This window comes from Methanosarcina sp. Kolksee, assembly GCF_000969945.1.
GTDB lineage: Archaea > Halobacteriota > Methanosarcinia > Methanosarcinales > Methanosarcinaceae > Methanosarcina > Methanosarcina vacuolata.
Map to the genome: position 1 here is coordinate 1,038,086 of NZ_CP009524.1, position 57,671 is coordinate 1,095,756.

Consider the following 57,671-nt stretch of genomic DNA (forward strand, 5'->3'; position numbering starts at 1 on the left):
AGATTAAGAAACACATAAAACTGACACGCATTGAGAGGGACATAATCCTGTATCATATGGGGCTGTTTTCATGCTATGAATATGGTATGGAATATACCCCAGAGGATTTGATGAGAGCTATAAAAAGACACCCTCTTATACAGATTTTTGCGGCCATTGATATGGAAGAAACCCATTGGCAAAGATAAAAATCAAGCTTTTTAAGACAAAAAACCAAGCTTTTTAAGACAAAAAATCAAGCTTTTTAAGACAAAAAATCAAGCTTTTTAAAACTAGCTTTTGAACTTTTTAATACAAGTCATATTTTAAGTTCAAAGCTCCTTTTCATAATAGAAAGGACGTACATTTAAATTCCTATCCGGCTCTTTTACGCTTTAACTCTCTTTTATACCGCATCAAGATCTACAGCCCTGATTTCAGGAAAACTTTCTACAAGCATCTGTACGGTTTCAGGATGGCAAGTGAAATAAAAAATCTGATTGTCTGATGCAAGGTCCTTTATGGCTTCACATGTGCTTTTGCAGCGTTCAGGGTCAAAATTCACCAGCACGTCGTCAAAAACAATCGGGAGAGATTCCGAATGCCTGCCGAATTCCCTGATGAAACCAAAGCGCAGGGAGAGATAAAGCTGTTCAGCCGTTCCCCTACTGAGTTCCTGAATGCTCTTCTGGCGTCCGTTCCGGTCTTCAACATAGATTTCGGTAGAGTTGAGTGGGGAATAAATCCTCGTGTACCTGCCTCTGGTAATCTTTGAGAAAAAAGCCTGGGCTTCCACGATAACTGCAGGCTGCCTTTCCTTTTCATAGACTTTGACTGCTTTAGCAAGGATCTCACGGGCTAAGACCAGAGAAGCCCATTCCCTTGACTTTTCGTGAAGTTCTTCCAGCAGGCTTTCCTGCATTACTCTTGCCAGGGAACCTTCACTTCCTTGTTCGAGCTGTTCAATCTGATTTCGTATCGCTCCACGCCTGTCTATAGTATCCGAGGTCTCCTGTTCCAGTGCTTTCAGGCATTCTTCCAGACTGTGGTTTTCTTCTTTCAGGCCTGAAAGATCAGAAGCTTGCAGTTCTTCTACGAAGACCCCGTAATCCTTTTCACCTACGGAAACCCTCTGGATCTGCTGTTCAGCTTCTCTTTTTCTGTTTTCCAGCTCGGTCCGCTGAGCCCAGAGCCGGGCGTTTTCATAGAATTCTTCTTCGGTCTCTGCAGAACCGGAGTCCAGAAGAACTGCAAGCTCTTCAGTAGCTTCTTTATATTTATCCAGGGCTGCCTCAAGTTCAATTTTAAGTTCTTCAGATCTGGTTTTCAGTTGCTGCAGGTTTCTTGTCTCATCGGATGCCTTTTCAAGGTCTGAACGAAGTTTTTCAACCTGGGAGTCAAAAGAGAGTCCGGAAAGTGAACGTCCACATACCTGCAGTACTCCGGCTACCTTTGCTTCATAGGCTTCTATCGATGTTCTGCTGGAAACTATCTGTTCTTCAAGTTTCCGGATTGCCCGCTGCCTGTCAAAGCACGTCCGGATTACCGAAAAGATTTCAAGTACACTTTCTACTGAAAGTGAAGGGTCAAGCCCGTAAGTCCCAAGCCATCCAGTCCACTTTTCTGCCAGTGCATCACGTGCCTTTGTCTCCTCAAGGAACCGGGTTTCCAGCTCTTCTTTTTTACGGTTAAGACCTTCGGACTCAGCCTCAAGTTTTCTCACTCTTTCGGCCTGGTTAAATGCGAAACTCACGTCCTCCCTGAGCTTTGCGATTTCACTTTCAAGTGCAATTCCTGAAATAGGCTTTCTGCAAGCCTCCAGAATACTACAGGCTTTTTCTTCGTACTTTTTAACAGTGGCTTCTTTGAGCGTTACCTGCTTTTCCAGTTCGTTTATATTCTTTTGTTTTTCCAGGCAAGCCCTGATTGCAGAAAGGATCTCAATCACATGCTCAGGAGAGAACTCCGGGCTGAGCCCTGAAGAAATAAGCCACCCTTTCCATTCCTGGAGAACTTCTTCCTGCTTTGCCTCTTGTGCCCGGATAGTATCTTTAAGTTCTATATAACTTGCATTTAACTTATCCAGCTTCTTCTGGAGCTTTTCCTCCCTCTGGCGCAGCTCCCAGGTAGTCTTCAACTCAACCATGACCCTCTGCAGCTCATCAGCTTTCTGTTCCCGTACTGAGGGGTCAGGAATGTCTTCAAAGCCACACTTTTTTGCACGGGTTTTCATGGATGCTTTCAGTGAATTAATCTCTCTGAACAGCTTTTCCTTTGAGTCCTTTACGTTCTGTTTTCGGGACTCAGCGTCTTCCAGATGCTCTTCCCCTGCAAGGTGGACTGAGGACTTATTAGTAGCTTTTAAGAAGTATACCGCAGAAGTCGCGAAAAGGAGTAAAAATATGACAAGCCCGGAAAACAGGGTGCCACTAATGCTTTCGTATACCAGGCCAATGCAGCCTGCAAGCAGAACCATTCCTGCAGGCCAGAGGGGTAGACCATCCTTATCTTCGGTTTTCTGAGGTCTTAAAGCTGCAAAAAGCATCTCTTCTTTTTCCAGGCTTTTGAGTTCGCCTTCTTTTTCCCTCAGGAGAGGGTGGGCCACCCTGAGATAACTTACAGCTTCAAGCTCCTGCTTCACCTCTTCAGGCCTGGGAAGAGTCGAGTATACCTCAAGTTTCTCTTTTAGGGCTTCGATTTCCTCACAGACGTCTTTAATTTCCCCAAGGGCAAGTTTGAGCCTGTCGCGGTATCTCTCAATTGTTTTTTCTGCTTCGTCCATTTCCCTTCGTTTTCTGAATACAGTTTCTTTTGAAGGGATTGAGTGCTCAAAAAGATCAAGGGCGGCTTCGTCCCATTCTTCCCCAAGCCCTGACAGAGTTTCCCTGAGTTCTGCCTTTCTATCCTGAAGTTCCTGAGTTCCGGAAAGGAGAAAGTCCTTATCAGACTGGTATTTTTCAATTCCGTTTCCAAGTTCGATAATCTGGTCTCTATGTACAAGGAGGATTTCTTCAAAAAGGTCATTTTCTTGAAGGACTCTTTCAATACTGTTAAGGATCTGCTGGAGTTCGTTTCTGGTCTCTTTTATTTTATCCTCAATTTCGTCTACTGACCTTCGCATCTGGATAACGGCTTCCTTTGCAGGAATTGAACGGTCAAAACGCTCCAGAGCTTTCTCATCCCAGGCCGGGCCAAGTTCCAGAAGAAGCTCAGAAAATCCGGCTTTTTCCTGCCTGAGGTTCATTTCCAGAGAAGGTAGAAGTTTTTCTTCAGACCTGTACTTCTCAATTCCGCTTCCCAGTTCCAGCACCGCATCTTTTTGCTTCAGAAGGCTTTCGTCCGGGGAAAGGCTTCGTTCTTTAACGGCATTTTTATCCAGGTCCTGCTGCAGCCTTGAAATGGTCTCCCTTATTTCTTCAATTCTTTCCTGGAGCCTCGTAAGCTTCTCTTCCCCTTTTTCGGGGAAACTCTCAAGCCCAGGTAAGCTTTCAAGTGCAGTTTTTGACTCACAGAGGATCTTCCAGTCTTCCCAGACGGAAAGCAGGTTTTGAATGTCGTTTAATTTTTTCCTTATATTCTGAGACTTTTCTTTTAGTTGGTCAATCTCCAGGGTTTTCTGTTCCAGTTCAAAATGAAGCGAATCGTATTTCTTCTGGGCTCCTTCAAGTTCGGTAATTTTTACTTCAGTTTTCCCTATTTCCCTGAACAGCTCATTTATAAGAGGTTTACTACCTCTAGGCCTATACAGGTTGGTTTCAATGCTGCTGATTGAGTTCATCAATCCTGAAATCGAAACTCCAACTCCAGTGCCTGCACTGTAGAGTTTACTGTTGATGCTCTGGTCGTTCAGAGTCTCAAAACTCTGCAGTTCTTCAAGGCCAAAAGCATAGATATTTTCAAAGACATTTCTGTCTGCGTGGCCCAGCAGTTTAATAAGTTCAACTTTACCCCCTGTATTTCCATCTGGAAGCACAACCTTTACATCTTCTTTTCTGCCCGGATTTCTTTCTATGACCCATCGGTCTCCAGTAGAATCGATGACTGCAAGCCTTCCCCCATGCTTTCCCCCTCCAAGTGGAGGATAGAGGTTGCAGAGCCTTGTGTTAGGGATACCGAAAAACATCCTCCGGATAAAAGTAAATAATGTCGATTTTCCTGCTTCGTTTGCTCCCGTAAAAATGACCAGGCCGGAGGGCAGGTCTTCCATCGACAAGCTGGAAAACTTGCCGAAACCATCAATATGGATGGCATTAATTTTCATTATCTTCCTCCGTGAGTAAAGCATTAAGCAGGATATTTTCAGCGCGCTGAAGCAGGTAGTTCATTTCTTCATCATCAATTCTGGCAATGTGTTTTCTCCCGTTTCTGGAATCAAAAAGAGGGGATAGGACTTCACGAAACTCATCCAGGGCTTTTTCATCGGTCTTCAAGCCCTCTACGATTTTTACCAGATCTCCCACAAAATCTTCCCTTTTCAGAAGAAGCTCTCTTTCTACGGGAAAGAGTGTATCATCCTCTATTCGGTCTACCCAGATGAACTGCCGGCCCCAGGTTTCGCCTTCCCTGAGCAAACGCAGGAGGTCTTCAAGAAATCCCTCCTGCCTGAGAATGTGATGCAGCGGCCCCCTCCCTTTAAGGGCAAAACTGCAAATCACAGACCTTCCTCCGGAATTTTCCCTTATGGCATCAAGCTGGCTTTGAAGGCTTTCTATTAGCTCCCCTTCTGTTTCCAGGCCCTCTATGGAAATTTCCCTGATATGCCAGCGGACAGAGTCGGTCTCTATGAACCTTGTAGAAATGTCTCCTCCTGATGAAACATCCACAACAAAGCACCCCCTGGCACCGTTTTCTCCGGGATGCCTGCCCTGCGGGTTTCCAGGATATATCACAACCGGATCCTCTTTACAAACTATAGAAGGAGTATGGATATGGCCAAGCGCCCAGTAGTCATAATTGAGCTCCCTGAGGTCCTGCAGAGTACAGGGTGCATAAGGTGCGTGCTCCGGGTTGCTTCCCACGCTGCAATGCAGCAACCCTATAGTAAACGGCCAGTTACATTCTTTTTTTGGAAAGTTTTTCACAAGATTTTTCACTATGTGCCGTGCTGGATAACTCATCCCCACTATAAAAGCGGCAGTTTCTCCTTCCTTTTTGAATTTCACAACTTCGGCCCTGTCCCCTCTCATGATATGTACATTTTCGGGCCATGTAAGGCTTGCAGACCAGCCGTCAAGAGGATCGTGGTTCCCGTGGCATATAAAAACCTGAATTCCGGCGGTTTCGAGCTTCCTGAGCCCCTCTATAAACCTGACCTGAGCATAAAGACTCTTGTCGGCACTGTTATACACATCCCCCGCAATAAGCAAAAAGTCGACTTCTTCTTCCATACAGAGCTCTATAATTGCCTCATAAGCCTGAAAGGTAGCTTTCGCAAGCCTTTCCCCAAGTTCAGGATCAATTCCTGAAATTCCTGTAAATGGACTGTCAAGGTGTAAATCCGCAGCATGGACAAAACTCAAAGTCCCGGCCCTGCCAGAATTTGCCGACATTTTTGTTTTTTTCATTGGAGATACCACTAACATATTTATAATATTTATACCTCCAACTGTATATAAACCCAATTAAATATTCTGGTTTGAGGAGTTCTGGTTTGAGGGCTTTAGAAACGAATTTTAAAAATTAGTAGTAATTTTATAAGTGTTTCTTAAAAGTTAAAATCTTCAACTAAGGAGCTTACTGGAACTTCAGATTTGTACAGGTACGGTAAGACTTTAAAAACTATTCAAATTAAGAGTACGGCTTGTTTTACAGTGATGGACTTTACGTTTATTTTTTGTATGTTTTATATATAGAGATGCCTTTTATTACCTGAATTACAATCTACCTCTATGTCCAAACAGATTATGGATGCAATATCTCGGATTCTCGATACCTCTTTAATGCAAATTAATACTGGAAAATCTAAAAAAGCGCTTGAAAACCTTGCAAAAGCCGAAAAACTTTCTGAAAAGACAAAGCGACCTGACTACATATGTTCGATCCTTATGTTAAAAGGGAGAGCTTTGCTTGCCGAGAAAAGGAAGGAGGAGGCCCTGGAAGAGTTCCAGAAACTAATAGAATTTATTGTGCCCCTCTTTCAGGCTGACCCCGGAGAACCTGTGCATCAGTACTATACCTACAATTCATTTGGTTTTACTATAAAGGCACTCTCTGAGTTTGACAGTGTTTCAAAAATGGAGGAGTATTTATACAGAAATAAAAAAGATATAAATCAAATTCTTGACACTTATGATAAGCTTATTGCCAGAGTTCCGGATAACCCGGAGTACATACATAATTACTTGAAATTTTTGGAAAATATCAGTACCTTTCACCTGAGGGCCCAGAAGACTGAAGCTGAGCCAGACCTGGTCGAAAGAATCGTGCAAAATTATGGGAAATTATTTGAACTGATATCTGGAAAACAAGAATTATTTGATAACCTGAAGATGATAACCGAACAGTTTAGAGATTATTGTCTTGTATTTGAGAACTTTGAGGAAGCAAACCGGGTCTTTGGGCAGATCGAAGAAATCTATAAAAAAATCCTCATAAAAGAACCCGGCAACAAAGTTGTTTCTTCTCAGCTTTTATCCTTATACGAAGTTTCCGGGGACCTGTACACAAAACTTGGAAATATAGAGAAAACTGAAGAAACATACCTCCGGGCCATCGACTTCCTGAACGAAAAACTCCAGAAACATCCTGGGAATAGTTCTTACATCAAGAAACAGCGCGAAATATACCTGACTCTCAGTAGGGCCTTTTATGAAGAAAATAAATATGAAAAAGCGACTCAATATGCTGAAAAATCCCTTGAAATACTCAAGGAATTAGCCGGGAAAAAACCGGAGAACCTGCGATATCAATACAAGATTTCCGACTATTTTACCGAACTTGGGGAGCTGTTTGGAGATATCGGGAACATAGAGCGTGCAAAAGAATGCCGCATGCAGGAAATCGAAATATACAGGAATATTCATGAAAGAGACCCTGAAGACGAAATAAGTGTAGCAAATATAGCCGCCACCATCGACCAGATCGGCCACCTCTACGCAGGAAAGGGAGATACGGAAAATGCAAAACAATACTATGAACAGGGCCTTGAAGCCTTTGAAAAACTGTTTGAATCCTATCCCGAAAATACTGACCACAAAGTAAGTATCTCAAATACCCTGGATTACATCGGGAGAATGTATGATGCGGATCTTGATCTCGAAAATGCTCTAAAATACTATGAAAAATCCCTCGGAATAATCGAAAACCTGGTGCAAATGTACCCGGAAAATTACATTTACAGGGAAAATCTCATCTGTACACTGAAGGACGTTGAAGCCTTTGCTGTCAGGCAAAAACAATATGAAAGTGCAATCAAGCACCGTGAGCGCATCACAGAACTGAGCTTCCAGATTGCCAGCGAGAATCCCAAAGACCGGGACTACAAAAAAGAACTGGCTCTTTCCCACGAAGAACTTGGGATGCTTTTTGAAAATGTAGGAAAACCGGAACTTGCAAAACAGCAGTACTCAAAATCAGCCAATGTTTACAGGAATATCCTGCAAGATAAAAACGAAGAAGATATCGTGAAAGACCTGCTGGCTATGGGATTCCAGAGGCAGGCAACTGTGTTCATGCATGACAAAAAGTATGGTCTCGCGAAAGAATACCTGGCACTTGTCCGCGATTACTATGAGGACTTATACGAAAAAGCTCCTGAAAAACCGGAAAACTGGAAAAGAGTCTGTGAAATTCGGATCCTTAACGGGATTTTACATGAAAACCTTGGGAATTACGATGTAGCTATCCCAATTTATGAATCGGTCTTCCCGATTCTGAATAAACATCTTGAGTCGGACCCCGATAACCTTGAATACCAGTCAATAATGAGTGTTTTAGAGACCCAGTTAGGCATTACATTTCATTCAACCGGCGAGTATGAGAAATCAAAAGAGGCCTTTGAAAAAAGTATTCTCCTAAACACACAAATACTTGAGGAAGACCCTGAAAATTTCTTAAATCTTGGTGCGGCAGCAATAACATTTACAGAATATTCAAAGTTACTCACAGATATGGGCAAAGAAGAAGCAGAAGAATACGCTGCAAAAGCTAACAAAATAAAGGAGAAACTTGATAAAATGTGCGGGTCTGATGGAGTTATGACGGAAGATCAGGAGCCTGGAAAAGAAGTTTGAAATCCAAAAGAACAGATTTTCATAAAAACAAATTGCATGACAGGGTGTGTAATAACACCCTTATGTTTTTCCTGGCAGCCCGTCAGTAATAAATTAATGTTTATTCAGGTTCTTCGTGTTTTTGTGTGGGTATCCCATAATATTCTCATAAAAACCAATGCGGTCTTGAATTGAAGATCATCTTATCACAGGGAATGACGAAGAGCCAAATTAAATAGAACATGAAATTTTGTTCCCTTTATGTTCTCATTGCCCTTTTTGGATTGATTTCTCCTTTTTACAAATGATTAATCAAATTAGATTAATAATCCCAAAGACATTTCTTCTTTGGCAAATGCTCAACTCGAAAAAATCAGGGAATAAGCTCTTCCAGTTCCCATACAAGGAATCCATCATCTTTCAGGTGTTTTCTGCCTTTGACTTTTCTGGCCACTATCCCTACTTTCAATTCCTGACCAGATATTCTTCTTACTAATTTTGCTTTATCGAGTGTTAACTCCAGGATCTCTCTGGCCTCGCTTTCACCCAGTTCTTTATTCTTTACTTCAATTGCCAGGACTTTTCCTCCCTGGCGATTTACTCCAAAAATATCAATCTCATCCCCCTTCCTGTTCCACCAGCTCCCTATATCCGGATAATCGCTGATCGTCTTTTCAACCAGCAGTTCACGGACAATATCCTCGAATATCTTGCCTGTGTAACTCTGCCATTCTTTCCGAACCTTTTCCAGCATGGGAGAATAATTGCCTGCCACATACTGGCTGTACATAGGATATACGAAGCGGCCATAGAACCTGAAGAAATTATCTTTTAGAAAATAACGTCCTCTTTTGCTTTTTTCAGGACTGTCCGTGACAGGTATCCGGTGTTCCACTACTCCCAGCAGGTCTATGAGGTCATAAAAATATGGTGACAATGAGTTGGAAGAGACATGCGTCAGATCCGAGATCTCGCTCATCGAGCATCTTCCCTGCGATATTGCTGAGATTATCTCATAATATGTGGAGTGCTCCTTCCCAAATTCTTCAATTAGAATGTCCCTCACTTCATTTTTAAGCGGTGCAAACTCGCTGAATATTAGCTTTTCAAGGGCATCGTCAAATCCTGTGCACTGATACTTTTCAAACAGGCGATAGTAATAGACAGTCCCTCCGAAAAGGAAGTACAGATTCAGTTTTTCTTCCGGATCTTTTATACCCATGTCACCGAGCATCTCAAATGTCTCAAGGACCGTAAAGGGTTTTATAGTCAGAATATTGTCAGCACGTTTGAAGAGTGGAGCCTGTTCTTCAATGAATATTTTTCTTATCATGCCAATAGAAGACCCGGAAACGATAAGAAAGACCTTGCAATTGTCTGGCTTCATGTCCCAGTACCGCTGAAGCTGAGTAATGAAGGACGGGTATACTTTCTGGAACCTCTGGAATTCATCAATCGCTATTATCAGGTCCCTGTCATAAGAGGTGATAAACTTGAGGAAATTCTCCGTTTCATCGACTTTTATGTAATCCGGCAGGTCCAGTTTCTCCTTTAAAAGCTGGTCGAATTCGTCCATCAGAATGTCGATGCTCTTGTTGCTGTCAACGAAAAGATAAAGTGCTTTCCTGTTCCCTGTGAACTGCTTGATCAACTCGGTTTTTCCTGCTCTTCTCTTCCCTGTTATGACGAGAAAAGATGGTTTCCCCTGATCGAGCAGTTCCATAAGTTTAAGTTCTTTCTGCCGGTTGTAGAATTGCATAATGATTATTTTTGTAATCATTATATTTAAAATCATTCTTGAGGGGATTTCGGATTCATTTTAAAGCACAAAGAATGTTATGCCTGCTGTATCCTTCTCGTTTATAAGCCATTAATTCAGTTTTTACAGGCATATGAAAGGACTGTCAACTATGCCTGAATAATAACTCCATTCAAAGCTTCCTCTGAAAGGTTCTATATGCCTAAACTACAAACCCTGAATATGGATAAAAAAATGTTTGTTGGTGTAGACGGTTGCAGAGCAGGTTGGTTTGCAGTTGCACTAACAGAAACTGATAGCTTTGGTGTGTTTCAGTTTTCTAAAATCCCGGATCTCTATAGCTATTTTTGTGATGGCAATACTCATGTGCGTATACTTGTGGACATCCCTATTGGTTTAGTAGATAGCAAATCTAATTTCAAGAGAAGGTTCTGTGATGTAGAAGCTAGAAGCTTATTAAGACCCTACAGGCAATCCAGCGTTTTTCCAACTCCCTGTAGAGAAGCCATCTATGCAAAAAGCTACGAAAGCGCTTGTGACATCAATGAAGAAGTTACAGGCAAACGACTTACAAAACAAACATGGGGAATCGTTCCAAAAATCAGAGAAATGAATGATTTTCTTATAGCCACAGATTCTGCTAAGGAAAAAATAATAGAAATCCATCCTGAGATTTGTTTCTGGGCTCTTGCCGGAAAGCCGATGGAGCATTCTAAAAAAGAAAATGAAGGCTTTAACGAAAGAAAAAAGCTGCTGCAAGAAATTTGCACTTTTACAGATGAAATTGTGCAGAATGCACTTTCCAAATATAGACGTAAAGACGTAGCAAGAGATGATATCCTTGATGCTCTGGTCGCCTCTGTAACAGCAAAATTATCTTTTCAGAGGGGACTAAAATCTATTCCCGAAATTCCTGAAAAAGATTCTCAAGGTCTTCCTATGCAGATAGTTTATACAACGGTTTGCTAATAGGATTCACAGCAGGTCGTGTCCACGATTTATTGACAAATCTGAAAAACCGGGTATATGCTCAGGGATTAACAAAGATGCAGAGAGATCCTCATGCTTATGGTTTTCAATAATCTACACCCACGACCTCACAGCATTGGGAATAGAAACTACAAAGATCAAGCACAGAGATTGCAAGATCAAAACGGAACTTCAAATCAGAGTAAAGAAGATAAAAAGTTTAGTGAAGGGATATAGGTAACTCGAATTTTTAGTAAGCTAGTGCAAAGTCTATGCAAAATTTGTAAATAATTGAGTACAAAAAATTTAAGTGTTTTATATTTCTTCTACTTAGTGTGATGTTCAGACAAGGATTATAACTAACAGGGTGGCGTGAAATGTGAGCAAAATATTTAGATATGCAATAATAACTTTGTTGATATTTTGCATAGGCTGTATCGAAAATGAACAAAGAGCGATCGTGACAAACATTGAAAATAATAATTCAACCAATGAAATTGAAATAAATCTTGTTGAGGGCTACTATAAAGAACTAGATAAAGCCGAAGAAATGGCTTCTTATATAAATAATATCCAGCTAATAAATTATTATAATCGCCCTAGAATGGATTATGTATTCGATGAAGAAGTATTTTACATGAATGAAAGTGAGCTAGAAAAAGTTGAATATGAAAGAGCAATGATAACACTTAATAGACAACCACTTCATTTTGTAAATCTCAATAAGATCGAAGAATTTGGGACATCGGATTATAATAATACTCACATAAATTCAATTGTGTATACAGCATTTACCCCAATGTATAATCTTGATGATGAACAAACAAATTGTATAATGTTTTCCAGAAATATCCTATTAAAACATTGTTCAACCGAAGCCGAAAAAAATACATTAAGTGAGTACTTTAAAACATTAGATACATGGAGCAAATTCAAGAATAGTCTTGTATATGCTAATGTACCAATGAATAATTCAGATGAAAATAGAACATTTGTAATTGATAATGTCGGAGATATGGATATAATAATTGGTTTAGAGTGGAAACAAGCTGATATGGAACAATATTTCGAATTTCTAGATAAATCTGGTTTTGATTCATCCGATAATATGTTAAATTTTGCTCGCCAATTTAGAATTGCGAAACAAAATATTAATAATGAATCATCCTCTAGAAAACAAGAACAGATATATGAAGCAAGAGAATTTGTAATTGCCAATTTCCCACAAAACAGTAATGATATTGATAAATCGGATATTCAAAAGTATTTCAAACGGTGTGATGCCAGAACATAAATGTATTCTCCAACATTTTTTAATGTAGGTCATTTATTATTTCAAGTTTTTAAATAATACTTCACGTTTTTTATCATTGAAATCACCCTCATTTTGAATTTATCTTCAAATTACCGACCCAGTTCCAAAACAAACATGAAATTCTTCGAATAACAGGCACAAAGAAATGAAAGTACCTTTACCTTACCTTTTTTGACTATTGATTTCATCATTACCTTGGGCAGGAAGGTTGTACTAGATTTGGTTTTAAAAACCTTTCCAAAACTAATCAGTGAATTGTCATCGAAGGCTTAAATGTGACTTTGATCACGGATGCAAAATTGCCTTTTAGGCAATTCCACTGCCCAAAAAATGGGGTGATTTAAGTTGATTGGAATTGTAAACAAATCTTGTGGTTTAGATATCCATAAACGTTTTTTAATTGCTACTATTCTTAGTAAGTCGGGTGAAAAACAGCAACAACGTTTTGATAGGAATGATGAAGGAATTTTAGCTCTTAAAAATTGGGTTGTATCAGAAGAATGTGATGTTGTTGCATGCGAATCAACCAGTGACTTTTGGGTACCTATTCATGATTCATTGATAAAGCATCTACCTGTTATAATTGGAAATGCTCGAGATATGAAGGCATTTACACACAAAAAAACAGATAAAATTGACTCAGAAGTTATTGCACAACTTGCACTTAATAATATGATTCAGCCATCAAAGAGTTTTCCCAAAAGATCAGAGGGAATTTCGTTCATACATTCGACTTCGTTTAGCACTTGTTAGAAAAAGAACAGATATAAAAAATGAAGCTCATGCTATTCTTACATCTGAAATGTTTAATTTACATGATGTACTGGCAGATATTTTTGGTAAAAATGGCGTAGCAATTCTATCAGGAATCTCTTCAGGTAAAACTGTTGACCAAATTATAGAAAGCCTTTCTCCAAACGTTCGTAAAAAAAGTTCTCAGATAAGAGAGACTCTGGATAGAGAAATATCTCAAAGTGCAGCAATAAGGCTTCAAATATGTCTTAAATTAATAAAGCACCTTGACGATGAAATAGAAGTTTTGGAAAAAGAAATCTTCATTTATTCTTATGGAAAGCATAAGCGTGAAATGGATATTTTGATGTCAATTCCAGGTATTGGAGAAATAGGTGCAGCAACTCTAATTTCTGAAATTGGAAATTTAAGAGATTTTCCTTCAGGAGATAAACTTGCTTCATGGCTTGGAATAGTTCCAAATGTGTATCAATCTGCTGATAAATACTACAAAGGGAGAATCACAAAGAGAGGGTCGAAAGTAGCAAGGTGGATTCTAACACAGATAGCTCAGGCAGCAGCAAGAAAGAAAAATAGCAGATTAAAAGAGTTTTTTAACCGGAAAATGAAGTCTATTGGGTATGCTAAGGCAATTATTGCGTTGGCAAGAAAAATAGTTACGATAATTTGGCACCTTATCACAAACGATGAGATGTATCAAGATGAAACAGGGTATCAAAAAGGAGAAGTTCATAAGAGGAAAATTGTTGAGACTGAAATCTTTTCGGTTGATGAACGCATAAAAATTATTAGTGGGATAATCGCGATTATGGAAAAAAAGGAAGAAGAGAGTACTTGAGGAAGATGTCCTCATGTACTTTCATGCAAAATCTAGTGATAAAAATAAGTGTAACATCGACTCTGTTCCAAAATCTAGTGATTTTTTAATTTCTTGATTGAAAATCTAAATTCTTAAAAAGAATTCAGTCTTCAATCAAAATTAATATTCGATATGTAAAGCCTTCAATCTATAAGCATAATCACAAGGATTATAATCAATTACAAAATTTAGTGATTTTTAGTTATATGTTCATCACTAGATTTTGGAACTGAGTCTTACCTGAAACAATTAATGAAAACAATACAACGAATAAAAAACCACAAAATGAACAAAAGGAAAGTGCGAGGGATGGGATTCGAACCCACGAATTCCTACGAAACTAGGCCCTCAACCTAGCGCCTTTGACCTGGCTGGGCAACCCTCGCATAACGATATCTTACAATAAAGAATTTGAAATTCTTTACAAAAATAACTTTTAGAAACGTATGAAAATTTGAAGTTTTTAAGTTAAATGTTTTAAATTGACAGACTAAGAAATTTGGTGCGAGGGATGGGATTCGAACCCACGAATTCCTACGAAACTAGGCCCTCAACCTAGCGCCTTTGACCTGGCTGGGCAACCCTCGCATTTCGTATTAATCTGTGTCTAATCTATGTTTAATACTGTTTCATTATGATAATCCGGCGCGCTTTACGCCTTGCACTCCCTCACAATATCATGGATAATATATAAACGTTTCGAGTCGTGAAGGTCACCGAGAATAAGTTTTGGAAGAGCGTAAATAAGACAGAATGTCTCCTGCAGTACTCAGATACAAAATAATAATATGTAAGGCGCAGAGAGTCCAGAGAAATATCTACTCATTGAAATATTCAGAGCTCTATCGGGCCTTAACCTCAAAAAATTGGATATGGGCCTGTACCCGAGCTGGAGCTCAGAACTGGTCCAGAATGCTCAAAAGTTCTTCAGCTCTGCCTTTGACCACATTTGACGCATTAAGGGCAAGATCTTTGGCTGTGTAAGAACCATCGGACTCCATTGTAAATACAAAAGCGTTCTCATCGAAGCTAATGTTTATTGCGTGGATGTCACAGACCTGCTCGCAGAGCTTGCAGAGTGAGCACTTCAGGATATCCTCGTCAGAAACTCTGGCACCTGATTCTTCAAACCGTATAATGCCTTTCGGACATTCGGTTGCACAGTGCCCGCATGCATCACAGTTTGTAATGGTTATAATAGGCACGTTCTTGTAGCCGCAAGCGACTCCTGCCTGCCATTTAACACTATCCCTGCCGTAGCCCATATGAGCGAGAGCCTCAAGCACAAGTTTCTGCCCTTTTTTCAGTTCAACAATCGGGATATTGAGATCAGCAGGCTGTATCTTCGGGTCAGAGGATATAAGATCCCGTGAATAAACCGTGCACGGACCTTCTGCACTCAGGGTTAAGGAAACCTCGCAGGCAGGACAGCCCTCTCCTCCGCAGACATCGCATTCTGCCTGTGGCACATACGTCTCTACATCCGTAACAAGCGGGATTAAGGACAGACGTAGAGCCAGTTGCTCATCATAGAGTACCGATGTATTGTCGTAAAGATTCACATATTCAATCGCAAGCGTTGGTACATCTGCGACCATAGCGCGCCGAATGCCGTTGGCAAAAGATGTGCTAACTTTTGAAAGCACGAATTTTGCAGATCTATCCGATAACTCCAGAATGTCTACTTCCATCGTCATATTCCTTAATTTCCCTTATATTTTAATGCATTCAAAAAGAGAATTTTAGAAGAATTTCCTGAAGAAATTCTCTGGAGAATTCTCTTAAACACGTCTTCCGCCTTTCGGGCGAGTGCCGTCGTGCGGGACAGGAGTAACATCTTCAATCCTGCCAATCCGGATTCCTGCTCTTGCAAAAGCCCTGATTGCAGCCTGAGCGCCCGGGCCCGGGCTTCTCTGCTTGTTCCCGCCAGGTGCTCTTACCCTGATATGGATACCGTGGATACCCTTATCCCTTAGCTGGTCAGCAAGCTGTCCTGCCATCTGCATGGCAGTATAAGGAGAGCTCTCATCTCTTGCAGCTTTTACAACCATACCACCGGAAGACTTTGCAATGGTCTCAGCCCCTGTGATGTCGGTTACAGTAATAATTGTGTTGTTAAACGAAGATTTGATGTGAGCTACGGCCCATTTCATGTCTGCCACGATTATCTCCTCCCTCTCTTTCTCTTTCCGCCGCCTCTTTCAGGAGGTTTCTCTCTAGCCTGTTTTGCTTCTGCAACAGCCCTTAAAGTAGTTGTGCTGTCTGCTAGGACAGATGCCACCTGCACAGGCCTTTCAGGGTGAGATTCGCTAACAAGCGGAGAGGTTCCATAGTACCCGATATGCATTTCATCTTCCTTGGAGACGAGCATTCCAGGAATTGTAGCCTTTCTACCGTTTATTGCGATATGTCCGTGAGTGATAAACTGGCGAGCCTGGATGACTGTCCTGGCGAGCCCGAGACGGAGAACCTGGGTCTGGAGTCTCCTTTCGAGAATATTTTCAGTTTTTAAGGAGAGAATGTCGTCAATGTCAGCGTCCGACTTGATGATACCATAGCGGATAAGCTTCGCAAGAATTTCCTCGGACTGGGTCTTTTGATGTCCTTCAAGTCCTCTTTCCTGAGAGTTTGCAGCGCTTGCAAGTAATGTTCTGGCTTCAGACCTGTACATCCTGAGCTTACTGGCTGCTTTCCAAACTTCTCTCTTGTTTCTGAGGCCGTATGCTTTTACAAGCTGGACTTCAGATGCCATCCTGGCTTCCTGCCAGGGGTGCTTAGGAGTCTCGAAACTTTTACTTTGTTTACCTGGATATGCCATTTAAAATCACCTGACCGGAAAATCACTTCTTCCTGCTGACACCGACAGTTGACCCGCGGCGGCCTGTAGATTTTGTTCTCTGACCTCTAACCTTAAGGCCTCTTTCATGCCTGAGTCCTCTGTAAGCGCGGACCTTCTTCAGGTTGTTAATATCTTCCCTGAAAGTCAGTAAGATATCTGTTCCAAGCAGGTGCTTGTCCTGTCCTGTTGCCAGGTCTTTTTGCCTGTTCAACATCCAGGATGGAACAATCTCCTCAAAATTCCCGATTGCGCGGTCTAGCTTTGCTACTTCTTCATCTGGCAGATATCCAAGTGTAGCAGTAGGGTCTACCCCTGCGCCCTTTGCGATAAGGATAGCTGTGCGCCTCCCTATTCCTGGGAGACCTGTAAGGGCGTACTCTACGGGTTTTGCCCCCTGCAGGTCGGTATTCATAATCCGAACAAGATGCCTTAATTCTTCATTATTCTTTTCTTCTACCATATATTCCCTCCAGGGGAATGTATACAGCATCCTGTAGCCCCTGATCGAATACCCTAAAAGAATACACGAAAAAGTCAGGAGCAGCTCTCTAAAGGAGCTTCTTTACAGCACATACTGATGAATTCATTTACATGCTGTTACCAGTATATAAGGATATCTGCGTTTATCCCTAACTGAAAGCGATGTTCGGAAGGACTAAAAGTCAATAGCAGTTATGTTGGCCGTGGCTTGATATCAGATATGCTGTAAAAATGTAGAAAAGCATATTCACCAGCAGCAACATAGTTTTTTCAAAGAAATAAAAATAGGTCGGTTCAAAGGCAGTCCTTCATAAAACAGTAATGCTGTGACCTTAACCACCCTTCGGGAAATATTTCCCGAAGAGAGTCTTCAAGAGTAAATGTGGGACGAAGAGACATGGAGATACAGCTATAAAGGTAATCTCAGATAAAAACACCCATAAGAGAAGGAATTTAGTGCTTAACCGATGACCAATGGAAGATAAGGAGTATGAACAATGGAAGAAATAACAATCCACGAATTTGATTTTGCCCTCATCAATGAATTTTTCACAGAGCTTGACCGGCAGGGACCCGGCAGCCCCGAAGAAACCATCAGAGCATTAGGTTTTATCGACAATCTTTCAAACAAAACAAAAATCGCCGATTTAGGTTGCGGTACAGGCGCTCAAACAATGGTTCTGGCACAAAATACAGAAGCAACCATCACCGCCCTCGACCTCTACGCCGGCTCGATTGAGAAACTTAACGTAACAGCCGGAAAATTTGGTTTACAGAACAGGGTAAAAGGTATTGTCGGTTCAATGGATAATTTGCCGTTTCAGAATGACGAATTTGACCTTATATGGTCTGAGGGGGCGATTGCCAACATAGGTTTTGAAAAAGGCTTGAATCACTGGAAGAGGTTCCTCAAAAAAGATGGTTATATTGCCGTAACATATGAGTCATGGTTTACTGATGAGCGCCCCGCTGAAATTGAGAAGTGGTGGTTAGACGCAGTTCCTGAAATTAGCACAATAGGGCATAATATTTCCATCATGCAAAAAACAGGTTATATCCCTGTTGCCGCATTTACGCTGCCTGAGACTTGTTGGATAGACAATTATTTTATTCCGCAAAAAGCAAGGCAAGAGGAATTTTTGAAAAAACATGCTGGAAATAAAATCGTTGAGGATCTGATTGCACTTATGAGGCGTGAGGCAGACTTATATTCAAAGTATAAACAGTATTATGGATATGTATTTTATATTGGGAAAAAAATATAATATGATAATGGTTTACGCCGCCACTTCTATTGGAATGTATTGAGGAAATGACACGGCTTATGGATGGTGGTGGAAACACGACACTTAGATAATTTATAGTTAGCTTTTTCTCCTATTCGCCATACCACTTCGGACCAACTTGGCCCGAAGTCCCGGAAAGGAGTTACCCTTATGAATAGAAAACGCAATAATATCTGACCTCTTTTTTAGTTTACATAAAGCCGCTATTACCGCAGCTTAAATGTCTTTGGTGCAAGCCTGTATGCAAGAATCAAGGCGACGGCGATATATACAATGCAAAATACTGAAATCAACGTGCCGAAAATTAGAGTCGGGACTTTCTTACCGATGGCAAAATAACAGACAAAATAAGTAAAGGAATTAACAATGGCAAAAGTGCCACTTTTTATTTCTAGATTGATATTATAGGGCTGCAAAAGATAATATAACACCATGTTGTGCACCGAAAAAAATACCGACATGGCGATAATGGAAACAAACAGCAGCACATAATTAAGTGCGTTATCCGTTCCGCCTGTAAACCATAACAGAATCGGGAGCCCGATTGCAATTACCGAAGCGGGCATCAAGTTTATCAATAGAATGGATTTCAGCCGTTCCGTAAAGAGAAACAGAATTGTACGCGGTTGCCTGTAAAACCGGTAGGCAAGCATACTGTGGTCACAGTTCATAAACATGGCCTGGGTAATAACCTTTCCGCGATTAATAAAATACATGATGAACAGAAAATAAGGCAAAAAGGTCAGCATCATCCCGTTTATTTTCGGTTTTGCTTCCGGGAAAAGAAAACAGGCCATGATGGAAAGCACAAGCACTGCAAGGGAAATCAAGGTGATATGTTTGGCCGATTTGGTCAGCAGACTGCTGTGCCGCTTAACAAAAAGGTCGTTGAAATACTGATAACCGCTTTTGCTACTTGTTGCCTTAAAGTCTATATTATTTTGCAAAGATTTTTGAGTAGCACGTACAGCCATATCTTTTCTGTTCATAGCAAAATTATCCGCTGTGAGAAGTTCCTTGCAAATCCTCCGGTATTCAGGGAATTTGAGCACATACAAAAAAGAAAACACAGCCATAACAGCAAAAATGATAAACAGAGCGAGAAAAACAGCTCCATTCATGGCATAGCCGAGAAACGGTGGGAGGTATGCCGCAGCCAATGATACAGCAATGCCAACCAGAGCAACCGAATCAAGCTTATTTTCATTTTTTGCATGGCCGGTTCTGACATAATCATGAAGCGCGAGGGCAGTAAAAATCAGTTTTACGGAAACAACAAAAAGCGGCATCAAAAGGCAGATAGCGGTAGGCACTCCGGAAAGCCGTCCGAGAAGCAGCGTGAAAGGCAAAAACCCGATAATGATTTTCAAAAGGAAATAGAAGTAATTCGAAAGCGTATACTCCCGCGCGTTCATTCGCATGAGAAAAATGGCATAATACTTGTCTCTGGTGGGATGAAATATATGCGTGTTAAGGAAACCGCCCGTAATGGTAAGAAAGAAAAACATATGCATGAAGCTGTTCGCAGGGCTGCTTTTCATATGATCTTTTAGAAGAAAGATAATAATAAACAGATAGAGCAGTTTGCCAAAAAACATCGAGATGATCTCCCACAGGATGCTGACAAAATTGGCAAATATTTTCAGCCCCGGGCTTCTATAGAGCGAGACCGGCAGCAGCCTGTTGATGACAGGGATGGATTTGAGCGAATAGATGAAGCCATTGGCTTTATACGTGTTTTTCAGCCTGAAGGACATAATGAAAGCTTCAATCATACTCATCCCTCCTGAGGGCCTGAATAATTTTATTCTTAAAGGCCTCGTTGTTGAGGTCATCCTTTTCCATTTTTTCCAGAACCCCGCCGCTCAGGATTACTATCTCGTCGCATAAATCCAGCGCAAGCTCCATAATATGAGTGGAAATAATAATAATGTGGTCTTTTTTAATCTGGCGAAGCAGAGTCTTCATCTCGTCGGCGACCACAACGTCAAATGAGGTCAGCGGCTCGTCTAAAAGCAGAATGGCTGGATTTGCGATGAAGCTTACAAGCATTTGCATCTTGTTTTTCATACCATGGGAATAATCTTTCAAAAGCCTGTCGCGGTCCTCGCGTCCGATCTTTACAAAATCAAAATATTCGTCAATAGGCTTAATGTCCGGAATTTTATTCACGTTGATGTCAAGAAAGAACTTTAAAAACTCCCTCCCTGTTAAGAACTCCGGAACGACTGGTGTCGACAGAACATATCCGATATCGTCTGGATAAACTTCTCTCTTTACTCCATTTTCTTCAAAGAGAATTGAGCCGCCGTCAATCCTCAAATCCTCATTGATGCAGTTAAACAGCGTGGTTTTGCCTGAGCCGTTTCTCCCGAGAAGTCCGTAAATTTCCCCTTTTTCAAAGGCAAAGCTCGCACCCCGCAAAACCTCTTTTTTGTCAAAACTTTTTACGATATCGTTCAGGATCAGTTTCATTTTCAATATTCCTTCTCTGTTTGTTTCCGATTGTTTTTTTCGTTCCCGCCTGAAATCAATCGATAATCTTTCAACGGTATTCTTACCCTGACATTGTCAGATCAACTTCTTTTTTCGATAATAATTCCTGTATTATTCCATCTCTCCCATGCTTTTAAAAGATTTTTATTCATAGTTTCATTCTGCAAATCCTATATCTTTTAATTGAGAACCTTTTCTTTTACAAACTTACAACCAGTTCCAGCAAAAATATAGGCATATTAGTCCCAGGAGCAAGAATTTATTCAACTTCAATCAAAACCTCAAGTATTTATGATCCTTTTAGCCTGCTTTTTATAGGAGAAGTACTCAACATTACAGGTACAGTGGAAATCTTCCTCTTGATCTTTTTTTTGAAGGGATTCCAACTATGGTTCTTCAAGATAAAACTGAGTATTAGAAACTACATTCGCAATAAAACCAGACATGTCTGCAGATTTAAACATAATGTAGAAAAGGCTATAACCTAATTTAAAAGAGGCTTATAGCATAATTTAATAGAGGCTTATAAACATAATTTAAAAGAGGCTTAAGAATATACGCCGAGGGGGAGATTCGAACTCCCGAGGGGCTAGGCCCCACAAGCTTTCCAGGCTTGCGCCCTACCACTAGACTACCTCGGCACATGCATTACAAAACTTATACCTAACCTTTGGTCAAGCTTTCTTTTAGAAAGGTTGTGGTCAAGCTTCCCATTGGAAAGATTGGCATAAAGCTTATGGCACGACTTATACCATAACGGAAATAGTGATATATAAACCTTATTCTAAAAGATGAGGGTTCCAAAAATATGTTATGTGTTATGGCTTACCGCCATACTCCTTTTACTCCTTCTACTCCTTTTTATTCCAACCTCTTGGATAAGTTCCCGTCTCCATCATAATCCGGACCGGGGTAGCTGCAAGTCCGGTCGAAGCTTTGAGGAGCTCTTCTGTACTCATTTCAGCCTTTGCAAGGGCAACAAGCTCACCTTTAAGAGTAAACAACGCTGTAAGCTCTCCTTTCTTAAGGTTTGCATCTAGGCTTGTTATGCCCGGAACTGCCAGAGTAGCTCCTGAACAGACTGCATCTACTGCACTGTCCCGCAGGATAATTTTGGGAAGGTGAGATACAGCCGTTTCCATTGGCATGATTACACGCCGGATTTCAGACTCATCCTCATCTTCCTTCCAGAGTACATATGCATCTTTGAGATCCTGGAGAGTGACAAGTGTTTCCTCGGTAAACGGGCCTGCTTTTGTCCTTCTGAGTTCCTGCATATGTCCGCCGCAACCAAGAGCAAGCCCAATATCATGGCAAAGTTTCCTGATGTAAGTACCGGCTTCGCATCCTACACGAAAGAGCACAAAACTCCCTTCAATTTCAAGCACTTCAAGGTAATAGATCGTCCTTACCCTGACAACGCGTTTGACAGCTGATTTGATAGGAGGCATCTGGTAGATAGGGCCAGTAAATTCCTCACAGACCTTCCTGACTAGTTTTTGAGGCATTTCCTTATGAAGCTTCAAGAGACAGACGTATTCCTTTCCAGAAAGACGCAGAGCAGGGACCGCCTTTGTAGCCTTTCCAAGTAAGGCGGGCAAAAGCCCTGTAACCTTGGGATCAAGTGAGCCTGCATGCCCTGCCGTACCTACGCCCAGAATAGCTTTTACCCAGGCTGCAACCTCGTGGCTTGTCGGCCCCTTTGGTTTATCAATATTTACAACCCCTTTCTCGATATATTCGAGAATAGGGCGCTTTTCAGGGTAAGAACCGTAAGAGGGGTTTGTCCAGGCGCCGGATTTCCGGACCAGAGTTCTTTCAGTTTCGGACGGCAATTTGCCAGCAGGTGACATAGTTTTTCAAAAACTCCTGAATTGAATTTATAGACGTAAATATGATAGATATACAGTAACTTGTAAATAGGCATAATGAAAGCGAACCATAGTGAAAATAAACCCGAGATTTATAAATTTGAGAGTCATAAACCTGAAATTTATAAATTTGAGAGTCATAACCCAGAGATCTATAAATTAAATAGTTATAAATTAAAGAGTTATAAATCTAAGATTTATAAAAAGATTTACGGAAATTCCCATATGCATATAAAAAGGAATTCCAGCATTATTAATTCAGCATTAATTAAGAGAGAGCATATGCCGAAGACCTGTGGTTGCTGTAATATCAGTATATCACGTTCCGGCAAATAAAACTCTACGCCTTGTATAAAAATCCAGCCTTTAACATATTAAGGGAAATTACTCCGGCCCCACGATGGAATCGATAGCGGCCCTCAGAATATCAAGAATCTGGTACTGGTTCCATTTTTCAGAATCAATAACAATGTCGTAAATAGAGAGGTCATCAATATTGATATTGTAATAGTTCATATAACGGAGGGCCTCAGATTTTTCCCTCTCAACTGTTTTTTCGAGCTCTTCGTCAAAAGAAACTGATTTTTCTCGCCTCAGGATTCTTTTTACCCGTACAGGCAAGGGAGCCTTTATCCAGATTTTAAGTACATTCGGTACATCTTTAGCCATATGGCCTGCAAGCCTGCTTTCAAGGATGAGCTGTTCATGACTGTGGATAACATCCCTCTGATTTTTATCAATAGCCAGGTCAATTGAAGGGTCTTTTTCGGCCATAGCTCCGAATTCTGCCAGGCTCATTCCCTTCTCCCTGGCTATCTTCCTGAAAATTTCACCAGAGGAGATCAGTTCAAGTTCATAGTATTCTGCAAGGAGCTTTGAAACTGTTGTTGTCCCACTTCCGGGAAGCCCGCTAACCGTTATTCGCATCAGACCCCACCGATATCCAGTGCCTTTCTGATAAACTGGCTAACTCCAAGAGAACAAATGAAGTACCAGTACAACCAGTTCTGGAAGTACCAAAAAGCATGGGTTGTCAGCAACTGTTTACCCCAGAAAGGAAAAACCATCGTGGCACTCCCGTGCCCGCTGATGTAATAATAAGCCCACATGAAGAGAGGAACGGAAATGATACTGATGTAAGCCATAGGCTTGAACTGCTGCTTGGACATCTTCATCTGGTCTTCCATCATTGCCTGGCGTTGTTCTTCCAGTTTTTTAAGCATATAAGTGTTCTGAGAAAGCTGTGCCTCTCGGAATTCCTTCTGGAAAACCTTCATGCGTTCCTGGGTATTCCTCATGAGGTCCCAGTCAATTGTGTATTTCTGGATAAGGGATGCGTAAATAGCAGTAATAGATGCCATTACCAAAAGGATTAGAAAGAAATTCTCCTGTCCGATCAGAGCAAGTATGGGATTCATTAAAGTCCCTACGCCTTCCCCGACAGCCTCCCTGAAACCCTGCCCAAGGACCATAATCCCAATCATAAGGGAAAAACCGAGAGCCAGCAGGAACCGGTCTATCTGATTTTTTAATGTCTCTGAAACCAAGTTGTCCTCACCATTCAGATTCAATAGTTATTCTGAGATCTTCAAATGTAAAAGAATTCCAATAATAGAAGCTTGGCAAGCTTAAAGTATTGTAAAGTCGTGATAAATCAGCTCAATTACGGAGCCAATTTTAAATGATTACGCAGGTTGTTCTGGTTAATAAGTGTCGATGTATATATAAGTTATACTATTCAATGAAATTACGGCAAAGTACTCCCCGGAATAACAATGAAATCATATGAGGGGATAAGCAAGCGAAACCTTGCAGAGTTTAAAAAATCCGTTGTTAGAGCAGACTTTGAGCTGGTAAAAATATGTCGTAATAAGATATGAAGACCCTCAATTTGAGGGCAAAACTCAGCGTTTAAGCAAATTATAGAAAAAGCGAAACCGAAGAGACTCAAAGCCTTGAAACCCCCTGAGTAAAAATTCTTTGTTTCAGGTTAATACTCTGATTATTTCAGGTCAATACTCTGATTATTTCAGGTTACTACTCTGATCCTTTCAGGCTAATACTCTGATCCTTTCAGGTTAGTACTCTGATTATTTCAGGTTAATATATCGGTATTTTCGGTTAATTTTTCGATCAGCGTTAAAATAGATTAAATCTGGCTCCAATAATCCCAATAATCAAAGGTATTTCCCATCCAGTTCTTCTAAAATTTTTTTTCCTTCTTCTGTCAGGATATACTTTCTCCACGTGGTTTTTTCAGGAGTCAAACACTGAATTAAGCCCTTACTCTCAAGTTCCTTTAAAGCATGGCTGATATTCTGTGTGGATCGGCTTGCCTCATGAGCAATATCCGAAGCCCTTACAAAGGGGTGCCTTTTCATGGAGTCCATCAGAATCAAACGGCGATCAACGCTGATAACCCAGTTCACCAGTTCATCGATCGAGTTTTCAGTCATATTAACTCAGCTTCTCCGTGTGTAGTTTTTGTTGATATAAATAGCCACATATTATTTAAATACAAATTATTTGAATCAAATGAATGCGAAAAAAGCAAGAACATTTCGATAAATACAATATCCGCTGATAAAATAGAAAGGTCAGAATATTAAATAAAATAGAAAAGTCAGAAGATTTAATTAAATAAAAAAGTCAGAAGATTTAATTAAATAAAAAGTCAGAAGATTTAATTAAATAAAAAGTCAGAAGATTTAATTAAATAAAAAAGAAATGAAGAATTCAGGCAAATTTTGTAAGAACTGCCTTTATTACTTCAAAGACCTCATCAATATCTTTTGTACCGTCTAGAGTTACCAGAAATCCCTGCTTTGTGTAATACTCAATAAGGGGTTCGGTCTGTTTTTTATAGACATTGAGACGGTTCTTGACGGCCTCTTCTTTGTCGTCATCGCGCTGAAAAACCTTACTCCCGCAAATATCACAGACATCATCTTTTTTCGGCGGGTTAAAAGTCCTGTGATAGCTAGCACCACAATTGCACATAAGGCGGCCGCTTATTCGTTCTACCAGTTCTTCATCAGGAACTTCGAGGTTGAGAACAACATCTATGGGCTTATTGATCTCATCAAGGATGCCTGCAAGAGCGTCAGCCTGAGGTATTGTTCTTGGATATCCGTCAAGGATAAAACCTTTTTCACAGTCCTGTTCTTTCAGACGGTTCTTAATAATCCCTATAAGTACCTCATCAGGAACAAGTTCTCCTTTGTCCATATATCCCTTGGCTGCAAGCCCAAGCTCTGTTCCTTCCCTGACATTTGCCCGCAGGATATCCCCTGTGGAGATCTGCGGGATTCCATAGTTGTCAACCATTTTTTTGGCCTGGGTGCCTTTTCCGGCACCGGGGGGCCCAAAGAGTATTATATTCATTTGAAGATCCCTGTGTTTATCCTTTAGTTTGTTTACATTACATCTCTCTTATTCGAGTCCTTATAACAGCTCAAAAAGAACCTCTTACTGTTCCCCAAAGAAGGAGCGGATCATTGGGTGCATTTCCATCATCTGCTCGGAAGCTATGTCCTCATAGAGACGATATACGATACTGACAGCCAGCAAAAGTCCGGTACCACTTGTACTTCCAAGAGTACCGAGCAAGCTTGCAATCAACGTAAGAATCCCTATGAAAGCTCCACCTATTACGGTAACTTTTGGGATATAGCGCTGGGTAACTTTTTCAATACTGCTAATATTCCTCCTGAAACCCGGAATCTGCATACCTGAATTGAAAATCTTCTGGGCAGTGGGTTTAGCTCCCATACCAGTTGTTTCTATCCAGAAAAGTGCAAAGATGATTCCACCTGCGATAAGCATAGTAGCATCTGTAAAGACGTGAAGTACAATCTGCCAGTTTGCAGGTGTAGCCGCCCCATAACTTGAAAAGGAATCTTTCACAAGAGATGGAATCCAATCGTAAGGACTGTTTATTGGAGCAAGGTAATACATAATCCCGTTTAGAGGCGTAGATCCATGGAACTCTCCAAGGAAAGTGATTCCACGACTGGCAAGAATAATTCCAATCATCTGGATATTAGCCTGAAGAGCTCTGACAAGAATCATCGGTAAGACTGATGCATATATTAACTTAACAGGAAAACGGCCCCTAGCTCCTCTAACCGCACTATGGGCGAGAGGGATTTCGATTCTTGTACTTTCCACGTATACCACAAGTAAGAAGATAACAACTGTGCTTAGCAGTGCAAGAATTCCTCCTCTGACCAGCATGAACACTACACCCTCACCTGAGAAGAGGTAATCTGCTCCGACGTTCTGGGCGATATAAATCCATTTTGGAATCAGCCCGACCGGGAGCCCGGAAGAATCATACTGCCAGTTAAAGATCCCTGTAACAATCTGCTGGGAGATTCCCGCAACAATGAAAAGTCCGACTCCTGACCCGATGCCCCACTTGGAAACCACTTCATCCATGAAAAGGATCAGCGCGCCTCCAATAAAGATCTGGATAAGAAGCAGGAAGGTGATTACTCCCAGGCCTACACCTAGAGCAGAAGCAAGTCCTGTATCCGGCTGGATATATCCACCAAGTAGCTGCGGCAGAGCTTCCAGTATGATCATGACAAACACAAGGAACTTCTGAGCTCCCTGAAAGAATGCCTGATCTTTGGGATCTGACAGGTCCAATTTAATGATATCTGCTCCAACAAGAAGTTGCAGGACAATCGAAGCCGTTACAATAGGCCCGATACCTAGGAGAATTAAAGATCCCGACGCGCCTGCAAAGAAGGCACGATAAGATTCAAAAAGGTCAACCGAGTCCTGGGACATCCCAAAAAGCGGTACATTTGCCAGAGCAAAGTACAGCAAAAGGACTCCCAGAGTCCACCAGAGCTTATCCTTAAAATGGACGTGTTTTTCCGGACTTGCTACTGCAGGTAACTTGTTAAAAAACGGTTCTAACGTATCCCTGAGAGTCATCGATTACACCATTCAAAATATAGTTTATTATAATATTTAAAATGTTAGATCACGTTTTACCGTAAGACATTGGTAAGTATAGTACATCTAATATGAAAAAGTTACCAAAAGAATTAAAATAAGTAATGCCAGGTGACATTACTTATTCGGCATCGATGCAACTTCCGCCAGCGGCTTCAATTTTTTCGCGGGCAGATGCGGAGAATCCTTCAGAAGTGACCACAAGGTTCTTCGTAACACGTCCGCTTCCGAGTACTTTTTCGATTTCGAGGTTTTCAAGGTTAATGTGGTACGCACCATCTTTGATTTCTGCAAGCCCTTCCTCAACAAGGTAAGGAGCAAGTTCGTCAAGTTCTCCCACATTTACTATGGAAACATCCCTGGAAATCTCAGCAGGGAGCTTGAAACCATGCTTTCCGTAGCTGTATCCCCTGAGCATAGCTCTTACAAAGTGGTGCTTACAGCCTCCGGCTTTTCCACGGCCTCCGCGGTTTCCGGCTCCACGCCTGTTTTTATGAGTCCCGCCTCCGCAGGTCCTGGATCCTCTGAACTTCTTTGTATCCATTCAAACCACCTTATCTCATTTTGTGCAGGAGTGCATTGATACCATCGCCGTGGTCTCCGAGTTCGCCGCCCTGCTTTACGGTTCTTTTAATCCCTGCATGTCCTTTTCTTGGAGGGTGAAGCCTGAAAACGGGCTTCAGTTTTGGAACGTCCTTAAGGGTAGCTTCTCCTTCAACAACAGCTTCGGCAAAAGCCTGAATTGAATCATAGGCTGTGTTTTCCCGGATGTATTCCTCAGTCAGGCGAGTATTGCCTTCGAGTCTTCCACGGTTTTCGAGGATCTCTGCAAAAGTCTTTGCATCAATTTCCCCAAAGGCAACGTAGTCCTTCACCTTCTGGACCATACCTTTGAAATGAGGATTCTCGGGCACAAACACACAATGGTTAACCTTGTGCAGACGAAGCATCTTCATTGTATCTTCAATCGTGTACCGGACATTAACCTGACCTCTCAACCTAACAATGGCATACATATCAGGCATCCTCCTTACAGTAGACTGGCAGCCTCATAACATTCACCTGGTTGAGGGCGTCAAAGGTTGCCTTTGCGAAGTTAAGAGTAGACCGGGTAGTACCGAAGGTCTTGGTCCATACGTCTTTAATTCCGGCTTTTTCCAGCACTTTAGTTGCAGTATTTCCTGCAGCGATTCCAAGGCCTCTTGGTGCCGGAATAAGAGTTACGCTTACACTGCCTGCCTTTCCGGTTACTTCATAAGGAACGGTGTGAGGCAGACCGCAGGCGCATTCCCATGAACCGCAACCTCTGCGGATATAGGAGATCTCGAGCTTTGCAGCATCAATCGCTTTACGGATAGCAGGCCCTACCTGCACATCCTTTGCCTGCCCGAGCCCTACATAGCCATTTCTGTTCCCTACGATTACGGTTGCTCTGAATTTCACACGGCGTCCGGAGTCAGTCATCCTCTGGACCATGTTAATATCGAGCACCTCGTCTTCCAGGTCAGGAAGCAGCATATCAATTATCTGAGGCTCCCTGATAGGCAGGCCTGATTTGATTGCTTCTTCCATGGAAGCAACCTGTCCTTCCATGACTAATTTTCCAAGCCTGGTTTTTGGAACCCAATCTTCATCGAATGCCATTTAATCACCTTAACTAAATTCAGCAAAGATTTTCTCTTTGGTTGCTTCAAACTGCTCTGGCAGGTCTGAGCTCTCTTCTCTATATTCAGCAATGTGCTCTCCCCGGATTCTCTCTTCCGAAGGGAAAACTTCAGGGCTGCAGGGGACTTCAAAACCCGAGTCTACTATGCCTTTAAGCGCAGCATAGACTCTGGAACCTGCAGAGGAAGCCTGAAGTCCTATATCCAGAATTCCTCCTTCATATCCCTTATTCAAGCTTTTAAGCCCGAAAAGGAGCCCTGTAAGGTATGCAGCCGTTGTGTTTCCGGTAGACCCTGTATAACCGTACTTAGCAAGCTCACTCGAAGCGGCTGAGGAATAAGTTATATCCCCCTCTGGGGTCGGAGCTATTAACTGGATTTGAACATTTCTTGCACTCTTCCTGACAACCACACGGTCCTGCCTTGAGAGCAGTAACTTGAGTCGCAGGTGGTAATTAGTGCGTCCTTCTCTTCTTCGTCTAAAAGGAACCTTATATCTTGGTCCTGTTGCCATATTTAGCTCCTCCAGGTTATTTCTTTAACAGTTTTTCAGACCCAAGGTGGGAGTTCAGGTGGGAAACGCTTCTGTATTCGCCGCCTTTTGCTTTTCTGTAAAGTCTGCAGTACACGGATTTATCAAGTGTTCCATCTGCACGCAGTTCCTTGAGCCTTCTTCTAAGAGCCCTGATCTTTTTGATCCACTGCTCCTTCTTAGGAGTGCGGGCTCCTTTCTTACCTTTTCTTGAACCTTGACCTTTGCAGTGCCCATACTTGCGCTTGGCAGCAAGAGCTCTGGCTCGGCCTCTGCTGACTCCTTTGATCGGCTTGGCTTTAATAGTGCCTTTCTCAATGAGCCCGCGAATATCTTCCCTGGTAATTGCCGATGCGATCTCTTCGGAGGCTTCCGGATTAAGCCATACCCTGTCAAGTCCGCATTCGAGAATCTTGGAGGCTAACCTTCTTTGATTGGCCAGATCTGACATTTTTATTCACTCCTTCCAGGGTTCAGTACTTTAATACCGAGTTCTCCAGCTTTTGTGATAATAACAGCTTTCTTTCTTGAGCCTACTGTCGATGCTATCCTGATAGCTTCATAAGAAGGATCAACGAGCTCAAGCTCAGCAACGCTGGAAACAAGCACATCAGAATAACCGGAAGGGTGCAATCCTTTTACTGCAGCAGGACTTCCGTACCCTACCTGGGCATGGGCACCTTTTGAGACATACTTTCGACGCTGTTTACCCTGAGAACCTCTCGGACGCCTCCAGTTGCTGTCAAGCCTCTTAAATTTATGACAGGCTGCTCTTTTAAACTGGGGCTTCTTTCCCTTCTGGACTTTTCTCACATTGAATAATCGCCTGGATTCAGAGTCCATATCAAGGGTGGAAACTGAAGTACTTTCTGATTTGAATTCTTCTGCCATCACAACCACCTCAGGGCTTCTGCACAATGTAGATTCCGTCCTGGAAAATCCTTGGGTCGAATCTCTTGATCTTGGTCTTCTGTTCAATATTTGCGGCAGTCTGCCCGACATCTTCCTTGTTGATTCCGGAAACAGTCACCTCATTTCCAGAAACCTTAACCTTTGTCTCACCAAGAATTTTTGCAACTCTTGGCTTTTTTTCTCCAAGGAAGTTTCCTATTATGAGGGTCTTACCATCAACTTTTACCTGCATAGGGAAGTGAGCGTACAGAATAGTCATCTTGCACTCAAAACCCTCATTTACGCCTTTTACAAGGTTTTTGATGTGGGAAGTAAAAGTGCCTACCATGGCTTTCTGTTCTTTCCTGGAAGATTCTGCATCTACCTCTACTTCGCCGTCCCTGACGTAGATCTTGATTCCAGGATACCATAGTTTTCTTTCTACAGTCCCCAGAGGGCCACTGGCTGTAAACACATCCTGAGAGATAGAAACGGAAATTCCTTCAGGAATCTCTATTTTTCTTGCAATTTCCTTAACCATTTCCTGTTTCCTCCATCAGTACACATAAGCAAGAAGTTGCCCACCAATCTTCTTCTCACGGGCTTCGTACTGGGACATAACTCCGCTTGAAGTAGTTATTATAAGGGCGCCAAAGTTCTTTGCCGGCAGGAACTGCTTTTCCCAGCGTTCAAAGCTGCCAGTTCCTACGGAATACCGCGGCTTGATTGCACCGCATTTGTTGACTCTTCCCACAAGGGTTACACTGTAGATTCCGGCTTTTCCATCATCGATAAACTCGAATTCTCCAATGTAGCCGAGATCTTGCATAACCTTCAACACGTTGCCAATGTTTTTTGAGGCAGGCCTGATAATACAGGAACTTTTCCCAATAACTTCGGCATTTTTAATTGTGGAAAGGGCGTTTGCAAGAGGATCAAGTAATACCATTTTAATCACCTTATGAATACTTCTCAAAACCCATATCGTGGGCAATTTCCCTGAAACAGTGCCTGCAGAGGTAAATATCATATTTGCGGACAAGTCCCTGCTTTCTTCCACACCGCTTGCACACGTTTACTCCTTTTCCGGACTTATTTATAGTCTCCGCCATTTACATGACCTCCACGCCATAGCTATCGTTAAGGAAAGCAATGGCATCCTCAACTGTGACTCTGTGGTTAGCCGGGATCTTCCTTGTTGCAATCCTTCTCTTGCAGATTCTTTCTCCAGGGCGCTTGATAACAACTGTTACGTCCATTCCGAAAACCCCGATATTCGGGTCATATCTCATGCCCGGAAAATCAGTGTGTTCTTCAATTCCGAAAGAGACGTTTCCAAGGGAGTCAAACTGGGACCTGACAAGAGTCTTATCAACGATACCAAGGGCGGTCTCGAGAAACTGCTGGGCTCTCTGGCCTCTCAGGGTTACTTTGCAGCCGATAGGCTCGTTCTTTTTGATCGAGAAAGCCGGAAGGGTCCTCTTGGCAAAGCACCTGACAACTCCCTGCCCTGTAACAGTCTTGAGGATTTCTTCGGCATTTACTAGATGCTGGCCACTTTCTCCAACACCCATGTGGACAATTACCTTCTCAACAACGGGAGTGCGCATAACATTATTCAATTACCTCACCACCGAGCCGGATCTCAGGCTTGTCCTCGCCAATAACAATAACGTAATCTTCAATTGTTTCGAAATCGGTTTCCCCTGAAATCGCGACAGTATTGTGTCTGGAACTCTTAACTTCCTTGATTTCAGTGATCTTTCCGATTTCTCCAGAGTGCTGGCCGCCTACTACCATTGCCAGATTGCCGACCTTGAACTGCAGGTGCTTTACTATCTGCTTGTCAGGCAATGAGAGAATCAGAGAGTCCTTTGTACCGTACTCGTTAGAACCCGGAATGTTGGTCCCGTCATTCAGGTTAAGCTGAACCTTTCCTCCTTTGAGAGTAGTTTTGTTGTTGATCCTGCACAATTTGTTAACGTTTGTTGCATCCAGCTTGTGAAGTACCAGACGTCCCTTTTCGTCCTGGAACATCCTGTACGTTTCATTTATGAGAGGGAGTGTAATTACGTCAAAAAGCCCAACCGGGAACCTGAGGTCTTTTCTGGGAATCCCATCTACAAGAACTTTGCCTTCCGAGAGAATCTTTTTGCCTTCCCTGCTATTATCTACAATCTTGAGAATATCACGAATTATAATTCCGAGCGGAAGACTGCGTGCCTGACTGTGAGGCCCCGGGCGAGTGGTGGAGACCCACTTATAACCTTTTTTTCCGGCCTTCCAGCTTCTTGGAATTGATAATCTTTTCTGGTGTGTCACAAAATCACCTGCCTCACTTCTTAATACTTGATGCTCTGCGCCCGTCCTTCAGTTCCAGTTTTGTGATCATAACATTGGAGGGGTATATCGGTCTTGAGACTTCGGTACCATCCACTTTGGTGGAAATAACTCCGTCCACAGAAATTGTGCCGTACTGAAGCGAAACGGCCTGGACCTTTCCTTCAGTGCCCTTATAATCTCCACGCATGACCTTCACGGTGTCTCCCGCTATAACTGCGGCGCTTCTTGTGCCGTACTCCTTTGAGAGTGCTTCACTAAGCCTTGCGCCCATGAATTTCTGTCTGACGTGCAGAGGCGCATTATATCTTGCCTTTCTCTGCTTTCTAGGCTGTTTGGATACCATTTTCGCCACCTCAGACAATGATAGATGCTGTGGTCCCGATCTTGGGGTACCTCTCAGCTACTTCTCTTGCTATAGGACCTTTTATGTCCGTGCCTTTTGGAATTCCTTCTTCATCCGTGATTACCATGGCATTGTCCTCAAAGGACACATGCAGCCCATCCGGACGGCGAAACTCCTGTTTCTGGCGAACCACTACTGCAAGGAGTACCTGCTTTCTCATTTCTGGTGTGCCTTTTTTTACTGAGACGACGCACATGTCCCCAATTCCTGCGCAGGGCATTCTGTTCTTTACCCCTCTGTATTTCTTGACAGAAATAATCTCAACGACCTTGGCTCCGGTGTTGTCCACACAGGGAACCTTGGCACCTGCATTGAGAGCCCTTGGGATGTTGGAGCGTATGCCTTTCATTTGGGCACCTCCGCTTTAACTACCACATAGGACTTTGTTTTGCTTATACGTCTGCATTCTGCAATCGTAACGATATCCCCGACTTTTGCTGAAATGCAGGGTGGGTTGTGTGCGTGAACCTTCGAGCGTCTCTTCTCGTATCTCTGGTATTTCGGCACCAATTTCATGTATTGCCTTTCAATAACTACCGTATTGTCCATCTTGCTGCTGACCACGGTGCCCACAAGGATTTGACCTCTTACTGGAAGTGTTCCGTGGAAGGGACAGTATGAATCATTACATTCTTCTGATGGCGCCGGTATGTTCAATCCAATATCTTTTGCCATGAGTTTAGCCCCATTTGCGTAACTTTTTAATGTTCTTGATCCGATTTTCGGGTTGTGAGAGCAGCAGGTTTCCCTGAATTTTAACGAATGTATCGGATCTGCGGCCTTTTTCTGAGAGCTCGGCAGGGATTCGGAAGAGAAATTCCGAATCCGCCTTTGGAATCTTCAGTTCCCGCGACCCTGAGTTTTCTATGATTAACATATTTTTCGTTTCGTCAATCACCAGGCCGCGGATTCCTATCAATGCTGGATTAGTGGAACGAATCACCTGAATTTCGAGCCCTATCAGTTCATGGTAGATAAGGGTCGAAGGTAGAATTTCCACTTTAGATTTCATTTAGCTCATGCTGAATTGTCTTTATCCGGGCAATCGTTCTTCTGATTTCTCCGATTCTTCCCGGGTTTTCAGGAGCTCCGCCTGCGGAAGTAAGGGCACGTTCCCTGACCAGTTCACTATTCAGGGTCTCGAGTTCGTCAGCTCTTTCGTCAAGTGACATATCCCGGATTTCTTTGGATCTGAGGATTGCCATTATTCCTTAGCCTCCTTGTGAACCCTTGCCATCGGATGCCAGTAATCATAACCCTCATGTTTATGCTGCCAGACTCCGTTGACCTGTCTTCTAAGTTCTTCCGAACCTTCAACCTGAATGATCTCAGCCTCTTCAAAGTCTTCTGCTGCTTCAGCCTGAGGTTCTTCCTCGGCTTCTTCAGGTTCTGCAACTTCAGCTACTTCTACTGGTTTCGCAGGTGCTGCTGCAGGAGTTTTGGGTTTTGCAACGCTTTCCTTTTTAGGGACTTCGGCAGGTTTTTCAACTGGTTTTGCAGCAGGTTTTTCTGCAGGCTTTTCAACCGGTTCAGTTACAGGCTCACTTGGTTCCCTAGTAGTATATGAGTCAGGAAGGACAACGTCCGGCTGAATGATCCTGACTTTACAACCAAGGGTCCCGAGCTTTTTGACTGCTACTGCAAACCCTTCGTCTACGACCTCTTCTACAGGATGTCCAGAATGCTTTACGTACCCGTCAATAAATTTTTCAACTCTTGACCTGGCACCTGTGAGTTTACCGGAAATGACAACTTCACAGCCGAGTGCGCCTGCATTCATGACTGCCCGAAGGGTGTTGTGTCCGGCTTTCCTGAAATACCAGCCTCTCTCAATTGAAGCTGCAAGCCTTGATGCCATCATCTGAGCGTTAAGTTCAGGTTTCTTAACTTCCTGAGCGTCAATCTGCGGATTTTCAAGATTGTACTTGGTTGCTACGTCCCTGGTAAGCTTTCTGATGACCTTCCCGGCTTTCCCTATTACCATTCCAGGCTTTTCAGAATAGATAACAATTTGGGTGCCCATTGGGGTCCTGTTAAGCTCCATACCGCCGTATCCAGCTCTGTTCAGCTGTTCTGCGAAATACTCGTCCATGGAGGCTTTGACAAACCCATCATTTACGAATTTTCTCTCTATTGCCATTTAGCGCACCTCGGAAAGAATCATCTCAATATTTACAGTGTCTGTGTCTTTGGGAGTGGCCCGTCCTCTGGCTCTCGGCATAAACCCGTGAATTACCCTGCCGCGTTGAATTGCAGCATGGATAATATACATGTTTGCGGGTTCAAGGCCTTTGTATTCGGCATTGCTTTCTGCATTCTTCAAAATCTTGAGGATTTCTTTTGAAGCGTTAACAGGGTACCTGCCTGCAGCCATTGGACCTTTTCGGTGTCCAGTTCCATCGTGGTGTCTTTTGAAGGGAACTGCCTGCTTTAAAGCAACTACATCTTCTAAAAACTTTCTTGCTTCAGCAACTTTCATGCCTTTAATTTTGCAGCAGACTTCACGGGACTTTTTAGGGGAAATATGGAGTTCAGAACCCATAGCCTTAGAGGTTGTCTCAGGGTCTCCTTTAACTGAATAATTAATTCTTGCCATTCCCTCTCACCTCATTTCAGTGGCACGAACTTGCTTGAACGGGTTGCTCCCACACCGGCACTGCCGTGTGAAACTTTTGATCTTGTGGGTGCGAATTCTCCAAAACGGTGCCCGATCATTTCAGGCTGGAGGTCCACACTCACGAAACCTTTCCCATTGTGGATTTCAATAGTCTGTCCGATCATTTCCGGAAGGATGATCAGGTCTCTGTGATGAGTCCTGACCTTCTTTCCTTCCTTAAACTCATGCAGGACTTTTTTCTGCCCTTCAGTAAACCCGCGTTTAATGCTCCTGCGTTCTCTCGAAGGCAGGAGTTCTGCAAACTCTTCAAGACTCAGTTCCTGAAGTTCTGAGACGGTTTTCCCGCGGTAGGTATACTCACCCTTTCTCTTTGGTAATCTTGATGATGATTTTTTAACCATAACGAACACCCCTCATCAGCGCTTCATTCCGGTCCTTCTAGCTGCAATCAGTCCGACCTTCCTTCCAGGCGGAGCGTTTCTGCTAACCGTTGTGGGCTTGCCCGGGTGCTTCCAGGCACCTCCACCGAATGGGTGGTCACGTGGGTTCATGGCAACTCCTGAAACCCTAGGATACTTAGCAGCTCTTGTTTTCATTTTGTGGTATTTTTTCCCGGCTTTGAGCCATGGTCTGTCCACACGGCCTCCGCCTGCAACGATACCGACAACTGCTCTGCACTTCGGATTAAGCCATTTAATGTTACCTGAAGGCATTGCTACTGCAGTTCTGTTAGGTTCATGGGTTACGACAGTTGCGTATACACCAGAGGAGCGCACGAATCTGCCGCCGTCATTTGGCTTTGACTCGATATTGCAGATAAAGAAACCTTCAGGCACCTTTCCTATAGGAACTATATTTCCTGGCCTGACATCGGCATCGTCTCCGCACTCGATTGTGCTCCCTACTGCAACTCCTTCTGAGGCAAGCAGGAGAAGTTCTTCCCCAGTTTCAAAGGCAACTTTTGCTATCGGAGCTGAGCGAGCAGGGTCGTGCTCGAGATTAATGACTTTCCCCTGAATCGACGTGTTCTCGTCAACACGGGGGTGCCTCAGTTCTGCCTTGTACTTGTGAGAAGGAGCTCTGTAGGTCGGAGTACCTCTACCCCTGTTTTGTGATATGATTCTTTTACCCATACATCACACCTCACATTAGTCCTATCCGGGTTGCAATCTCGTGTGCAGATTCAGGATCTTCGAATGTCAGGATTGCTTTTTTCGTGCCCTTCATGGTTGTCATGGTTCGCACGGCCTTTACCTTGAACCCGTACAGTTTTTCAACATCTTCTACGATCTGCTTTTTGTTTGACCTGGTATCCACGATAAACTGGAGCTTGTTTTCGTCAAGCAGCATCATCGCTTTTTCAGTAACAAAAGGATAATTAATGGAGCTCATTGGAATGCACCTTCCAGTTTCTCAACTGCGGATTCTGTCCAGATAGTAAGGCGCCCTGCGTGAGTACCAGGTGCGAGCAGTTCGGCATTCAGTGAATCCACTGTTGCAACGTCTACTCCTGAGAGGTTTCTTGCGGCCTTCAGGATAGGCGCACTTTCTCCTGCAACAATAAGGATACTCTTTTTGTGCTTGTATTTTCTACCTCTAAGCTTTCCGCGGCCTGCCCTGATGTGTCTTCCGTATTTTGCCCTGAGCACGTCTTCGTAGACTCCGATAGCCTGCAGGAATTCTATTACCTGCTTTGTCTTATCCAGGTCTTCAAGAGCGTTTTCCGTAACAATTGGAAGCTCGGCTTCAAAGATATGGCCCCTCAGGCTTACGAGGGTCGGATCCCTGGTTGCTGCGATTGCGGAGCGGATTGCATAGCGGCGTTCTTTGGTGTTGACTTTTTCGCTTCTGTCAGCTTCCGGTTTTGGTGGGTGGGCTCTTCTTCCGCCTCTTGCGTGCGGGACTCTTGCAGCTCTGCTGCTGTTTACGAGCCTTGGAATATGGGATGCGCCTCGCCCTGAACCCCAGCCTCTTGCGGAAGTTTCCATTCCTGCATAGAGACGGGGACCATAGGGTTGAAGCCTGTTTGCCTGTGCCGCAAGCACTGCCTTTTTAATCAGGTCAGGTCGGTAATCCACGTCAAACACGTCGGGAAGCTCAATCTCCCTGACAACCTTCCCTGTAAGGTCTATTGTTTTTGCTGTAGCCATTTCACTTCACCCCTGCTTGGATTCCCTGCTTATGTGAAGGATATTCGGTTCGCCAAGGTCGGCTTTCTTTGCCCTGATCGGATCTCTGAGTCTGATAAGTCTCTTGGAAGGCCCGGGAACACTGCCTTTGATCAGCACGTAATCCCCACGGACAAAGCCATAATTCATAAAGCCGCCTTCTGGAGTGACTTCTTCTCCATCGGATCCAATCTTAAGGATGCGCTTGTTGAACTCGGTTCTCTGGTGATATCCTGTTTGACCCATCTGCGGGACTCTCCAGGAGACGCGGCGAAGACCAAAGCCACCAAGAGTACCAATCTGCCTGAGACTGCCCTGCCTGGAGTGTTTGCCTTTCATAAGCTGGATGCCCCAGCGCTTGACAGGGCCCTGAGTACCTTTTCCGATAGTAATCGCAGCTGTGTCAACAAGTGTTCCGGTCTTGAAAACATCGGTTATGCTTACAAGGGTGCCGAGAATGGATTTTGCGTACTCGAACTTGGTGTTGAGATCTCTGGCGCTAATTCCGGATTCCATGATATCGGGCGTCTTTTTGGGGACCCCAGTAAGGCTCTTTGGCAGAGTATAGGTAACTGCTTTAATATCGCTTACCTTTCCTTCTTCTATCATTTTACCGATATTCCCAAGGGTTTCAGCCATGTTCTCCCCTTTTGGTATAGGGATCCTGCGTTTGAGTTCAGGATCAAGGTCTGTTGCCCATACCTCAGCGATTGCCTTTTCTCCGGTGGTGTCTTCTGCATAAGCCCGGATGGCTGCAACCCTTATTGCGGGAGTTTCGATGACAGTTACAGGTACGGAGATTTCCATACCCTGGGTAAGGCTGTTCTTTGTGTCATCAACCATGATCACGTGGGTCATGCCCACCTTGTACCCTGCAAAACCCTGTAGCCTTGGTTCACCTGTAGCCTCCGGCCAGGCTCTGAACCGTGGAATGTGGCTCTTTGCCCTTTTGCGTGGACTATATGCGAGGGAACCTCGTTTTGGTCGGTGTATGCTTGCCATATTTCTACTCCGTAAATTTCAATTAAAATGCCAGCCCCTCCGGTCGGCCCAACATGAGTGGAAAAAGAAAAAAATACACTGGATTCCCCGAACGCTACCAGGTGGGGAGGGACGTATTTAGACCTGCCTGGCACGTATGCCTCGAGCAGACCAGAGCTTTATGCTCCCGGTACCCTAATTCCTTCAGGCATCTGCAATATCCGATCCTCTTCCCAGCTTGTCTAGCAGGAGCATACTCTTAAAGGATCGATTTTACGATCCTGGCAGACCCTAATCCAGGCATCTGGCACTGATTTGAAACATTCAGTAGTCTGATTTGAAACTTCAGTATATGGTAACCTGATTTTAAATTCAGTTCCCTAATTGAAACTTCATTATTCAGTGACTGCAACCGCAACTCATCGAAAACTTGAACAGCTTCGTGCGATTTTAGGCGTCTCAGGACGCCAAAAGCGGGCGTTTCAAAGCATTGGCCCTTTAACACTCATGTTGATCCGACTTTTCTCACTGGATTTATCTTCAATGCAGGAAATCTTCCGTAAAGCACGGCAGAAAACCCTATCTCCCGGAAATTTCCAGGATATTAGCATTAAGCATCACATTGATCTGATTAGATAATTTCAAGCACTAAAGTGCGTGAAACTTCCATCTTGCATGTACTTTGCCTTTACATAGCATATCTAATATATAAAGCCTTTGCAGGGCGAGAAGAGAAGTCAGAAAGAAGAATCCATCACAGGAGAGAACAAAAATAAATAGACAAAAGCGTTCGAGCTTATACTTTCTAAATCAAAGAGTTGAAATATGGGATCACAGTTGACAGAATACCATCTCTACTTATCGGCCAGCAAAAACTTATAGACCGACCTGGATGTACGTTAACAGTCGGCCTGTAAGTAATATAATAACTATTATATGCTAGCTTGTTTAGTAGACAACTTTACAGAAATAAATTTAATGGAATCTGGTAATTGAAGTTTGTATCGAATTTCCCTATTTTTTAGTCTGAATTCGAATATTTGCTCATAAGACTATGATTTCAGTTCTGCTACTACAGTCCACCGGAATTATGTAGCTATTAAAGGAGAAACGCTATTACTCTGCTCATATTCAGATATTGAGAGGCAGTGAAGAGTGCAGTAAACAGCTTTCTTCTCCATGGTTTCTAAGACAATAAATTCATTTCCACAAACAGGACAAATCTTTTTTATATAAACATTTCTTATATAACTCATTGGACATCACCACTTTTTACACTTAGCTCTGGAACTAATTTTATGAATGAATTTTAAATCATATTTTATAAAGACTAAAAATAATGAGCTATTCAAGCTGCAACCGATAACCATGAGAATGAATCGTGTATTTTTTCCGCAAATTTCATTATTATTAGTCAATTATGTCGATATGATTTCACCCAGGATCATAAATATTAAGATAACCAGGTAAATAGTTTTAAGAATCATAATTTCTAATAAATAGTACTTTTTAATTTAAAACATAAAGTGCCTCTTTTAGATGTTTTTTGATGTTTTTACCTGAAATGAGTTGTTGGACAGCCTCTAAATGTTGAAGTGTTCATGGGTCTCCGCCTGCCAATACATTTAAACTAAAATATTTTTATCAGACGCCGGTTAAGGAACTTTCTTGCCAGAAGCTATCGATTTTGCATCAGAAACCAGCTTCAATTTTGGCCTGTTTACATGAAGTCGACACCCTATTTCAGCCTGCAACTTAACAAAATATTTAATAAATATTATGGAAATGGATGCAGTTGTCACGATTTCTCACGTAACCGAATACGCATGAAAAAATCTGTTCTGGTGACTAAAACTTTGGTATTTATTGCCTTTTTTGACACAGTTGCCTCAGTGCCTGTGAAATTATTACAGAAAATTTTGCTCTTTGTTGTTTTGCATGGACATCCTCATAATGTCCTCCATGAAAACTGTAGGACTTACGCACTTGAGGAACAAAACCAATTGCATCAAAGATTGTATATTAAAATCACGTTTTAGACAATTAACATTCCAATGCTGTTGATTTTTCAGTTCAACTGCTTTATAGTTCTAAACCAATGCGATCTTGAACTGAAAACCGTCTTATCCGTAGGAAATGACGAAGAGCCGAAAATTTGATTATTGAAGACATTACCCCGCGGTCAAGCAGAAATCTGCAGAAAGCCTGGCTCTGGAAGTAAAACTTCTTTTTGATCCAAGTCAAATCCAGAAGGAAAATATATTAAGGGAATTTGAACTAAGAAAGAAGAGTTTAAGTAATGAAAAGTCGAGATAAGTAGACTCAAGAGTCCTAATAATATTATTGTTACTACAGGTTATTCAAAGATAAAAAAATTTGAAAAATGAAAAGACTTTACAGAATATAGTTCATTATAAAATATAAACATGTTATTAAAATTCCCTTAAAATCTTTGTAATAAAAGATATTTATCTTGATAAATTTGCAGAATAACAAATCATGCTAAAATAAAACTTCAAATCACATATAAAATGCATAAAGAAATGTAAAAACCTAAACTTACGCAGAAAAGAGGATAATTAAGGGGTGCACTTATTGAAGAAAAAAACAGGAATTTACAATGAAACATCTGGTAGAAAATGGAGATTAATCTGTATTACTTTAGTTCTAATTTTTTCAGTAATTTCAATATCAGCTACAGGTGCGGAAAGCAAAACCAATAGTCAGACAGGGGACAAAATAGTACATGAGTCAGATACTGGAGTAAGTAATGAGACAGAGGATAACTGTTTGTACTGCATAGTAGACGAAAATTATGCCGAAGTTGACTGCTTTGACTGCACAGAAAGTGGCGAAGATAATAATACCGGAGATAAGTGCTCCTACTGCATAGAAAGTGATGAAAAAAACGATACCGGGAGCAAATGTTCATCCTGCACGAAAAGTGAAGAAAAAGATGAAAACGAGGATGAATGTCTGTACTGCATAGAAGATGAAGAAAATCTTGAACAAAAATCAGGAGGAAACAGTACAGAAACCCCGGAAACAGTAGTATATAATAAGTCAAAAACCGGAACTGGAACAAGTACCAAAATCCCGGAAACAGTAATAGATAATAAGTCAAAAACCGGAACTGGAACAAGTACAGAAACCCAGAAAACAGTAGTATACAATAAGTCAAAAACTGGAAGCGGGACAAGTACAGAAACCCAGAAAACAGTAGTAGATAATAAGTCAAAAACTGGAAGCTGGACAAGTACCGAAACCCAGAAAACAGTAGTATATAATAAGTCAAAAACCGGAACTGGAACAAGTACAGAAACCCCGGAAACAGTAATAGATAATAAGTCAAAAACCGGAACCGGAACAAGTACCGAAACCCCGGAAACAGTAGTAGACAATAAGTCAAAGACTGGAACCGGAACAAGTACCGAAACCCCGGAAACAGTAATAGATAATAAGTCAAAAACCGGAAGCGGAATAAGTACCGAAACCCCGGAAACAGTAATAGATAATAAGTCAAAAACCGGAAGCGGAACAAGTACAGAAACTCAGGAAACAGTAATAGATAATAAGTCAAAAACCGGAAGCGGAACAAGTACAGAAACTCAGGAAACAGTAATAGATAATAAGTCAAAAACAGGGGCAGAAGGAAGTGCCGAAACCCCGGAAACAGTAGTAGACAATAAGTCAAAAGCCGGAAGTGGAACAAGTACAGAAACTCAGGAAACAGTAGAAGACACTGAGCAAGGGGCTGAATTAGCTAACTCTCTTTTACATTACAATGTGTATAAAATAGGAGAAAACAAAAGTACAGAAACTCAGGAAACTGTAGAAGATAATAAGTCAAAAACAGAAGCAGGAACAAGTACAGAAACCCAGGAAGACAGCGAAGAAAATGACTCAAAAAGTTCAGAAACTAATGTATCTAGCGGGTATAAACTAATAACAGTAAATAAAACAGTCGCTCAAGAAAATGAATCCGACAGTGAAGATACAGATAGCCAGGAAAACAGCAAAGAAAATGACTCAAAAAGTTCAGAAACTAATGTATCTAACGGGTATAAACTAATAACCGCAAATAAAACAGTCGCTCAAGAAAATGAATCCGACAGTGACGATACGGATAGCCAGGAATACAGCGAAGAAAATGACTCAAAAAGTTCAGAAACTAATGTATCTAACGGGTATAAACTAATAACCGCAAATAAAACAGTCGCTCAAGAAAATGAATCCGACAGTGACGATACGGATAGCCAGGAATACAGCGAAGAAAATGACTCAACGAGTTCAAAAAGCGATGGATCTAACTGTAAATGCAAAATAATAACAGCAAATAAAACAGTAGTTAATGAAAATAAAACAACCAGTTCAGAAAGCAATGTATCTGACTTAAAATATAAAATAATAACAGCAAATGGAACAGCCGTCCAAAACAATTCCAACGCGAAAAATGAAACCAAAACCAAAACAGTTACTGAACCGAAAAGCGTGAAAAGTTCAGAAGTGGAAACTGAAACCAAAACCTCCAACGAAACTTCCAAAGGCACAGAAACTTCCAATGGTACAGGAACTTCCAACGACACAGGAACTTCCAACGACACAGGAACTTCCAACGACACAGGAACTTCCAGCGGCACAAATAGTGTGGAAAGTGAAGTAGTGAAATCTGAAGAAAACTGGACGAATAGTCTGAGTCAGGAAGTAAATGAAATAAAAGTATATAACTGGACAGACAGTCAGGGAAATGAGTCGGAAACACCTAAGATAAAAACAGAGAAAAATAGCTGGAACAATATTAAATTAATACTGTCATATTCCTATCCCCTTCGTTCGTTTTATACTACAAATGATAATGTGAATATAAGCTATAATGGACCTGAAGCTTTAGGACATCAGAATGTGGACATATATCTTATCAAGAAATACAGTCCGAGTTCTCCAGAAAATGGAACTTCATATAATATAAATGAGAGCACAATTATTCTTGAGGATGTCTTAAACAATGATACAGAAGCTTATGTCAAGATACCTGCGACCCTGAACAAAGAGGGAGACCTTACTCCACTGAGGCTGGACCCTCTTCAGGCCGGTCACTACTGGATCCTTATAACTCCTGCAGAAAACGAAGAGGAAAATACAGGATCAGAAAATAAAGTTCTTTTAGCAAAATATTTTGAAGTTCTCCAATATCAACTGGAAGCCAGAGCTCCGTATGCCCTTCAAGAAGGCGAAAACCTAGAAGTCAGCCTGGATCTGAAGAATGCATCTAATGAAAATAATTATACTTACTGGGTTGTACTGATAAAAGATAGCGCCTATACAGCATTTGAAGGCACGAACCCAACATGGAGAATGACCACCGGAATCAGGCCTATCGTGAATGGAGTTGACCTTATCAAGAGTTTGGAAACAAATTTGAGTGGACATGAATCCGAAAACGAAAAAGATGAACTTAGGAACGAGATCCAGACCCTTATAGGGAAAGATAATGGTACGATAAGCATAGGTGAGAAAAACCAGAACAACCTTTCACTGAAAAGCCTGGACCTTCCCCCAGGAAACTACCTGCTCCTTACAGGAGCATATGAAAATAATGAGGGCCTGACAGGCATATCTCAGGGAAATCTGAGGATATCCGCCGAAAACTTATCAGGATTGGGTTTGAAACCCGGCTCAGAAAATACCTTCGGTGATGAATCTTCGACGAAATTCAAAGACTCTCCGCTTATGGGAATTAAGTCTATTCTCGAAAATCCAAAATCATTCATACTCGAAGATATCAAGCCATATATTCAGGCAAACTCATTAGCAGAAGTCTTAAGAAACCCTCCAAAACTTCCCTCCTTCCTGTTAGGATTTGCAGTAACCCTACTGATAGGATTTGCAGTACTGAGGAAAAAGAAATGAAACCTGTAAACTAAACTCAGTGAAACAGGTCGGAAAATTCCCATCCAGTTATAAAAAAATCAAAAATCTTGAAAAAAAGATCGAGAGAAAGGGTGTAGAAGGCTACAATCCTTTCTCTTTACAGCTAGATACAAAAACCTGTACACTGGATGGGTTTTACTGCAGCAATACAAGATACTAAAAAGAATAAATATATAAACCAGTTTTATTATTTGTCCTTATGTCTGTCTAGAATTTTTACAAATAAGTTAGGTGTAAGAAGTAAATCCATAATACATCGATTCATAATACATCGATTCATAATACATCGATTCATAATACATCGATTCATAATACATCGATTCATAATACATCGATTCATAATACATCGATTCATAATACATCGATTCATAATACATCGATTCATAATACATCGATTCATAATACATCGATTCATAATACATCGATTCATAATACATCGATTCATAATACATCGATTCATAATACATCGATTCATAATACGTCGATTCACAATGCATCGATTCATGATACATCGATTCATAATACATCGATTCATAATAGCTATTCAATGGACAATAGCCTTTCTAGTCAAGAAAACACAAAGAGGAGAGGTTTAAAAAATTGCTTCCTGAAAAAATTAAGTTAATAGAGCCCGTTTTTACATTCATTAAAAATCCAAAGAATAAGGAAAGTTTGAGACTCCTGTTTTTGCTTCCTGTTTTTCTGTTCCTGATTCTTCCTCACGGAGCAGCTGCCTCAAGCAACTGGGAACTTACTCCTCAAAATCCAGTTGTTGGGGATACAATGGAGATAAAAGGAACTGGTTTTGAGGGAGATACTGCGAAAGTACTGGTATCTTTCGAAAAAGATGTGGAAGTTCAGGATGGAGAATATGAGTATCTGCTTGAAGATGTAGTAATCCCCTCTGGTTTTGACAACAGTTTTACCGTGCAGGCTGTAGGAGCAGATGATTTGAATGTGAGAGCAAAGCTGCTCCTATGGTTAACTAAAGGTGCAGAAGCAAAAGATGGCATTGCTACCGTTTCCCATACAAATGTCCCTCCAGGAACATATGAAATAAGGATTGACGGAAAGGCAAATGGTTCCAGTGTCAAACTCAAGATAACAGCCATGCAAGAGATAGAGGTAGATTCTGATGGAAATCTCAGCTATGAATATAATACTAAGTCTATACCGGCAGGTAATTTTGAAGTAAATGTTGAGGGCATTACAAAGCAAATAGAATTACAGCCATCAGAAAGCCTTCCTTCAGAAACAAACTCCTCGGAACAGAACTTAAGTGAAGAACAAAATAACGAAAGTCTGCCTTCAGAAATGAACTACTCTGACCAGAATTCAACTGAAGGAAATGATGACGAAAGCCCTGGAGATACATCTGAAGTTAAAGCATATAACTGGACAGACAGCCAGGGAAACGAGTCGATAACACCTGAGATAAAAACAGAGAAAAATAGCTGGAACAATATGATATTCATATTGTCATATCCCTATTCCCTTCGTTCATTTTACACCGTAAATGAGAGCATAAAGTTAAGCTACTACGGACCTGAAGCTTTAGGACAACAGAATGTGGATATATACCTCATCAAGGAACACAGCCCGAGTTCTCCAGAAAATGAAATTTCAAGTCTGAATGAAAGCACAATTAGGCTTGAGGATGTCTTAAACAATGATACAGAAGCTTATGCCAGGATACCTGCGACCCTGAACAAGAACGGAGACCTTTCTCCTCTGACACTGGGCCCTCTTCAGGCCGGAAGTTACTGGACCCTTATAACCCTTGCCGGAAACGAAACGGAAAAAACAGGATCCGAAAAAGAGATCCTTTTAGCAAAATATTTTGAAGTTCTCAAATATCAAATGGAAGCCAGAGTCCCGTATACCATTCAAGAAGGCGAAAACGTAGAAGTCAACCTGGATCTGCAGAATGCACCTGATAAGGATAATTATACTTACTGGACTTTACTGATAAAGGATGGGGCCTATACAGCATCTAAAGGCACGAAATCAATCTGGATGACCACTAAAATAAGGCCTATTGTGAACGGAGTTGACCTTATCAGGAGTTTGGAAACAAATTTGAGTGGATATGAATCCGAAAATGAAAAAGATGAACTTAAGAACGAGATCCAGACCCTTATAGGAAAAGATAATGGTACGATAAGCATAGGTGAGAAAAACCAGAGTAACCTTTCCCTAAAAAGCCTGGAACTTCCCACAGGAGACTATCTCCTCCTCGCAGGAGCCTATGAAAATAATGAAGGTCTGGCAGGTATAACCCAGAAAAAGCTGAGAATATCCCCCGAAAATTCGTACGGGTTGGACTTGAAATCCATATCCGGAAAATACCTTCGGAAGTATATCTTAGATGAAATTAAGAACCTCTCAGCTTATGGGAATTAAGTCCATTCTCGGAACCCAAAATCACTCATATCCAGAGATGTCAAGCTAAGTATTCAGGCAAACTCATTAGCAGAAAATCGTGCGAAATCCTCCAAACCTTCCCTCTTCATGTTAGGATTTGCAGGAACCCTGTTGATAGGGTTTGCAGCACTGAGGAAAAAGAAGTGGAACCGATAAATTAAACCCAGAAGACCAGACTGGAAAATTTCTATTAAGTCTTGATAAAAACAGAAAAACTTGAAAAATATAAGGAGAAAGGATTGTAGCTATCTACATTCTTTCTCCTTAATACTTGATGTAAAACCTACAGCCTCAAATTTGCTGTATATTTGAAGTCAAGTTTTTGCGTACAATGGAGAAATTGATCCCCTTATATAGAATTTTCTACCCCGTAATTTATTAGATTTGTGATTTTACAGCAAAAATTGTGCACTGCCTAAAAACCTGTATATAGATACACATTTTTTATTGTAAGCAGTGTGGAATACTAAAAAGTAAAATATATAAACCAGTTTTATCATTCATTATTATATCTGTCTAGAATTTTTATAATTAGTCCAGATATAAGAAGTGGACCTTTAATACACTATTCAATGGACAATAGCCTTTCTAGTCAAGAAAATACCAAGAGGAGAGGTTCAAAAAATTGCTTCCTGAAGAAATTAATCCAATAAAACCAGTTTTTACATTTATCCATAATTTGAAAAATAACGAAAATTTGAGACTCCTTCTTTTGCTTTCGGTTTTCCTATTCCTTATTAGTTCTTCCGGAGCAGCTGCCTCAGGTAGCTGGGAAATTATCCCCCAAAATCCCGCTTCTGGAGATACAATTGAGATAACAGGGACCGGCTTTGAGGGAGATACTGCGAAAGCGCTGGTATCCTTCGAAAAAGATGTGGAGGTCCAGGATGGAGAATACGAGTATCTGCTTGAAGATGTAATAATCCCCTCCAGCTCCTACAACAGCTTTACTGTGCAGGCAGAAGGGGTTGAGGATCTGAATGTGAGAGCAAAATTGCTCCTATGGTTAACTAAAAGCTCAGAGGCAAAAGATGGCACTGCTACCGTTATCCAGACAAACGTTCCTCCAGGAACATATAAGATCAGGATCGATGGAAAGGCAAGTGGCTCTAGTGTTAAACTCAAGATAACCGCCGTGCAAGAAGTTGAGGTAGATTCTGATGGAAGCATCAGCTATGAATATAGTACTAAGTCTATACCGGCAGGTGATTTTGAAGTAAATGTTGGGGACGTTACAAAACAGATAGAATTACAATCTTCAGAAAACCTGACTTCGGAAATGAACTCTTCGGAACAGAATACAAGTGAAGAACAAGATAACGAAAGTTCTGGAGATACGGTCCAGGAAAATGTGGGAAAATCTAGTGGAAGTACACGCGGGTCGGTCTTGATATCTAGTTCTGAGAATTCTACCGGAGATAATGACTCTTCAATAATAAATAAAATTTCTTCGCTTATGAGAATTAAATCCATTCTCGAAACTCCAAAATCATTCATATTAGAAGATGTCAAACCATACATTCAGGCAAATTCATTAGCAGAAGTCTTAAAAAACCCTCCAAAACTTCCCTCTTTCCTTTTAGGATTTGCAGGAACCCTGCTGATAGGGCTTGCTGTGCTGAAGAAAATGAAAAAATAAGAAAGTAAAACCAGAAAACCAGACTGGAAAATTTCCATTCCGCCTTGATAATAACAGAAAAACTTGAAAAAATAGTGAGAGAAGGGATGTAGCAGGTTATAATCCTTTCTCTTTATAGCTGAATGCAAAAACCTGTATGCTGGATATGTTTTGCTGCAAACAACACTAAATACTAAAAAGAAAAATATATAAACTAGTTTTATTATTTGTCCTATATCTGTCTAGGATTTTTATACTAAGTCCATATATAAAGAAAAATAGACCTGTAATATAGCTATTCAATGGACAATAGCCTTTCTAATCAGAAAATATCAAGAGGAGAGGTTAAAGAAATTGCTTCCTGAAGAAATAGAGTTCGTAAAGCCCATTTTTACATTTATCAAAAATCCAAAGAATATGGAAAGTTTGAAGCTCCTGTTTTTACTTCCTGTTTTCCTGTTCCTGATCATTTCTCCTGGGGCAGTTGCTTCAAGTAACTGGGAACTTACTCCCCAAAATCCAGTTGTTGGGGATACAATGGAGATAAAAGGAACCGGTTTTGAGGGAGATACCGCGAAAGTGCTGGTATCCTTCGAAAAAGATGTGGAGGTTCAGGATGGAGAATATGAGTACCTGCTTGAAGATGTAGTAATCCCCTCTGGTTTTGACAACAGTTTTACCGTGAAGGCTGTAGGGGCAGATGACTTGAACGTGAGAGCAAAGCTGCTCCTATGGTTAACTAGAAGCGCAGAGGCAAAAGATGGCACTGCTACCGTTTCCCAGTCAAATGTCCCTCCAGGAACATATAAGATCAGGATCGACGGAAAGGCAAGTGGTTCTAGTGTCAAACTCAAGATAACAGCCATGCAAGAGATTGAAGTAGATTCTGATGGAAGTCTCAGCTATGAATATAATACTAAGTCTATACCAGCAGGTGGTTTTGAAGTAAACGTTGAGGGTATTACAAAGCAAATAGAGTTACAGCCATCAGAAAGCCTCTCTTCAGAAACAAACTCCTCGGAACAGAACTCAAGTGAGGGAGAAGTCGGGGAAATAACTGCGAAAATAAAAGAAGAAATAGACAATGGAAATATTTCCAGTGAAGAAAATATACTTGCCGAGAGTTTCCAGAACCTGAAATCTCAGAAGATATGGATAGCAGGAATCTTAGCCGTATTAATATTATTTGTGGTTTATTTAAAGAGGAAAAAGTCCTAATAATGTACTGAGGGATTTTAAATACGATTGTTTTTAGAATTCTTTGAAGACACTTTCGATAAACTATAAATACATATTAATAGTAGACATGTCTAATAGACAAAATATATGAATATGAATTAATTTAATTAAAAAAGAAATTCGCGGATGAAAGCTTAATAATTAATGAAGTAGATAATAGACAAAAGTAGGAATATATAGCAAAAGTCCGGGATAAAACAAATATTAATTTAGGGGTGTAACGATTGAAGAAAAAAATAGGAATAAATGGAATAGATCTCAGAAAATGTAAATTAACCGTTGCTGCTCTAATCTGCATTTTCGCACTTATTTCGGTATCAGCCGCTGTTTGCGAAAAAGGACTCTGGATTGCATCTATAGAGAAAAATGGAGATAGCGCCATTTTTGCAGATCATGATGACAGCCAAGATAATGGCGGATGGATTCAACTCACCGGAGGAAAAGAAATCCAGCTTCCACAGCCTCTTAGCTTTACTTACAGTGGGACTAATTGTGTGGAAAAAGAAGGAATTGTATTTAAAATAAATAAGGACAAAGACGAGGAACTGAAATACACATATCCATACTCCACACATCCGTTTTATACTGAAAAACAGACTGTGAAAATGGACTATAACGGTCCTGTAGCCTTTAAGAAACAAGCAGTGAATATTTATCTTGTCAAGGGGCTTGATGTGAGTTCCATGGAAAAAGCTCTTGTGGATGCAAAATGCAAGAGCCTGAATGAAATCTTAAAAGGCGTTGACTACACTAAAACATGCGCAACTCTGGACAAGTGCGGAGACCTGTCTAAACCCCTTACATTTAACTCTCTTGAGCCTGGGAGTTACGGCATCGTCATAACACTTGCGGGCGACAAAGAAGAAAACGTAACGAAAGTTCTTTCAGCCACTTGCTTTGAAGTAGTTGACTATGAACTGAAAACGACGGTCGCCAACAATATTAAGGAAGGCGACAACCTTGATGTTCAGATGAGCCTGAAAAATGCACCTGCCGGAGAGTTTACCTACGGTGCCCTGCTGATAAATGAAGAAGCCTATAAAGCTGAAATGAAAGTTGACAGCAATGGAACAATAGATGGAACCAATGTTTCCGTTAACGATGTCGACCTCAGGACCCTGGGCATAAGCTCCGTAAACAAGAGTGAACTTGCAAACGGATTCCAGACGCTTATTGGAGAAGGTAACGGTACGATAAGCATAGGCGAGAAGAACCAGAATACCCTTTCCTTGACAGCCTTTGATCTCACGCCAGGAAATTACCTCCTCTTTACAGGCGCCTATGAACCTGGCAAAGGTCTTGTAGGCATAGACCAGCAAAAACTGAAAATAAGCGCAGACGGAACCTCACCGATATAATCGGAGACTCCGAAGCTGACAGAGATCCCGGACTCCGAAAACATATTTAAGCCGGATCTGATCTATGTTGGAATTCAGAAAAGGTTAAAACAAAGCTAAAATTCTAAAAACAGCAAAAGACATAATAGAGTTAAAGGCTTAAAGGTGGTTTTCTTTATGAAACCGCCTTTTTTTTTGATTTTTTTACCATTGTATTTTGCTTTTCTCTATTTAATTGTAAAATCCTCATCAATAGTTCCAAATTGTTCTATATTTATTTTCAGTCAATTGTCTTTCTTATTCCTTTTGCGCAGAGATCAATATTGATATAGCTTATTAGCTATAGAGAAAAACACTATTAAGAAAGACTACTGGAAAACAGAAATCAATATTAAGAAAAAATATTGAGCTCATCCCAAAACTTAAAATTGTTTCTCTAAATCCCATGTTCCAATAATTAACTGAGTTTCTGGCCATGAAAGAGGTATGAAACTTTACTGATTTGAGAACAAAATTGGTTTTAGGTAAGCTAATTAAGTAAATCTTTTGGAGCTATCAGTTTATTCCCATAGATGCTGCAGTAAACCCAAGATATCAGTTTATTCTCTTATATGCTGCAGTAAACCTGAGATAGAGTGAAGCAAAATTCCGGTAAAAATCATGCCCGTCCCTATAACGGTAAGAATTACCATCAAAACCGTTGGCCCGAAGGTAAGACTTCCGCCAAGATAGAAAGTCTGTAATAAATCAAGACCTACGTATAACCCTACTGAACAGAGAACAAAACCTGGAAGGGTAAACCAGTATAGAGGACTAAACTCCATGTTTATAAAATTGTTAAGTAATACCGTCAGACTGTGCTTAAAAGGACTTCTAGTCAAACCATTTACATTATAGAACTGAATTATATTTTTAAACGTAAACTAACCTCCAGGTCAATAGATCCCACTACTATTTATATATCCTGACGAATTTTCTTGAATAAGGTAGTTTTAAAATATAAATACTTTTCTAAAAGCTCGGGTATGAATAAATTAGATATTTGTGAAAAAAAGATCACTTCAAGTACTATTTTACAGAAACGCAAAATCCACAAAAAAAGAGTCGGTGGGATTTCCAGGTCAAATTGGAGTTATTTTACCTGATAGCCCCACGATAAAGTTAGAATCCAGGACTTGATTATGCTCCAGGCCATCAGGGGTAATTTCATGTAAAAAGCAGGCCTGGAAAATCCATATTCTTTTTTTGGAATCCAGCAGCATTCCTGTGTCCTCCTCCGCCATATTGTTGAGCGATTTCGGCACAATCGGGCGAGTTGGGATTTCCTGAATCGGATCTCAAGCTGAATACCACCATATACTCTACAGCCTGCCACATGACAGCAATATCATATTCAGGCTTCTTGTAGATGAACTCTCCAAGCTCGGAGATGTTTCCGGTAGTGTTTACAAGCCTGGCTTTCCAGTTATGAAAAGTACAATCCACCCCACGGTCAAAGGCTTTTTGGAGCTTGTAGTTTTGAGCTTCGAGAAGCAATTTCCCTATAGATATCATATTGTTTACTGTATCCTCATATTCCGGACCAAGAAGCACATCCCATACGGCATCATAGGGGGTTTTCACCATCAGATTAAATCCTGCGTTGAAAGCCCTGGTTTCAGGGTATTCAAACTTCCACAGGTCTTTATCTCCAATATAGGCAACAGCCGCCGGAGGGGAAGTAAGTTCAGGATGCGTAAATTCCCATGTAAGTACACAGGCTGCCTTTTCAAGAGATCGAATACCCGGAATACTGCTTGAATTCCAAAGATCCGGAAATTTCTCTACAGCGGTCTTATGATGATCAATCCATATCAGTTTAGGCCCGCAAACCTTTACAAATTCATCCATTTTATCGCTGGTAAAGTCAACAATCCATACTTCTTCCGCTGCCTTTATTTCGCCCTCACTCCACGACTCTTTTCCATAATTTATAGCAACAAATTTTATGTCAAATTCATTTCGGTCATAGGAATTACCAGCAATAACGGCTGCACAGCATCCGTCATTATCGTCATGGTGATAAATTAAAATCATGCGTTTGTCATCTGTCATTTTCGATTCCCCATTGTTTTATTGGATTTCTCATATTTTCTGCTGTGAATTTAATTTCAGAATATATTTAAAGAAAACCCGATGTGGAAGATTCTCAATTAAGTGATAATGCATTTAAATAAAAATAGTTTTAAACATCTAAGTTGATATAATTATAATATAAGCCAAAAAGGGATAAAGTTGAGTGAAAAAAAGGAGACATTAAAACCCCTGCAGGCTTAGTGCATGATTTTGTGAAAAAAACTATTTTGAAGAACAGAGGTGACATAATGAAGGGAGGCGACAAGACTAAAGAATATTGCAATATCTGTGGTCGGGAATTGCTGGAAGACGTGCTGGTCGTTGATACCAGCCAGGACATGAAACCAATAAAATTCAAGGACGTTCACGGGGATAAGTCTGATCTGATATGCATTGAGTGTGCAACTGAATCGGTTGAGAATCCGCCCTTCTTATGTTCGAGATGCGGGCAACCCGTCGAATTCGGTGAACACTTCTATGTATTAAAGAAAGGAACTATAAAACCTGGTGGCCCCAAGGTGGACTCTGAAGACATAACCGCTGAAGATAAATGTATCTGTATTATGTGTTATGAAGAGTTTCTGAACCCTGAAGAGAACGAAGAAAAAGACTAAATGGATAGTTCTGTCTCTAAACTTTGCTCTATACTCTGCCCTTAATTTTTTAATTTATGGGCAAAAATCAGGATCAAGTGCTGAGATAATTCAACGCATATGAAATTGAGCAGAACTGACTTTTTAGTTTTTTATAATAGTTTTATCATTTAACTTTTTTTATTTATATTCTGAGCTTCTTCAAAGCTTTCATGCTTTGGGATATTTAGCGAAGGTTAGCATTTTTCACCTCTTTGTAGATAAAGTGAAAAAGAAGTAAAAATAAGTAAAAGAAAAGAGAAAGTAGATCAGTATTCAACCTGCTCTGTTTCTTTTATTTTCTCCTTGAACAAAGTATATGCCCAAAGCTGATAGATGATGACTATGGGCACGAATACCAATGCTCCTCCAAGCATGACGCTCAGAGTCATGTGGCTTGATGCTGCTTCAAAGATATTTATTCCGTATTCAGGAGAAATAGAGGACTTAAGCATGTAAGGATAGATACTTGCAATCCCACTTTCAACAACGAAAAGAAGCGTCAGAAGATTGCTGCAAAAGGCCGGGAATCCTCTGTCCTTTTTTGCAAAAAACACAGCAAGCACAGCTCCCACTACCGCAAGAACTGGCAATAAATACAGAGCTGGAGTAGCTGAATAGTTGATCGTAAAACCTTCGATACCCACAAAGGAATATGCCAGATAGACCAGGGCAAGTACAAGTACAATAAGAGTACTCTTCTTTGCCAGATTACCTGCTTTTGCAGCTATGGCACCTTCAGTTTTAACATTGATCCAGAGCGCACCTGAAGTAACACTCATAAGCACGAAAAGGACGCCACCTAGCAATGCATACGGACTGAAAAGTCCTAGAAGAGTACCTTCATAAACTCCTCTTGATGCGATTTCGAGCCCCTTGAAGAAGTTCGCAAATGCAACTCCCAGGACCAGAGAAATCAGCAGGCTTCCAGCGAACCATCCCAACATAAGGATCTTCTGTATCTGGGGATTCTCGTCCTTGTGGAGATATTCTATGGAAATTCCCCTTGCAATTAAGCCGATAAGCAGCAGCAGCATCGGAATATAAAGGAATGTAAACATCTTCGAGAATACCAGAGGGAACGCAGCAAATGTTCCGCCTGCAGCCAGGATGAGCCATACCTCATTACCGCCCCAGAAAGGGCCAACAGAGCTCTGGATTTGTGTCCTCTGCACCTTATCTGTGGCAATAAAGGGTGTTAGAAGACCTGCTCCAAGGGAAAAGGAATCGGCAATGAAGTAAACCCCCCATATTACACACCACAGGAAGAACCAGATAACTGCAAGCATATCATGAGTAAGGAAATCAAACATATTCACTCAACTCCTGTAGCATTAACTACGGTTTTCTTTATGAGGTATATCTCAAAGACCATCAGGATCAGATAGAATGCGCTTATAAGGGTAATACTTAACAACACATCCGATATGGGAACCGATGATATGCCATTTGCTGTCTTTAGCAGACCATATACTATCCATGGCTGCCTTCCAACCTCAGCTACAATCCAGCCGGCAGTTATGGCAATATATGGAAGAGGAATAGACCACATCATCAGCTTCAGATACTTATCTGATGTGTACAGCTTGCCTGATTTTTGAAGATATAAGCCTAAAAGAGCCTCGATAATGAATAGGGACCCCAGAATTGTCATCAGCCTGAAGCTCCAGAATATCATTTCTACGGGTGGCAATTCATCATGAGGTAGCTGGTTAAGTCCTGTTATTGTTCCACTGAAACTTCCTGTATACAGGAAACTTGCAAGACCTGGAATTCCCAGCAACTGAACACTATTTGAACCAGTGCTTGAATCAGGTACCTGTATCAGGTACATGGGTTCTCTTGAACCTGTTTCCCATATCGCATCCATTGCCGCTCCTTTAGCAGGCTGAAGCTCAGTAACATATTGTGCATAACCGTGGCCAAGAACCGGAAGCACGACTGCAGTCACAAGTGCTATGGCAACTGCTATGCTGAAAGACTTCTTGAACACTTCATTGTTGTTTCCTTTAAGGAAATGATATGCACAGATTCCCATCATCAAAAATGCGGTCAACAGGTAAGCTGCAAGCAGAGTGTGTACCATCATGTACCAAACATAGCCGTTCGTTATTAGAGCAAGGAAATCTGTCATAACAACCTTACTCCCATCAGCAGCCATATTATAGCCGACTGGATGCTGCATAAAACCGTTAGCAATGATAATCCATAATGAAGAAATGTTAGTGCCCAGAGCGACCATCCACATCGAAAATGCCTTTAGTTTCTGACGGTCGCGGTTCAGGAATATCCATGCGCCAAAGAAAGTACCTTCAAGGAAGAAAGCCAGTAATGCTTCCACAGCTAAAGGCGGTCCAAAGACATCTCCCATGAATTCTGCATAGGCACCCCAGTTAGTGCCGAATTGGAAAGTCAATGTAAGACCTGATACCAGACCTATTGCAAAATTTATCTTGAATATCCTACCCCAGAAGTCGGCCATCTTTCGCCAGTTTTCATCTTTGTTCTTATAGTACATTGTTTCCATACCTGCCACTAACAATGCAAGTCCCAATGTTAGTGGAACGAACAGGAAATGGAACGCAGCTGTTATGGCAAACTGAAGCCGACTTAATAAAAGCAATTCAATCATTCATTACCCCTCGTTTTCCCTCGTTTTGTTACTTACTTCACAGGATCATATTTGCAAGCATATTTGCGTTGAAGCAAGCCGATGTCTTCCGTCCATGATTTGCAGATCATCTTCATGCTCAATCTCATCAGTGAGAATCTGAAGTAAAATGCTGTATGTCACCGGATCTATATATTTGACCATCTGAAGAATATACCATTGTACATCCGGATAACATACTGTTTCCCTTTGATGTTCTGCTCAAGTTATGTTTCCTGAAACTTTTTAGATTCCTTAGATTCTTTTACATTCCTTAGACTTTTTAGATTTCTGAGACTCTTTAGATTTCTGAGACTCTTTACACTTCTTACATACACCATA

The 57,671-nt window shown here is 41.4% G+C and carries 57 protein-coding genes, 3 tRNA genes and 1 pseudogene (2 of these 61 running past the window's edge); 13 read left to right on the forward strand and 48 right to left on the reverse strand.

From position 1 onward, the window contains the following. Positions 1-188, forward strand: partial view of a hypothetical protein gene (locus MSKOL_RS18650; protein ID WP_156150963.1) — the 3' portion only. 373 nt of this gene lie to the left of the window's left edge; only the last 188 of its 561 coding nucleotides appear in the window; its start codon lies off the left edge, out of view; its stop codon occupies positions 186-188. 197 nt (positions 189-385) lie between these two features. Here MSKOL_RS18650 and MSKOL_RS04395 read toward each other — a convergent pair whose 3' ends face one another. Then, entirely contained in the window at positions 386-4,240 is a 3,855-nt protein-coding gene (locus tag MSKOL_RS04395; RefSeq protein ID WP_048153948.1) for an AAA family ATPase, read from the reverse strand. Then, positions 4,230-5,543 (reverse strand): exonuclease SbcCD subunit D, encoded by a 1,314-nt coding sequence (locus MSKOL_RS04400; RefSeq protein ID WP_231592437.1) that lies wholly within the window; start codon positions 5,541-5,543, stop codon positions 4,230-4,232. Before MSKOL_RS04400 ends, MSKOL_RS04395 begins: the two co-directional genes overlap by 11 nt. A 324-nt stretch (positions 5,544-5,867) precedes the next feature. On the opposite strand from MSKOL_RS04400, the gene MSKOL_RS04405 reads away from it, so the two are divergent. Then, positions 5,868-8,210: a tetratricopeptide repeat protein gene (locus MSKOL_RS04405; RefSeq protein ID WP_048153950.1), complete on the forward strand. Its 2,343-nt coding sequence runs from the start codon at positions 5,868-5,870 to the stop codon at positions 8,208-8,210. A gap of 352 nt (positions 8,211-8,562) precedes the next feature. On the opposite strand, the gene MSKOL_RS04410 is transcribed toward MSKOL_RS04405, so the two are convergent. Next, positions 8,563-9,948, reverse strand: coding sequence for an ATP-binding protein (locus MSKOL_RS04410; RefSeq protein WP_231592439.1), 1,386 nt, complete (start codon positions 9,946-9,948; stop codon positions 8,563-8,565). Between the two features lie 222 nt (positions 9,949-10,170). Between MSKOL_RS04410 and MSKOL_RS04415 the strand changes: the two genes are divergently transcribed. The 3 genes and pseudogenes from MSKOL_RS04415 (at position 10,171) to MSKOL_RS04425 (ending at position 13,823) form a co-directional block, all read left to right on the forward strand. After that, positions 10,171-10,917, forward strand: coding sequence for a DUF429 domain-containing protein (locus MSKOL_RS04415; protein ID WP_048158148.1), 747 nt, complete (start codon positions 10,171-10,173; stop codon positions 10,915-10,917). A 379-nt stretch (positions 10,918-11,296) separates the two neighbouring features. Then, a complete protein-coding gene (locus MSKOL_RS04420) occupies positions 11,297-12,211 on the forward strand; it encodes a hypothetical protein (protein ID WP_231592440.1) in 915 nt (304 codons plus the stop codon). A 366-nt stretch (positions 12,212-12,577) separates the two neighbouring features. After that, a pseudogene (locus MSKOL_RS04425) lies at positions 12,578-13,823 on the forward strand (IS110 family transposase). A 322-nt stretch (positions 13,824-14,145) separates the two neighbouring features. Here MSKOL_RS04425 and MSKOL_RS04430 read toward each other — a convergent pair. The 6 genes from MSKOL_RS04430 to MSKOL_RS04455 all read right to left on the reverse strand — a co-directional run bounded on the left by MSKOL_RS04430 (position 14,146) and on the right by MSKOL_RS04455 (position 17,173). Further along, positions 14,146-14,230, reverse strand: a tRNA-Leu gene (locus tag MSKOL_RS04430). Between the two features lie 114 nt (positions 14,231-14,344). Then, positions 14,345-14,432 (reverse strand) — tRNA-Leu (locus MSKOL_RS04435). A gap of 308 nt (positions 14,433-14,740) precedes the next feature. Continuing rightward, positions 14,741-15,541, reverse strand: coding sequence for a DNA-directed RNA polymerase subunit D (locus MSKOL_RS04440; RefSeq protein WP_048118588.1), 801 nt, complete (start codon positions 15,539-15,541; stop codon positions 14,741-14,743). A gap of 84 nt (positions 15,542-15,625) precedes the next feature. After that, a complete protein-coding gene (locus tag MSKOL_RS04445) occupies positions 15,626-16,006 on the reverse strand; it encodes a 30S ribosomal protein S11 (protein WP_011305118.1) in 381 nt (126 codons plus the stop codon). Between the two features lie 2 nt (positions 16,007-16,008). Next, entirely contained in the window at positions 16,009-16,662 is a 654-nt protein-coding gene (locus MSKOL_RS04450; protein ID WP_048118591.1) for a 30S ribosomal protein S4, read from the reverse strand. A 22-nt stretch (positions 16,663-16,684) separates the two neighbouring features. After that, positions 16,685-17,173, reverse strand: a complete 489-nt coding sequence (locus MSKOL_RS04455) for a 30S ribosomal protein S13 (protein ID WP_082091031.1) — start codon at positions 17,171-17,173, stop codon at positions 16,685-16,687. 487 nt (positions 17,174-17,660) lie between these two features. Between MSKOL_RS04455 and MSKOL_RS04460 the strand changes: the two genes are divergently transcribed. Next, a complete protein-coding gene (locus MSKOL_RS04460) occupies positions 17,661-18,428 on the forward strand; it encodes a class I SAM-dependent methyltransferase (protein WP_048153954.1) in 768 nt (255 codons plus the stop codon). Positions 18,429-18,655: 227 nt separating this feature from the next. Here the strand turns inward: MSKOL_RS04460 and MSKOL_RS04465 are convergent, their stop codons facing one another. From MSKOL_RS04465 to rpl3p, 32 genes are all read right to left on the reverse strand, one after another. Continuing rightward, positions 18,656-20,224: a hypothetical protein gene (locus MSKOL_RS04465; RefSeq protein ID WP_048153956.1), complete on the reverse strand. Its 1,569-nt coding sequence runs from the start codon at positions 20,222-20,224 to the stop codon at positions 18,656-18,658. Continuing rightward, on the reverse strand, positions 20,217-20,924 hold the full coding sequence (locus MSKOL_RS04470) for an ABC transporter ATP-binding protein (protein WP_048153958.1): 708 nt from the start codon (positions 20,922-20,924) through the stop codon (positions 20,217-20,219). Before MSKOL_RS04470 ends, MSKOL_RS04465 begins: the two co-directional genes overlap by 8 nt. Positions 20,925-21,503: 579 nt before the next feature. Beyond that, positions 21,504-21,586: transfer RNA gene (locus MSKOL_RS04475), tRNA-Ser, on the reverse strand. 210 nt (positions 21,587-21,796) lie between these two features. Then, entirely contained in the window at positions 21,797-22,798 is a 1,002-nt protein-coding gene (locus tag MSKOL_RS04480; protein ID WP_048153960.1) for an RNA-guided pseudouridylation complex pseudouridine synthase subunit Cbf5, read from the reverse strand. A 402-nt stretch (positions 22,799-23,200) separates the two neighbouring features. Next, a complete protein-coding gene (gene cmk, locus MSKOL_RS04485; protein WP_048118607.1) occupies positions 23,201-23,743 on the reverse strand; it encodes a (d)CMP kinase in 543 nt (180 codons plus the stop codon). Further along, entirely contained in the window at positions 23,743-24,363 is a 621-nt protein-coding gene (locus tag MSKOL_RS04490; protein WP_048118610.1) for a DUF106 domain-containing protein, read from the reverse strand. Before MSKOL_RS04490 ends, cmk begins: the two co-directional genes overlap by 1 nt. 630 nt (positions 24,364-24,993) lie before the next feature. After that, a complete protein-coding gene (locus MSKOL_RS04495) occupies positions 24,994-25,272 on the reverse strand; it encodes a sugar-specific transcriptional regulator TrmB (RefSeq protein WP_048118613.1) in 279 nt (92 codons plus the stop codon). A 280-nt stretch (positions 25,273-25,552) separates the two neighbouring features. After that, on the reverse strand, positions 25,553-26,200 hold the full coding sequence (locus tag MSKOL_RS04500) for an adenylate kinase (RefSeq protein WP_048153963.1): 648 nt from the start codon (positions 26,198-26,200) through the stop codon (positions 25,553-25,555). Positions 26,201-26,284: 84 nt separating this feature from the next. Beyond that, a complete protein-coding gene (gene secY / locus MSKOL_RS04505) occupies positions 26,285-27,763 on the reverse strand; it encodes a preprotein translocase subunit SecY (RefSeq protein ID WP_048153964.1) in 1,479 nt (492 codons plus the stop codon). Between the two features lie 142 nt (positions 27,764-27,905). Beyond that, positions 27,906-28,328 carry an uL15m family ribosomal protein gene (locus MSKOL_RS04510; RefSeq protein WP_048118622.1) on the reverse strand — a complete coding sequence of 141 codons (423 nt, stop codon included), beginning with the start codon at positions 28,326-28,328 and terminating at the stop codon, positions 27,906-27,908. 10 nt (positions 28,329-28,338) lie between these two features. Continuing rightward, positions 28,339-28,800, reverse strand: coding sequence for a 50S ribosomal protein L30 (locus MSKOL_RS04515; RefSeq protein ID WP_048118626.1), 462 nt, complete (start codon positions 28,798-28,800; stop codon positions 28,339-28,341). 1 nt (position 28,801) lies between these two features. Beyond that, positions 28,802-29,428 (reverse strand): 30S ribosomal protein S5, encoded by a 627-nt coding sequence (locus tag MSKOL_RS04520; RefSeq protein ID WP_048118629.1) that lies wholly within the window; start codon positions 29,426-29,428, stop codon positions 28,802-28,804. Positions 29,429-29,437: 9 nt separating this feature from the next. Continuing rightward, positions 29,438-29,962, reverse strand: coding sequence for a 50S ribosomal protein L18 (locus MSKOL_RS04525; RefSeq protein WP_048118633.1), 525 nt, complete (start codon positions 29,960-29,962; stop codon positions 29,438-29,440). A 16-nt stretch (positions 29,963-29,978) separates the two neighbouring features. Then, positions 29,979-30,431, reverse strand: a complete 453-nt coding sequence (locus MSKOL_RS04530) for a 50S ribosomal protein L19e (protein ID WP_048118636.1) — start codon at positions 30,429-30,431, stop codon at positions 29,979-29,981. A 2-nt stretch (positions 30,432-30,433) separates the two neighbouring features. After that, positions 30,434-30,871, reverse strand: coding sequence for a 50S ribosomal protein L32e (locus tag MSKOL_RS04535; protein ID WP_048123702.1), 438 nt, complete (start codon positions 30,869-30,871; stop codon positions 30,434-30,436). A 10-nt stretch (positions 30,872-30,881) separates the two neighbouring features. Next, positions 30,882-31,412: a 50S ribosomal protein L6 gene (locus MSKOL_RS04540; RefSeq protein WP_048153967.1), complete on the reverse strand. Its 531-nt coding sequence runs from the start codon at positions 31,410-31,412 to the stop codon at positions 30,882-30,884. Positions 31,413-31,427: 15 nt separating this feature from the next. Further along, positions 31,428-31,820, reverse strand: a complete 393-nt coding sequence (locus tag MSKOL_RS04545) for a 30S ribosomal protein S8 (protein WP_048118642.1) — start codon at positions 31,818-31,820, stop codon at positions 31,428-31,430. A 10-nt stretch (positions 31,821-31,830) separates the two neighbouring features. Then, on the reverse strand, positions 31,831-31,983 hold the full coding sequence (locus tag MSKOL_RS04550) for a 30S ribosomal protein S14 (RefSeq protein WP_048118645.1): 153 nt from the start codon (positions 31,981-31,983) through the stop codon (positions 31,831-31,833). Then, a complete protein-coding gene (locus MSKOL_RS04555; protein WP_048123703.1) occupies positions 31,984-32,481 on the reverse strand; it encodes a 50S ribosomal protein L5 in 498 nt (165 codons plus the stop codon). It abuts the gene before it with no gap. A gap of 4 nt (positions 32,482-32,485) precedes the next feature. Beyond that, positions 32,486-33,193: a 30S ribosomal protein S4e gene (locus MSKOL_RS04560; RefSeq protein ID WP_048118646.1), complete on the reverse strand. Its 708-nt coding sequence runs from the start codon at positions 33,191-33,193 to the stop codon at positions 32,486-32,488. A 13-nt stretch (positions 33,194-33,206) separates the two neighbouring features. After that, the gene (gene rplX / locus MSKOL_RS04565) at positions 33,207-33,557 is read right to left on the reverse strand and encodes a 50S ribosomal protein L24 (RefSeq protein WP_048118649.1); all 351 of its coding nucleotides are present in this window, start codon (positions 33,555-33,557) and stop codon (positions 33,207-33,209) included. Between the two features lie 10 nt (positions 33,558-33,567). Further along, positions 33,568-33,966, reverse strand: a complete 399-nt coding sequence (gene rpl14p / locus MSKOL_RS04570; protein ID WP_048118652.1) for a 50S ribosomal protein L14 — start codon at positions 33,964-33,966, stop codon at positions 33,568-33,570. After that, complete coding sequence (locus tag MSKOL_RS04575; protein WP_048118655.1) at positions 33,963-34,292, reverse strand: 30S ribosomal protein S17; 330 nt, start codon at positions 34,290-34,292, stop codon at positions 33,963-33,965. Before MSKOL_RS04575 ends, rpl14p begins: the two co-directional genes overlap by 4 nt. Positions 34,293-34,296: 4 nt before the next feature. Then, positions 34,297-34,629, reverse strand: a complete 333-nt coding sequence (rnp1, locus tag MSKOL_RS04580; protein ID WP_048118658.1) for a ribonuclease P protein component 1 — start codon at positions 34,627-34,629, stop codon at positions 34,297-34,299. After that, the gene (gene rpmC, locus MSKOL_RS04585) at positions 34,619-34,822 is read right to left on the reverse strand and encodes a 50S ribosomal protein L29 (protein ID WP_048118662.1); all 204 of its coding nucleotides are present in this window, start codon (positions 34,820-34,822) and stop codon (positions 34,619-34,621) included. Before rpmC ends, rnp1 begins: the two co-directional genes overlap by 11 nt. After that, complete coding sequence (locus MSKOL_RS04590) at positions 34,822-35,757, reverse strand: 30S ribosomal protein S3 (RefSeq protein WP_048118665.1); 936 nt, start codon at positions 35,755-35,757, stop codon at positions 34,822-34,824. The genes rpmC and MSKOL_RS04590 overlap by 1 nt, the downstream gene beginning before the upstream one ends. After that, positions 35,758-36,213, reverse strand: coding sequence for a 50S ribosomal protein L22 (locus MSKOL_RS04595; protein WP_048118668.1), 456 nt, complete (start codon positions 36,211-36,213; stop codon positions 35,758-35,760). An 11-nt stretch (positions 36,214-36,224) separates the two neighbouring features. Further along, on the reverse strand, positions 36,225-36,635 hold the full coding sequence (locus MSKOL_RS04600; RefSeq protein ID WP_048118671.1) for a 30S ribosomal protein S19: 411 nt from the start codon (positions 36,633-36,635) through the stop codon (positions 36,225-36,227). Positions 36,636-36,650: 15 nt separating this feature from the next. Further along, positions 36,651-37,367 carry a 50S ribosomal protein L2 gene (locus MSKOL_RS04605; RefSeq protein ID WP_048118674.1) on the reverse strand — a complete coding sequence of 239 codons (717 nt, stop codon included), beginning with the start codon at positions 37,365-37,367 and terminating at the stop codon, positions 36,651-36,653. A gap of 10 nt (positions 37,368-37,377) precedes the next feature. After that, entirely contained in the window at positions 37,378-37,626 is a 249-nt protein-coding gene (locus MSKOL_RS04610; RefSeq protein ID WP_048118677.1) for a 50S ribosomal protein L23, read from the reverse strand. After that, positions 37,623-38,384 (reverse strand): 50S ribosomal protein L4, encoded by a 762-nt coding sequence (gene rpl4p / locus MSKOL_RS04615; protein WP_048118681.1) that lies wholly within the window; start codon positions 38,382-38,384, stop codon positions 37,623-37,625. The genes MSKOL_RS04610 and rpl4p overlap by 4 nt, the downstream gene beginning before the upstream one ends. Before the next feature lie 6 nt (positions 38,385-38,390). Beyond that, the gene (gene rpl3p / locus MSKOL_RS04620) at positions 38,391-39,404 is read right to left on the reverse strand and encodes a 50S ribosomal protein L3 (RefSeq protein ID WP_048118683.1); all 1,014 of its coding nucleotides are present in this window, start codon (positions 39,402-39,404) and stop codon (positions 38,391-38,393) included. A gap of 57 nt (positions 39,405-39,461) precedes the next feature. On the opposite strand from rpl3p, the gene MSKOL_RS19790 reads away from it, so the two are divergent. Next, positions 39,462-39,629 (forward strand): hypothetical protein, encoded by a 168-nt coding sequence (locus tag MSKOL_RS19790; RefSeq protein WP_156150964.1) that lies wholly within the window; start codon positions 39,462-39,464, stop codon positions 39,627-39,629. Positions 39,630-40,471: 842 nt separating this feature from the next. On the opposite strand, the gene MSKOL_RS20640 is transcribed toward MSKOL_RS19790, so the two are convergent. Then, positions 40,472-40,639: a hypothetical protein gene (locus MSKOL_RS20640; protein ID WP_197078830.1), complete on the reverse strand. Its 168-nt coding sequence runs from the start codon at positions 40,637-40,639 to the stop codon at positions 40,472-40,474. A gap of 1,339 nt (positions 40,640-41,978) precedes the next feature. Here MSKOL_RS20640 and MSKOL_RS18655 point away from each other — a divergent pair. Next, positions 41,979-45,293, forward strand: a complete 3,315-nt coding sequence (locus MSKOL_RS18655; RefSeq protein WP_052725340.1) for a TIGR04279 domain-containing protein — start codon at positions 41,979-41,981, stop codon at positions 45,291-45,293. A gap of 248 nt (positions 45,294-45,541) precedes the next feature. On the opposite strand, the gene MSKOL_RS19795 is transcribed toward MSKOL_RS18655, so the two are convergent. Beyond that, positions 45,542-45,841 (reverse strand): hypothetical protein, encoded by a 300-nt coding sequence (locus tag MSKOL_RS19795; protein WP_231592443.1) that lies wholly within the window; start codon positions 45,839-45,841, stop codon positions 45,542-45,544. Positions 45,842-45,914: 73 nt separating this feature from the next. Here MSKOL_RS19795 and MSKOL_RS19090 point away from each other — a divergent pair, with 73 nt between their 5' ends. The 4 genes from MSKOL_RS19090 to MSKOL_RS04645 all read left to right on the forward strand — a co-directional run bounded on the left by MSKOL_RS19090 (position 45,915) and on the right by MSKOL_RS04645 (position 51,953). Further along, a complete protein-coding gene (locus MSKOL_RS19090; protein WP_082091033.1) occupies positions 45,915-47,717 on the forward strand; it encodes a TIGR04279 domain-containing protein in 1,803 nt (600 codons plus the stop codon). A gap of 646 nt (positions 47,718-48,363) precedes the next feature. Beyond that, on the forward strand, positions 48,364-49,377 hold the full coding sequence (locus MSKOL_RS18660; protein WP_052725341.1) for a hypothetical protein: 1,014 nt from the start codon (positions 48,364-48,366) through the stop codon (positions 49,375-49,377). Positions 49,378-49,710: 333 nt separating this feature from the next. Further along, complete coding sequence (locus MSKOL_RS04640) at positions 49,711-50,574, forward strand: hypothetical protein (protein ID WP_052725342.1); 864 nt, start codon at positions 49,711-49,713, stop codon at positions 50,572-50,574. Between the two features lie 245 nt (positions 50,575-50,819). Continuing rightward, on the forward strand, positions 50,820-51,953 hold the full coding sequence (locus MSKOL_RS04645) for a TIGR04279 domain-containing protein (protein WP_048153970.1): 1,134 nt from the start codon (positions 50,820-50,822) through the stop codon (positions 51,951-51,953). A gap of 578 nt (positions 51,954-52,531) precedes the next feature. On the opposite strand, the gene MSKOL_RS04650 is transcribed toward MSKOL_RS04645, so the two are convergent. Together MSKOL_RS04650 and MSKOL_RS04655 are read right to left on the reverse strand one after the other, a co-directional pair. After that, complete coding sequence (locus MSKOL_RS04650; protein WP_052725343.1) at positions 52,532-52,756, reverse strand: hypothetical protein; 225 nt, start codon at positions 52,754-52,756, stop codon at positions 52,532-52,534. A gap of 382 nt (positions 52,757-53,138) precedes the next feature. Next, on the reverse strand, positions 53,139-54,026 hold the full coding sequence (locus MSKOL_RS04655) for a hypothetical protein (RefSeq protein WP_048153972.1): 888 nt from the start codon (positions 54,024-54,026) through the stop codon (positions 53,139-53,141). Positions 54,027-54,295: 269 nt separating this feature from the next. Between MSKOL_RS04655 and MSKOL_RS04660 the strand changes: the two genes are divergently transcribed. Then, positions 54,296-54,661 carry a hypothetical protein gene (locus MSKOL_RS04660; RefSeq protein ID WP_048123708.1) on the forward strand — a complete coding sequence of 122 codons (366 nt, stop codon included), beginning with the start codon at positions 54,296-54,298 and terminating at the stop codon, positions 54,659-54,661. Between the two features lie 287 nt (positions 54,662-54,948). Here MSKOL_RS04660 and cydB read toward each other — a convergent pair whose 3' ends face one another. The 3 genes from cydB to MSKOL_RS04675 all read right to left on the reverse strand — a co-directional run. After that, positions 54,949-55,992 (reverse strand): cytochrome d ubiquinol oxidase subunit II, encoded by a 1,044-nt coding sequence (gene cydB, locus MSKOL_RS04665; protein WP_048153974.1) that lies wholly within the window; start codon positions 55,990-55,992, stop codon positions 54,949-54,951. A gap of 2 nt (positions 55,993-55,994) precedes the next feature. After that, positions 55,995-57,311, reverse strand: coding sequence for a cytochrome ubiquinol oxidase subunit I (locus MSKOL_RS04670; RefSeq protein WP_048153976.1), 1,317 nt, complete (start codon positions 57,309-57,311; stop codon positions 55,995-55,997). Positions 57,312-57,584: 273 nt separating this feature from the next. After that, positions 57,585-57,671, reverse strand: the final stretch of a protein-coding gene (locus tag MSKOL_RS04675) for a Fur family transcriptional regulator (protein WP_048153979.1). The gene runs 369 nt beyond the window's last position; 87 of the gene's 456 nt are visible here — the last part of the coding sequence; its start codon lies beyond the right edge, outside the window — the gene reads right to left on this strand; the stop codon is at positions 57,585-57,587.

What these genes read in the sequence shown, in the direction of transcription:
- MSKOL_RS04540 (WP_048153967.1), bottom strand. Translation starts at nt 31,412, where the DNA reads ATGGTTAAGGAAATTGCAAGAAAAATAGAGATTCCTGAAGGAATTTCC.
- MSKOL_RS04465 (WP_048153956.1), bottom strand. Translation starts at nt 20,224, where the DNA reads ATGATTGAAGCTTTCATTATGTCCTTCAGGCTGAAAAACACGTATAAA.
- MSKOL_RS04600 (WP_048118671.1), bottom strand. Translation starts at nt 36,635, where the DNA reads ATGGTTAAAAAATCATCATCAAGATTACCAAAGAGAAAGGGTGAGTAT.
- rpl4p (WP_048118681.1), bottom strand. Translation starts at nt 38,384, where the DNA reads ATGGCTACAGCAAAAACAATAGACCTTACAGGGAAGGTTGTCAGGGAG.
- MSKOL_RS04415 (WP_048158148.1), top strand. Translation starts at nt 10,171, where the DNA reads ATGGATAAAAAAATGTTTGTTGGTGTAGACGGTTGCAGAGCAGGTTGG.
- cydB (WP_048153974.1), bottom strand. Translation starts at nt 55,992, where the DNA reads ATGTTTGATTTCCTTACTCATGATATGCTTGCAGTTATCTGGTTCTTC.
- MSKOL_RS04440 (WP_048118588.1), bottom strand. Translation starts at nt 15,541, where the DNA reads ATGACGATGGAAGTAGACATTCTGGAGTTATCGGATAGATCTGCAAAA.
- rplX (WP_048118649.1), bottom strand. Translation starts at nt 33,557, where the DNA reads ATGGTATCCAAACAGCCTAGAAAGCAGAGAAAGGCAAGATATAATGCG.
- MSKOL_RS04500 (WP_048153963.1), bottom strand. Translation starts at nt 26,200, where the DNA reads ATGAATATAATACTCTTTGGGCCCCCCGGTGCCGGAAAAGGCACCCAG.
- MSKOL_RS04525 (WP_048118633.1), bottom strand. Translation starts at nt 29,962, where the DNA reads ATGGCAACAGGACCAAGATATAAGGTTCCTTTTAGACGAAGAAGAGAA.
- MSKOL_RS04610 (WP_048118677.1), bottom strand. Translation starts at nt 37,626, where the DNA reads ATGAGCTCCATTAATTATCCTTTTGTTACTGAAAAAGCGATGATGCTG.
- MSKOL_RS04455 (WP_082091031.1), bottom strand. Translation starts at nt 17,173, where the DNA reads ATGCTGTATACATTCCCCTGGAGGGAATATATGGTAGAAGAAAAGAAT.
- MSKOL_RS04555 (WP_048123703.1), bottom strand. Translation starts at nt 32,481, where the DNA reads ATGCGCACTCCCGTTGTTGAGAAGGTAATTGTCCACATGGGTGTTGGA.
- MSKOL_RS04530 (WP_048118636.1), bottom strand. Translation starts at nt 30,431, where the DNA reads ATGTCAGATCTGGCCAATCAAAGAAGGTTAGCCTCCAAGATTCTCGAA.
- MSKOL_RS04400 (WP_231592437.1), bottom strand. Translation starts at nt 5,543, where the DNA reads ATGAAAAAAACAAAAATGTCGGCAAATTCTGGCAGGGCCGGGACTTTG.
- rpmC (WP_048118662.1), bottom strand. Translation starts at nt 34,822, where the DNA reads ATGGCAATCCTCAGATCCAAAGAAATCCGGGATATGTCACTTGACGAA.
- MSKOL_RS04460 (WP_048153954.1), top strand. Translation starts at nt 17,661, where the DNA reads ATGGAAGAAATAACAATCCACGAATTTGATTTTGCCCTCATCAATGAA.
- MSKOL_RS04545 (WP_048118642.1), bottom strand. Translation starts at nt 31,820, where the DNA reads ATGGTATTACTTGATCCTCTTGCAAACGCCCTTTCCACAATTAAAAAT.
- MSKOL_RS04520 (WP_048118629.1), bottom strand. Translation starts at nt 29,428, where the DNA reads ATGGCATTCGATGAAGATTGGGTTCCAAAAACCAGGCTTGGAAAATTA.
- MSKOL_RS04405 (WP_048153950.1), top strand. Translation starts at nt 5,868, where the DNA reads ATGTCCAAACAGATTATGGATGCAATATCTCGGATTCTCGATACCTCT.
- MSKOL_RS04410 (WP_231592439.1), bottom strand. Translation starts at nt 9,948, where the DNA reads ATGCAATTCTACAACCGGCAGAAAGAACTTAAACTTATGGAACTGCTC.
- MSKOL_RS04470 (WP_048153958.1), bottom strand. Translation starts at nt 20,924, where the DNA reads ATGAAACTGATCCTGAACGATATCGTAAAAAGTTTTGACAAAAAAGAG.
- rnp1 (WP_048118658.1), bottom strand. Translation starts at nt 34,629, where the DNA reads ATGAAATCTAAAGTGGAAATTCTACCTTCGACCCTTATCTACCATGAA.
- MSKOL_RS04670 (WP_048153976.1), bottom strand. Translation starts at nt 57,311, where the DNA reads ATGATTGAATTGCTTTTATTAAGTCGGCTTCAGTTTGCCATAACAGCT.
- rpl3p (WP_048118683.1), bottom strand. Translation starts at nt 39,404, where the DNA reads ATGGCAAGCATACACCGACCAAAACGAGGTTCCCTCGCATATAGTCCA.
- cmk (WP_048118607.1), bottom strand. Translation starts at nt 23,743, where the DNA reads ATGCGAATAACGGTTAGCGGGCTTCCCGGAAGTGGGACAACAACAGTT.
- MSKOL_RS04650 (WP_052725343.1), bottom strand. Translation starts at nt 52,756, where the DNA reads ATGGAGTTTAGTCCTCTATACTGGTTTACCCTTCCAGGTTTTGTTCTC.
- MSKOL_RS04655 (WP_048153972.1), bottom strand. Translation starts at nt 54,026, where the DNA reads ATGACAGATGACAAACGCATGATTTTAATTTATCACCATGACGATAAT.
- MSKOL_RS20640 (WP_197078830.1), bottom strand. Translation starts at nt 40,639, where the DNA reads ATGAGTTATATAAGAAATGTTTATATAAAAAAGATTTGTCCTGTTTGT.
- MSKOL_RS04605 (WP_048118674.1), bottom strand. Translation starts at nt 37,367, where the DNA reads ATGGGTAAAAGAATCATATCACAAAACAGGGGTAGAGGTACTCCGACC.
- MSKOL_RS19795 (WP_231592443.1), bottom strand. Translation starts at nt 45,841, where the DNA reads ATGTATTATGAATCGATGTATCATGAATCGATGCATTGTGAATCGACG.
- MSKOL_RS04450 (WP_048118591.1), bottom strand. Translation starts at nt 16,662, where the DNA reads ATGGCATATCCAGGTAAACAAAGTAAAAGTTTCGAGACTCCTAAGCAC.
- MSKOL_RS04480 (WP_048153960.1), bottom strand. Translation starts at nt 22,798, where the DNA reads ATGTCACCTGCTGGCAAATTGCCGTCCGAAACTGAAAGAACTCTGGTC.
- MSKOL_RS04590 (WP_048118665.1), bottom strand. Translation starts at nt 35,757, where the DNA reads ATGGCAATAGAGAGAAAATTCGTAAATGATGGGTTTGTCAAAGCCTCC.
- MSKOL_RS04515 (WP_048118626.1), bottom strand. Translation starts at nt 28,800, where the DNA reads ATGTATGCCATTGTTAGGTTGAGAGGTCAGGTTAATGTCCGGTACACG.
- MSKOL_RS04550 (WP_048118645.1), bottom strand. Translation starts at nt 31,983, where the DNA reads ATGGCGGAGACTATAAATAAGTCCGGAAAAGGAGTAAACGTGTGCAAG.
- MSKOL_RS04535 (WP_048123702.1), bottom strand. Translation starts at nt 30,871, where the DNA reads ATGGCAGAAGAATTCAAATCAGAAAGTACTTCAGTTTCCACCCTTGAT.
- MSKOL_RS04510 (WP_048118622.1), bottom strand. Translation starts at nt 28,328, where the DNA reads ATGGATACAAAGAAGTTCAGAGGATCCAGGACCTGCGGAGGCGGGACT.
- MSKOL_RS04395 (WP_048153948.1), bottom strand. Translation starts at nt 4,240, where the DNA reads ATGAAAATTAATGCCATCCATATTGATGGTTTCGGCAAGTTTTCCAGC.
- MSKOL_RS04660 (WP_048123708.1), top strand. Translation starts at nt 54,296, where the DNA reads ATGAAGGGAGGCGACAAGACTAAAGAATATTGCAATATCTGTGGTCGG.
- MSKOL_RS04495 (WP_048118613.1), bottom strand. Translation starts at nt 25,272, where the DNA reads ATGACTGAAAACTCGATCGATGAACTGGTGAACTGGGTTATCAGCGTT.
- secY (WP_048153964.1), bottom strand. Translation starts at nt 27,763, where the DNA reads ATGACTCTCAGGGATACGTTAGAACCGTTTTTTAACAAGTTACCTGCA.
- rpl14p (WP_048118652.1), bottom strand. Translation starts at nt 33,966, where the DNA reads ATGAAAGGCATACGCTCCAACATCCCAAGGGCTCTCAATGCAGGTGCC.
- MSKOL_RS04595 (WP_048118668.1), bottom strand. Translation starts at nt 36,213, where the DNA reads ATGGCAAGAATTAATTATTCAGTTAAAGGAGACCCTGAGACAACCTCT.
- MSKOL_RS04575 (WP_048118655.1), bottom strand. Translation starts at nt 34,292, where the DNA reads ATGGCAAAAGATATTGGATTGAACATACCGGCGCCATCAGAAGAATGT.